Here is a 57,671-nt window from a genome sequence, read left to right as displayed (position 1 = left end):
AGGTAAAGAAGTAAATCGCCAAAGTTAACCAAAAGTTCCAACCAAGGATTATTTGTTTCCCGCTTCTTCTCAGACTTTTTTCGTCCATCCTTATACTTATGGTCTTCCACCAGATCGACTCCTCCTCGAATACCTTCTAATTATTAATCTTAACTGAAAAGAAACAAAATGCAAAAATCTTTGTATTAATGGTTGGGTTTTGACGTTTAGGGTAAATTTCCAGATAGGAGGTTGATGTCCGATGAAAAGAATTTTACAGTTAATTTTCTTGATTGCCTCGCTATCATTCTTTACCGCATGTGGAGATGACCAAGTTGCTAGTGAAGATGAAATTACACCAATGAACAAAGTGATTATTGAGATTCAAATGGACAACGAAATGAATGTTGGCCAACATCCCTTGAAATCCCAAATTTATTATGAAGGCGAACCACTAAAAGAAACGGATCAAATGATGTTCGAAATTTGGATGGCTGATGGTGAAAGCGACAGAGAAGTCGTGAAAGGTGAACACCAAGGAGAAGGTATTTATACAGCTGGATTTTATTTTGACGAAGAAGGTGTCTACTATGTACAAGCACGCACTGATGCAAAAAATGAACATGTTCAAACAAAAAATAAGATAAACGTTGGTCATAGGGAATAACGGGATAAAATATATGTAATAGTACTGCGTGACAGGCATACCCCCTTTACTGTTCGCATACAAATATAACCGTAGTTTATAATTTTCATCGTTACAAAATAATTTGTTAGTTTAAAAGTTTTTTTGTAGAAAAATATGCTACTATAATTATATAGGAATATTAAGGGGGTCTATTTTTCATGAAAAGAATTATAGGAACATTGCTTTTACTGTCAGTCTTGATTTTGGCGGCTTGTAACAGCGGGGATGATAAAAGTGAGAAAGAGCAAGTCGTTGAAGCATTCAAGAATACAGTTGAGGCGACTAGCTTTGAGTCGGTCAGTAACGTAGACATTAATTTAGAAGGAAACTTTAGCGACCCAACTGTCGATCCATACTTACAGATGATCAATGATATGGAAATTAGCTTCGATAGTGTCTATGATAAAGATGCTGGAAAGCAACAAGTGACATTTAACTTAAGTGGCCAAATGGCACCAATGTCAATTAACTTAAGTGTACCTTTCTTGCAAGATCTTGAAAGTGAGAAAATTTACATCCGTACAGACAGCTTAGTTGAAAACTTTGGCATGATGTTTCCGATACCACAAGAGTTGAACGGAAAATTACTTGAAGTTGATTTAGCTGAATTGGAACAAGCACAAGGTACTGAAGAGCAAATTGATCCGGAGGAATTAACGGCTCAAGCACAGCAAATTATTAAAGACATCTTAAATGAAAAGAGCGAAGATGACTTTTCAAAAGAAGACGATGTATATACAATTCAATTAACAAAAGAAGACTTGATTAGCTTAGTTGAAAAAAGTGGCGAATTGTCTGGTGATGCACTCAGCGGAGAAGAAATTGAACAAATGAGAGCTGACCTGGAAGAAGCTGCAGAGCAAACGACCATTCACAAATCAGAACTTCAACTGACAATCGACGACGATTTGATCAAAAATCAAACATTCGTTGCTGATGTGGAAGTAAGTGAAAACGGTGAAGACATGCGTATCGATTTAACATTTGATACAACATACGAAAACATTAACGGAGATGTCGAATTTTCGATTAATCCTGAAGAAGAAGAAATTATCACTCCAGAAGAACTTCAAATGTTACAAATGCAAGGATTCTAGAGAACTGAACTTATGCCTCGAGAGCCAACCGGCTTTTGAGGCATTTTTATACCCTGTTCAGCCAGGAAAATGTTTGACGTAAACCTCCGTATCGAACAAACTATTACTATGAATCTTGATTGAAAAGGAGACTTCACCTTGATTGATTGGTCATTTTTAAAGCAACTGGATGATTTCGATGTTTTAAAATCCATCGCAATCACGATAGGAATCTTTTTTGTATTTTCTATATTTCGGAAAATATTCACTAAATATATATTCAAACTCATTTTAAAAATAGCGAACAAAAGCCCTACATCGCTATTTAAAAATGTATTATATGCCTTTGAGAAACCGATGCGTTGGCTTATTGTCATCATCGGAACCTATGTGGCATTAGAGTATTTTCCATATTTTAATGAAGGCCACGAATCATTTCGCCGATTGATTCGGGCGGCAATTATCGTTCTAATCACGTGGGGATTATGGAACTTATCATCGGGAACATCTGAGGTATTTAAAAAAATCAACGAGTATTCAGATAACAAAATCGATGAAATTCTCGTTCCCTTCCTGACGAAAGTACTCCGTTTCGTCATCGTTGCGATTAGTATCTCGATTATTGCACAAGTGTTTGGGTACGATGTCAATGGATTCGTCGCTGGGTTAGGTCTCGGTGGTTTAGCCTTTGCGCTTGCGGCTCAAGAAGTCATTAAAAACTTATTCGGTGGGGTTGTCATCATTACGGAAAAACCTTTTACACTAGGAGATTGGATTATGACGCCGAGTGTCGAAGGGACCGTTGAAGATATTACATTTCGAAGCACGGCTATACGTACTTTTGCCGACTCAGTCGTCATCATACCAAACGCAACTCTCTCGAATGAACCGATTACGAACTGGAGTAAGATGGGCAAACGACAAATTAGTTATGATCTGAAAATCAGCTCCCACACACCGAAAGAAAAACTTGAACATTCGATCAAACAAATTCGCAGCTATGTAGAGAACCACCCAGATATTCATCCAGAAACAATTTTTGTGAATTTTACTCGGTACGAAACCGATAGTTTAAATGTTATGTTGTACTTCTTTACGAAAACGACTGACTGGGGAGAATTTTTAGCTATTCAAGAAGAAATCAACTTTAAAATTCTTGATATCCTCAGCAAAGAAAACGTTAAAGTCGCTGTTCCAGCACAATCTTTGCGTGTAGAAGAAGAAGGTTCTGTTAAAAGAAATCCATTAAAAGTGAAAAAAGTTCCCTCAAACAAAGGGGAAAATTAATGTATGAAGCACCAGCTGACCGGCTGGTGCTTTTTTGAATATGCATTCTTAGCCAGAGCGACTTTGCGATCTCTTTTTAGGATCACTCGGGAGGATAGAACACTTCTATTCGACTTTTCAATCTCTTTTTATGATCACTCGGGAGAATAGAGCGCTTCTATTCGACTTTGCGATCTCTTTTTATAATCACTCGGGAGGATAGAGCGCTTCTATTCGACTTTGCGATCTCTTTTTATAATCACTCGGGAGAATAGAGCGCTTCTATTCGACTTTGCGATCTCTTTTTATGATTATTCGGGAGGATAGAGCGCTTCTATTCGACTTTGCGACATATTTTTCTACTCGTTCAAGTATTTATAGCGCCTCTACTATACTTTATCAGATTCCTACCCTACCCATAATGTGAGTCTCGCTACGCTTTTTTACTTTTTCCATTAAATTTAAATATGCTATAGACGATAAGTCCTAACATGAGTCCTAAAATTAAATAACTATAAACCGGAACTTCAAATGATTCACCAAAATTAGGCATAAAGTAAATTGGTATAAAGAAAACTCCAATACTAAAAACGCTAATTAACCATAAATAAAAGAAATCCAAGTACTTATTGAGGTCCTTAAATGTTGACCACTTTAAATATTCAGTAATGACAAATAAAAAGAAGAATGCTATGAACAAGGAGAGTGTGGATTTGACGATGGCCGTGCCAAGAAAGATTTCATCCATCGGGCTTCCTTTACCAAAAATATAATACATAATCGTATCAATTAATCCGTTAAATATGAGCACGGACGCAAAAAATGAAAAACTTCCTAGCAAAAATAGATTGAACCGTTCTTTTGTCATTGATTTCGGTATTTCTCCAAGCAACTCATTCGCATACTGTTTCGGATTGTCACCGAACACCTCAGTGAATTCTTTGCCTTCTTCTTGAGCTTCCAACAAATGATCAAGAAGCTCATTTAATAACTCCTCAGTTTCCTGTTCCGATTTTAGAAATGATAAACGAAGGTAGACCAGCATGTCTTCATAATATTTTTCGTTTTCTTCATTCAACATTTCTCGTTTTTCGTTATTCAGTTTAATTAATTCTTGAGAATTCATCCCTTTTTCCTCCCCATTAATTGATCGACTGGCTTTTTAATGGCTTCCCAGTTGTATAGAAACTCTACTAGTGCTTCTCGACCTTTGTCAGTGATGTAATAATATTTTCGGTTCGGTCCGCTCGGTGATTTCTCCATCTTGCCAAAAATCAGATCATCTTTTTGTAATCTCAAAAGAATTGGATAAATGGATCCTTCACTAACCTCCAAACCTTGATCTTGCAGTTTTTTCGAAAGTTCATATCCGTAGACCGTTTCATTGGAAATAACGGCTAACAGACAACCTTCTAAAACTCCTTTTAATAACTGACTTCGCATGGACACAATAATCAAATCCTTTTTCATCTATCTTGCATTACATGATAGTATATCTTTCGGTATATTGCAATACAAGATAGCAGATTAAAAAGAAGAACCCGACACATCAATCGGATTCTTCTTCCCGAATAACTACCCGTTCAAGATAGCACCGCCATTTACGTGTATCATCTGACCGGAAACATACGTGGAATCATCACTTGCTAGATAAACATAGGCTGGTGCCAATTCGGATGGTTGGCCTGGCCGCTTCATCGGTTGGCTTCCACCGAAGTTGTCAACGTGTTTTTCAGAAAACGATGCTGGGATTAATGGTGTCCAAATAGGTCCTGGTGCGACCCCGTTCACCCGAATGCCTTTTCCGACAATATTTTGAGAAAGAGAGCGGGTAAAGGAGGTAATCGCTCCTTTAGTAGCTGAGTAATCAATTAACATCGGATTCCCTTCATACGCTGTGATCGAAGACGTATTAATAATACTGCTTCCTTCTTTCAAGTGTGGCATGACAGCTTGCGTCAAATAGACCATACCAAAGAAATTCGTTTCAAACGTCCGCTTTAGTTGGTCACTTGTTATATCCATGAAGTCTTTAAGGACATGCTGTTCTGCAGCATTATTTACGAGAATATCAATTTTTCCAAACTGGTTAATTGTCTCATCGACAATTTGCTTAGAGAAATCTTCTTTTCCGATATCCCCTGCAATCAGTAGACACTCGCCGCCTTCTTTCTCAATTAATTCCTTCGTTTTATTCGCATCTTCGTCTTCATCGTAATAAACAACGACGACCTTCGCCCCTTCAATGGCAAAGTGGAGACTGACGGCTCTACCGATTCCGCTATCTCCTCCAGTTACAATAGCGACTTTATCTTTCAGTTTATCGCTACCTTTATATCCTTCGCGAATGTATTCAGGCTCTGGGTTCATTTCATTTTCAAAGCCAGGTTGACGAGATTGTTTCTGAGCTGGAGGTGTCACTTTCCCGTTTTGTTCTTGCATTCCAGACATGTAATCTCTCCTTTATTGAAAATAGATACACATGTATTTTACCCATTTTCAAAAAGAAACAATCCCATCGTCCGGCTACCAATAGAATTACCCCTGAATATCTCGTTTCGAGTAAAACTTAAGTCCAGCCACTACAAGGATAACGGCTAACCCTATTAGAACTAGAAACGGTATAGCTTCGAAATCATCAACAGGAAGTTGTGAGACATGTCCGAATGGCGTTACGTTACTAAACCATTCATCTAATTGAAATAGATTCCCCATATAAACGACGATGAACGAATAGACTAAGTAAACCCACGTAAGGGATAGCACATTCGGCTTCAAACCTATTAATAAGGCGGATAAGCCAATCATGACGAACATGGCAGGAATATATGCGGCTGATGCACCAACTATAGATCCGAATGAAACAGGATCATCCATAACCGTTGAACCTGCTGCCCATAAGCCGGTTCCTGCAAGTACCACAGTCACAATTGCATTGATAACTGCGACCGATAAGTAACTGACCAACATCGTTTTTCGAGAGACAGACTTGGCATAAAGTAATTCTAGTCTAGATTTCTTTTCTTCACTGTTTAACTTATTTATTGAAATAACTGCAGGAATCGTAGCGATCATCGCCATGATTGTCATGATAATCGAAATAAATTGTTCCGCAATCGAATATCCTTCTTCTTGCACAAGGATTTTTTCGACCATTTCATTTCCTTGGAAAAATGAATCCAAATCACCTAATACAGATCCATATGAAACGCCTAATAAGAGCATGCCGACCGCCCAAGAAATAAAGGCTGTACGTTGCAAGCGGAATGCTAAACCAAAAGGACTCAACAGACTCTTCGAAGCATGCGCCTTTCCAGGTTTAGAAGGAAATAATCCCGCCTCTAAATCCCTTTTCGCATTTAACCGGTAGGCGAGCAATAAGACGACAAAAGAAAAAGCGAGCATTAAAAAGATTGGCCACCAATGATTCTCTGTGAAAATCATCGTTTGCATCGTCCAACCGAGCGGCGAAAATAACGACAATGTTTCATTCCCGATATCACCAATTGCACGGAGTACATAGAAAAATAACAATAGACCTATTGACCAACCCGTAGCACCGCGGGAGCTGTCGGATAACTGAGTAAATAAAGCAGCAATAGCGACAAAACAAATACCCGCCCCTCCGAGTGTGGCTCCATAAAGAAGTGACCCTTCTATCCCAAGACTTTCAATTGGCTGCAATATAAAACCAATCGCAAGAAGTACCGCAAGAACGACATTTACAAGTATTACGTACATCGTTGCTGCATGAATTGTCGCCAAGCGGCCCACAGGTAAGGCACGAATCAACTCGACTCGCCCTTCTTCTTCATCTGAACGAGTATGTCGCACAAATAACAAAATACTCATTATTCCTACAAACAACGCAGTTATTAATACCATCTGATGAGCAGACATCGCGCCAATTGTATAATTGTCCAAGTCTCCTTTACCGACCATCGCAACCATCGCAGGGTTCTCCATTGTCACTGCCATTGCATCACGATCTTGCTGATCAGGATAGAGACTTTGGAAGGAGCTCGGGATGATCAATGTGAAAAATGTCAATGCAAAAATCCAGATTGAAGCACGTATGCGATCACGTCGAATCATCAATTTGAACAATTGAAAGGATCGTTTGAATAACTCGTTCATTCAACCACCTCATCTGTTCCTTCGTAATGACGCATGAACAAGTCTTCCAGTGTAGGCGGCGCACTTTCAAACTTCTGTATCGAATATTGACTCGCAAACTTAATGACTTGGTCCATCTGCTCTGCATTGACTTGAAAACGATACGTATTGCCGTCTCGGCTCACATCATGCACACCTTCAACATCATCCAAGCCATCAAGATTCGAAGTCGTTTCTAGCAACACATGATGACGCGTTAAATGACGTAATTCTTCTAAACTACCTTGTTCAATGATTGTTCCATCTCGAATGATCCCAACTCGATCGCAAAGCTTTTCGACTTCAGATAAGATATGGCTAGACAATAATACGCTCTTTCCTTCTTCTCGTAGATTCCGCACATCTTCTTGAAAGGTTTGCTCCATCAATGGGTCCAATCCTGACGTCGGTTCATCGAAAATATACAAATCTGCTTCTGACAACAAAGCTGAAACGAGCGCAACTTTTTGTCGATTCCCCTTTGAATACGTACGACATTTTTTGGTCGGATCAAGTTTATATCGCTGTAATAAATCTTCTCGCTGTTTCGTCTGCCGCTCGCCACGGAGCTTGGCAAACAAATCAATGACCTCTCCTCCGGTTAAATTCGGCCATAGATTAACATCACCTGGTACGTAAGCAATTCGCTTGTGTATTTCCATCGAATCACTCCAAACGTCTTTTCCGAAAATCGTCGCTTGACCTTCAGTTGCTTTTAAAATTCCTAATAAAATGCGAATCGTCGTCGATTTCCCTGCTCCATTCGGTCCGATAAAGCCAAATACCTCCCCTTTCTTCACGGAAAAATCTACTTGGTTAAGAGCAGTGAAATCTCCGAATCTCTTCGTTAAACGCTTAATGTCTACTACATTCTCCATCCTTGTGCCCCCCTCTTATTGGTAATATACTTTTTTCAGCAAATTCAAATACTCATAAAACTCATCCCAATATTCTTTCAGGTTAATCGAAATAATTTGCTCACCTTTCAATTTTTGTTCTAGTTCTTGTTGGTATCCATCAAGTGACCATTTGACTAGGTTCAATGCTTTTTCAGAATCGATATCATTTTTAAATAATGAAAGATCAATATCTTTATATAACAGGTCATAGGCTTGCTGTTGTAATGTATTGACTTTTTGCTGAATGTCATTCGGTAGTTCGGCGAAATCTTGTAGAATTAGCGAACTCATGAAGTTAAATACATGGGGCTCTTCACCCATATATTCACTTTTCAAACGTGCGGTGACATAATATCGTTCAATGAAGTCCCCCTTCGCTTCTTGGATGGCTGTCTCCAGTTGGCTAACCATTTGTGAATAAATTCGATCTAAGCAATAATGCATTAAATAAGTATATAAGTCTTTTTTGCTATTAAAATAATAAAACAGCATACCTTTTCCAATTCCCGCGTTTTTAACAATCCGGTTTGTGGAGGCATGCTGAAAGTCATAGGTGCTAAATTCTTCTAAAGCCGCTTCAATAATTTTTAGTTTTTTATTTGAATCTAATTGCTCAAATTTTTCGTGCATGTGTAACTCTCTCCCTTTTCGACCACTATGGTCTATTTAAAATTAACACATGTAGACCACTGTGGTCAATATTTATTTTTGTGGTTTAATCTTTCCACTTTTAGTGAACTATTTACTTAGGGGGTGGCCGGCCATGACGACAATCCTCATAGTGACCGCATCATTAGTAGTTGTAGTTAATCTGTTTTACTTTTTCACTAATAAGTCGTATAATAAGAGTTACTTTCATTTGGCTTTATTTCTTAAATTATTTTTTGTACTAGCCGTTTTAACAGTCGCTTTTGCACTGCTTTATTATGCGATTGGGTTGGAACGAGTTTCTTTGAGACATAGCGATTCAAATGGCGATCCTGTAGAACCCACTTTTTGGAATATGCTTTATTACAGCGGGGTTACCATGTTATCTGTCGGGTATGGAGACTATGTACCTGTCGGGATCAGCCGTTTTTTCTCACTAATTCAAGCCTCTCTTGGCTTTCTATTGCCTACTGCTTACTTTTTGACGGCATTGGGCCAAAAGGAATCCAAATAAACGTTCTCTCTTCATGAGTGATCTTATCTAATGAAATGCTATCTAATTGTTAATAATAATTAATAAGGAGGAATATATATGGAATTAAAAGATTATGGAGCAAACCCATTTGTAGCAGATATTGAGGAGGCTACAAAACAAAACGAAAACTACCGCACTGCGCTTTGGACAGGCAAGAATCTACAGGTCACGTTAATGAGTATTGCTGTCGGTGAGGACATCGGATTGGAAGTACACAATCATATCGATCAGTTCTTGCGCATTGAAGAAGGCGAAGGCCTTTGTCAAATGGGCGACAGCAAAGACAACTTAGATTTCGAGAAAAAAGTAGGACATGATGATGTCGTTCTTGTGCCTGCAGGAAAATGGCATAATGTTACCAACAAAGGCGATAAGCCATTAAAGCTATATTCCATTTACGCACCGCCAGAACATCCACATGGGACGATTCATGAGACAAGAGCGATTGGTATGGAAGCTGAAGAACATCATGACCATGAATAATTTCGTTATATTTTGATAATGGCAAAACACCCGTACGACCATCGTACGGGTGTTGCTTTGTCACTTACCCTCCCTATTCTTACAATTCATCGAGGGCATCTACGACTTCTTGATCACCAGAAATCAAGTCGAAGCTTTTATATTCAGTTGATTTTTTATTTAAACACGACACAAGCACACGTGCGACATCTTCGCGTGGCACGGTACCTCGTTCAATGATGTCCTTACTGCCAACCTTGACCTTACCCGTACCTGAATCATTAATCAGTCCTCCAGGCTTCACGATTGTATACGCTAACTCACTTCGCTTCAGCTCTTCATCCGCAAAGTGTTTTGCGACATAATAATGGGCGATTTTCTCATTCCAATTTTCTCGATTATTTGCTTGAAAAGCACTGACCATTAAAAATCGGTTAACCCCTGCAACTTCGGCTGCCTTAATCATTTTAGCCGCGCCATCCAAATCAATTCTTAATGTCATATCTGGCCCTGTTTTTGGTCCCGAGCCTGCTGTGAATATGACTGCATCAAATCCTTCAACAGTTTGTTTCAATGATTCTACTGAATTGAGAAGATCTGCTATGATCGTTTGAACGCCCTTTGACTCAAAATAATTCTTTTGCTCTTCGTTTCGAATCATCGCAACGACTTCATGTTTTCCTTCTTCTTTGAGCATTTGCGTTACATGCCGACCAATCTGTCCATTCGCTCCTACGACAAGTGTTTTCATATTTGCATACCCCTTTCTTTACAACGAAACAAATAAAAGTAACTGTTCACATTCATTCCCTTCCCTAGAACATAAAAAACCGGTTCTAAGTCAACTGTTGAGGCTGGGATGAAATCCTTAAAGTTGAGGCAGACACGAAATTTAGTGTGGTGGAAAAACCCTGAAGATTCACGAATTAACTCTGAAGCCTCGCATATTAACCCTGAAGATTCATAAATTAACCCTGAAGCCTCGCATATTAACCCTGAAGATTCATAAATTAACCCTGAAGCCTGGCAGATAAACCCTGAAGATCTTCTAATTAACACTGAAGCAACGCGAATTAACCCTGAAGATCTTCAAATTAACACTGAAGACAGCATGTTTAACACTGAAGCTCTATAAACTAGCATTGAAAACGTCCCAGATGTCGACTTATTCCCCTTCAGTATAAGCAACCGCCGTAAGCGAACGCCTGACACCAACGACCATTATCAATGCCTACGCTAAGTTGTGTATTTACCTCAACAAATGTTTTAGAGCAAAAAAACCGAACCACCTATTGGTGATCCGGTTGATATGTTTCTGATGTTATTGAGCTTGCTTATTCATATGATTCTGTTCTTCTATTGCTTGAAGCTTTTCATCAATTTCTTCGTCCGTCATTTTATGCTCAATGGCGTAACGGTTACGTGGATGCACACGGCATTCATGTGAACAGCTTCTCATATAGAAATGTTCACTTTCTTCAGACATAATGATTTGTTCATTACATTCAGGATTGGCACAGTTTACATAGCGTTCACATGGCTCACCAGTGAAATAATCACGACCGACCACGACATGTTTCACTTGGTTAATCGGCACACTGATTCGCTCATCAAATACGTAACATTGGCCATCCCATAGCTCTCCCTTTACTTCAGGGTCTTGTCCATAAGTGACAATTCCGCCGTGTAATTGACCAACATCATCAATGCCTTCCTTTTTCAGCCATCCAGTGAATTTTTCACAACGAATACCGCCTGTACAATAAGTCAGTACACGTTTTCCTTCAAGCTTATCTTTATTTTCGCGGACCCACTCAGGCAATTCACGGAACGAGCGAATATCCGGGCGTATTGCTCCACGGAAGTGTCCGAGATCATATTCATAATCATTTCTTGCGTCTAAGACGACAACATCATCTCGCTGTAACTCTTCATAAAATTCTTTTGGTTCAAGAAATTCAGCTGTTTCCTGAGTTGGATCAGTATCTTCTTCACCGAGTCGAAGTGTTACGAGCTCGTCACGATGTCTGACATGCATTTTTTTGAACGCATGTCCATCAGACTCATCAATTTTAAAGACCATATCTTTAAATCGCGGGTCGGCATGCATCGTATCCATGTACTTTTGTGTTTGTTCAACCGTACCAGAAACGGTGCCGTTAATGCCTTCCTCCGCAATTAAAATTCTTCCTCTTAACCCTAAGTCTTTACAGAACGTCAAATGTTCTTCAGCGTATTCTTCTGGATTTTCAACCGTTACAAACTTGTAATAAAGCAAAACACGATATGCTTCTTTTTCCATGTCAAAACCACCTTGCAATGATAATTTTTTAATGGAAAGATGTCTTTCATAAGCATATGAAGTATATGTTTATAAAAATAAATATCTTCCTTCCAATCAGATATTGTACCACAAAACGATGATCCCCGCAATATTATCGACATCCCCTTCGCTCAAGCAAATTAAAATTCCTTTACAAAAGTGATTCGTTGAACTTTTTCGGGTAAATTAAGAGATAACTCATTTTTATACAATTTACAGCCTGACAGCAAAGGAGAGAAAAAATGAATCGGAAACTAATCGTTTTGCTACTGACCATGATCATTGCGTTGGTAGCTTGTAGTGACAATCAAACATCAGGCTCTGATGTGAATGCAAAAGACAACGACACTGAGGAAAAGCAGGATGAGAGTTCATCTAACGAATCTCAATCAGATGAAAAAGATTCGCAAGGAGACGACGACAAATCAGATGTACAACCAGCGACCGAAGTAGAGCTTAGTGAATCTTCTGAGCCTAGTAATCTTGAAGACTTTATAGAAATGGACCGAGTAATGAAGGAAATTGATGTCGATTCCTATACTTTACACCTCGTTACTGACAATCCTGGTAAGAGAGTCATTATTTACACAAAGGATGAAAATCAGTTGTATAAATCAGTTTATATAAAAAGAAACGCTCTTCTAAAGTTAATCGACTTACAAGAAAATAAACCTGTCATCGTTGAAGAAATTCAATAGATGGTTTACCCATGCCCGTTCTGGCTTGGGTTTTTTTGTATATAATCTTTGCTATAATAGAGAATAATGAAAAATAAACCAAATCTAAGGAGTTTATAATGATGCCAGACTTTAATGATTTTCATGCTTTGGATATTCGGATCGGAACAGTAACTGCCGCGGAAAATTTTGAAGAAGCCCGAAAGCCTGCGATTAAGCTATGGATTGACTTTGGTGAACTTGGTACGAAGCAATCATCTGCACAAATTACGAAGCGTTATTCACCGGATGTTATGGTCGGTCGCCAAGTCGTTGCCGTAACAGGATTTGAACCGCTTCGTATTGCTGGATTCAAGTCTGAGGTGCTTGTCATCGGAGGTGTACCTGAACAGGATGATGTCGTGCTGTTAAAACCCGATGAAAACGTTCCGAATGGCACGAAAGTTTTATAGTTAGGAGGAAAAGAATGCAATTACCCGTGTGCACGGTCTGTAAGCAACAATGGACGTGGAAAGAAACATGGAAATCCTCTCTTCGCATGGATACTCGCATTCCTTGTCCGAGATGTCAATCAAGCCAATTTGTCACGAAAAAATCCAGGCGTAGGCTAATGCTTCTCTCATGGCCATTATTCCTACCCATTCTTTTACCATTAACTGGCCTTTCATTAGTGTATATGGTTATTCTTTGGGCTCTCTTGAGTCTTTTGTACATTGTCTTTTATCCATATTTCGTGCGGTTAGCTGATGAAGAAGAAGACCATTTCACCGAGCCACTCAAAAAACAAAACTGAAGAACAGTAACTGCCCTTCACCATCCCTTTTTTGCACTAAAAAATGTTTACATTTAATTGATTGCGGGGATTGACTTGTGAGCAATCTACAAAAGGATGGTGATAGCATGTTACGTACGATTTTGATGATTATTGGTGCTATTGTAGTGATCAGTTTAATTCTATCTTTAATTTAATAAACCAAAAAAACTAACGATTTTGAAAAAGGAGCTTTCCTTCAATGCATCGTTAGGTTTACATAGACACGGCTTATGCATATGTGTACGAACACCATTTTGAAAGGGGTTTGACGATGTTACGTAAATTCTCCATCCAAACAAAACATCATAGCGAGATGGTTGATATTACCAAACTAGTACAGGATTTCATTACAGAGGAGCAAATCATTAACGGAAGTGCAGTTGTGTATTCCGCTCACACAACCGCTGGCATTACGATTAATGAAAATGCTGATCCAGATGTTAAAACCGATATGCTGAGACGTTTTGATGAAATATTTCCATGGACACATGAACTCGATCGACACGCTGAAGGGAATACCGCGGCACATATGAAAACGAGCACAGTTGGCACTTCTCAATTTATTATTATCGATAACCGAGAAATTTTATTAGGTACGTGGCAAGGAATCTACTTCTGTGAATTTGATGGGCCACGCAACAGAAACTTTTACGTAAAGATTAATGAACGAAACGACTGACTTAACAATATTGGTCGTAACAAACGACAAGTAAAAAAGGCTCGGACAAAGAGCAACACCATGTCCAGCCTTTACGCATACATCTTGGTATGAAGTGAACTTCACTCCATTTCTTCTTTCATTCTTTGTTGTAAATCTGTGTACATTGGATAGTACTCTTCTTTTATATCCTGCACAATTTCTTTCTCTACTTTTTCCGTAAATAAGAAGTACCCTAGGTTGCGACGATTAAACGCACGACTCCACGATTTCTCACTCGCAAGAACGCCTAATTTTGAACTTTCCTTAATTGCTTGCCTTGGCGTTTTAACCGATATGCCCTTTGCATCTAAATAACCATATAACGTTTTTCGCGCATGTTCCAGACACATCTCATGAAAGTGAACGAGAGTGGCAGCTTCAGATATGCTCGTTGTTTCTTTTTCAACTTCATGCGTCAACAAGAAAAAAGCTTTCTCGAAGGATTCAAAAAGTTCTTTCCATCGACCTACTTTGTAGTCCTCCAACATATACTTCCTTTCGTCACCAATTATTTACCTTAATGGTCCTGGGACCGTTCCTTTTTTAATGGATGTTTTATTTTCCTCTACCCAATGATGGTATACTTCTTGAAACCGATCTTCCTCTTCATCTTTATAACCTTCATATAAAACCTTGTCAATATTCTCTTCGTTGAAATAAAACACATTGTTTGGATCAAGGCCTTGTGGATATAAACAACCTGAATAATCATACATGATTCTTGCTTCGTCCGGGGTTTCAGCAGAAAAAATGGGCCCTCTATTCAAAATCATTATTTTGGTCCTACCTTCGTTTAAGTAAACTACTGAGCCAATCGGTAACATCGTTTTATTCCTCCTTCTCACATCCATTCATTAAATGACCAAATAAGTTCGCTCTATTTAAAACATCTCATTTCTTCTATGAATCTAACTTACACAGCTACTTTTTCATCACTTTTTATCTTAACGTTGTAATCTCCTACTCCGATTGCCAAAAGTCCGGTAAATAACGCAATAAACAAAAACAACATGCCAAATATAAGGATAAGAACATTGGCTGCTACTTGTATAAATCCGCCCCACATCAACAAAGTAAATCCAAAGAAGAATAAGTAGGTTAATAAAATAAAGAGCATATACTTAAATGATTGCGGTCTGATCCATACTCGGATTGTCGAATAATTTTTCAGATTGACGGTTTGAAGTAAGCTTTTTCGATTCTTTTGATTTATATAGAAATACACGAATATAACAAGCAAAAATGAAATCAATACGATTGAGGAATTGATGAGTGTTGTTCCTTCAATATCAAAAAAACGCATCAATGGTTGTAGGAAACTAGCTAAAAGCACCCCCATTAATCCCGCAAGCAGCCCTTCACGGGTCGTTGATTTCTGTTTTACTTTCGGTGCTTTTATTTTTTCGATCAATTCGTAATGATTAACTTGGTAAGCCGTGTTTGGCAGCATCCAATACAAAAATGGAAATAAAATTTTCCATATAGAATCTCCTAAATCTACGATGTAATCTTTTTCATCAATCGTTACGATTCTATATCTTAAATTCATATAGACGCCCTGTACGGTACATTTCATCATGCCATCAATCCTTTGTGTATAATTTAGCGGGTCTCTTATGGAAAGTTGTATTCTAGGTGAACGGATTTAACGAATCAAGACCGCTTTTAAGGCTCTCACCTATAAATTCCAATCCTTCGTCAACTTTTTCTTGTGCAGAAGTCCACGTATCCGCTACAAAATCACCTGCTTGGTCCAATTTCTGACCAGCCCAATCGAGACCATCTTGTAAACCGAGGAAATTTGCATCGTAGGCCCAATTAAAGCCCATAGTTGCAACCGTACCTACTGCAACACCTGCTACAATCGTCCATCCGACAGGGGTGGCAGTTCCTAGCACGAATGCTCCTGCCTTAATAGCTCCTGCTACAGCTACCCCACTTAATGTACCTGCACCTGTAGCTGCAGCATTTTTTGTAAATGCTTCTCCTACCGTTTTATCGGTATTTGTGTAATCCATGTAAGTTCCATAGCCGATAGTCAATGCAGATAATCCCCCGCTCACTGCTCGACCTACATTCAATATTTTGTTCCCTTTGTCTCTCAGATAACTGGAAGTGGAAGAAGGTTGGTTACCATTCATCTGTTCAACGAGCCCAGCCCGAGTAATTACGCTATTACCGCGATCTTTAATGCTTTCTTTAATGTAAGTGGCAATTGTGTTGTCTCTTAAACTGCCAGTCATTACATTAATATGATTCGCTACATATTGAATTAGGTTTTCGGAAACTTCTGCATCCTCATCCATGTCATTGTTTTGAAGGTTTCTCAACTCGTCAACGACAGCATAGTAAGTATCTTGGTCAATCTCTCCATTCTTCAAATCGGTAAATGCTTGATTTAATATCTCTTGTGAATCTTCATTCATAGTTGCAATCGCATCTGATTTAACATCCCTTGCTTCTTCAACAATGGCTTGGCGTCTCTCTTCATTGTACTTTTTTAATGCAGGCAATCCCGTACTCGTTCCATTCCCTCGATAGTTCGTAAAGCGAGCACTTCCCGAAACGGCTCCCGCATAACTGAGTGCTTTTTCAATCTGATGAATGGTTTCTTCAATTTGGTTTACTTCTTGATTTCCCGTTTGGGTAAAAGAATTAAAATTATCTTCTAATTCAGTTACGGTCTCCACCGTCTCACGGTAGTCGCGGCTCATTGAAAAAACAATTGGATGATTGGCCGTTGATATATCTGAAACACTGCTAATGACTTCCCGAACCCGGTCTTGCTCATTCTCTAAACGTTCGTATTCACTCTCTACATCGGCCCTAATCTCATTCAGATAGTCGCTTTGAACAATTGCAGCTTCGCTTTTATCCACTCTCACACCAAATGAGTGTAAATGTTTTTGTAAAGTTTCATTCAAATCATTGAACAATAAGTCAAAGGACTTAATTAAAGTTTTATGAAAGTCGTTAAAATATTTTTTGGCTTCCGTTGCTGCCATTCCTGAAAAAGAATCCAAACTACTTAGCTGATCAATCTCTTTTTCTAATTGGTTAAGTTTTGATGAAAGCTCTGAGGCTGTTGATTTCAGATCCTCTGATAATTCAATAACCTCTGGAAGATTCACCTTTTTCCCCATATAGATCCTCCTTTCTTATCGTATTGGTCGTGGTCCATCCATCGCAATCCCATTGATCTCAGATAATTTCCGATCTTGTTCCTTGATTTCTTCACCTGTTTTCATCAAAACATCAACATCTGAATGCATGAGTTCTTGATATCGTTGAATTAACTCAATCGCCCGAACAATATTTTCCAAGTCATTTGTAAATGGTTTACTGTTTGTTTGATGGAAGCTGCGATTCGTTCGTATTCCATCAATACCGGATACAGAAGCTCTTAAAGATGAAGTCAACGATTGAAACTGATCGGAATGAATACCTACTTCTTTATTCATCGAACTCCCTCCATATCAGCCTGCCTTATTTGCCATTCGATTGATGCAAGTGAGCTTTCCAAATTCATCAGACTAGTTGTAGAAGTTGCCATTTGTGCCTCATAACGTTTTATGTCTTGGTCTATGGCGTCCTTTGCATTTTCTGTTTTTGATAAGTATGCTCTCGTTGATTCTTGGTAATCACTGTAGTTCTCTTCAAATTCGGATTTTTCCTCTCCTCGCCACCTTCCTAAATCAACCGTTAAGTTCTCGATTGCCTGCTGCGTAGATTCTAATGCCGAGATACTTGCCGTTAATCGAGTAGCTGCGGTTTGGAGTCGTGAAATTTTCTCTTCTAAACTTGAAATGGAGTTTTTCTTATCTGCAATGCCTCTTAATACCGTAACTTTTTGTGCATTCAACTGGCGAATGGACGTCATTTTCTCCCCTCCCTACTTCGGGACCTTAATTTTGTAATGTTGTTGTTCGATTGCTACGTAACATTCATACGTTCCAGGGTGTGTCTCTTTTCGTATAAATGGCTGATTGAACACATCCTGGTCACCTAAACGCATGGCAACCAAACCGACCATAGATAACTTCCGTATTGATTTAGCAGGGTATTCAAAACTTTTACCTAGATAATTATGATTACCGACTACGATAAAATACACCTCGTGTTTCGGTCCCCGTTCGAACAGCTCTGTTACTTCCTCTTCCAATAAATAAGTCCGTTCAGAAAAATCTTGAAGGTCGTTTATTAAAATGATCCACTTTGTTCCACTGTGATCACCTTTACCTCGCAATTCGATTTCTTGCAAGATGCTTTTTTTGATATCCTGAAGTTTTTGAGATTGATAGACATAAACGTTAACATTAGACGCTTGGTCAGCGGTTATCTTTTCTTCTGTATCAATGATCATTGTTTGATATGATCCTTCTAACAACGTTAAATTCTTCGCTAATGCAATTCTCAATTTATTCAATTCATCAGGTCGATCACCGAATACGGTAAGTAGATTGTACGCTGCCGGATTAAATGCAACCGGCTCTACATATTCAAAGTCCAGACCAAGTGGCAATTGATTCTTCCTAACAAATTCCTTCGTCATTTCATTCTGTTTAAACGTCTCAAAGTCTATTGACCCTTCTGGCATCATCGGGATAGATTTTGGTAAGTCGCCATCCCAGAAATTTCTCATTTCTATAGATAGTTGTCGAATCTCTTCAATAATCTCAAGTGTTTCTTCACCTTCAGCCGGCAGACTCGTCTGAAATAATACGGGGTCTTCTTGCTTTATAATTCCTCGTCCCGGAACTTCTTCAATTTCTAAGTCCGTTTTTCCAATGATCGTTCGCATTTCGATCGTATCAATTAAGTGGAGTGCAATTTGTTGCTTGATGTTAGAAATCAACGGCATCCTCATGGAATTTTGTCGCCCTGCACTGACACTTAAATGAACACCAATTCTTGCACCCTCTCTTGCAATCAGGGTAATCAACCGATCAAATTCTTCGCCAAAATCCGCTTCTTTCACTGCATCGTAATTGTCGATCGCAATAACGATATTCGGAACCACTTCTTCGCTTGCTTTTTCATACATAATCATATCAGCAACACCGAATTGGCTTAGCTTTTTCTTTCGCTCGACTATTTCCTTTGTCATGAATCGGATCCATTTTTCAATTTTTACCGTTTCATCAAGCAAGAAAGTATCGGCCACATGAGGTAATTGTTTGAGCGGCATTAAACCATTCGTTCCAAAGTCCAATAAATAAATATGCAAACGTTCTGGATGATGTTGTTTAACCAAATCAACGATCAAACTTTGCATAAATGTTGATTTTCCGTAGCCAGGACTTGAAAACACGGCAATGTGGCCGTCTTTTGTTAGATCAATGGTGAGTGGACTTTGTGATTGCAATTCTGGTTGGTCCATCATTCCGATTGTTGCTTGAAGCGACTTTTTAGGTGCGTTCCAAGCTTCTTTAAAATTCGCTGGATTAAGGTCAATCGCACTGATTCGGTTTGGTAAAGGCGGAAGCCAAGGTCTTGGCAGTCGTTCAATACCTTCTTTTGTCGTGAACTGGTGAATATAATCGATGACAGCTTCTAACTCTGTCGGCACACTTTCAACGACATCCTTTTTATCTAACCCACTTAAATCTTGCGTTAAAATCTCATATTGTCCGAGATCATTGATAGCATAAATTGTTGTATCCACTTGTTCATGTTTTGATTGATCAGGAATATACTCTGCACCACTGAACGCACTTTGAAACAATTCATAAATTTCATTATTGCCAACTTGTAAGTACGCTCTTCCTGGCAAGGTAATTTCGGCAGCATCCGCTGTTTTTAACACTTCATTTGAATCGCTGGCATTTTGGACTTTTAAAGCTAACTTAAATTTGGAGTTCGACCAAATTTGATCATCTACCACACCGCTTGGCTTTTGTGTTGCCAAGATTAGATGAATCCCCAGCGAACGGCCGATTCGAGCTGTTGATACTAGTTCTTTCATGAATTCAGGTTGTTCCTCTTTCAACTCTGCAAACTCATCCGAGATAATGAAAAGATGCGGCATCGCTTCGCGGACTTTCCCTTGCTTATATAATTTCTGATACTGGTTAATATGATTGACGTCATATTCCCCAAATAGCCGTTGACGTTTTTGCAACTCCGCTTTAATCGAAGATAGTGCCCGCATTGCTTGCGATCGATCCAAATTCGTAATCGCACCGAGTTGGTGAGGTAAGTTTCTAAATAAATTCGCCATACCTCCACCTTTATAATCAATTAGCAGGAAGGCTACTTCATGTGGATGGAAATTCACTGCCATCGATAAAATATACGATTGTACAATCTCGGATTTTCCAGAGCCAGTTGTTCCAGCAACTAATCCATGCGGACCGTGTGCTTTTTCATGCAGGTTCAACTGTACGATGTCGTCCTTACCGCGTAATCCTAACGGCACAGCCATTGTTTTATACGTTTCGTTGGTAGTCCATCTTACATCAATCGCTAATTCCTCGACTCTTTCAACCTGGTACATCTCCAAAAATGTTACTGATTCAGGAATCGCATTTTTTAAGTTTTGTTGATGATTCAATGGTGCCAAGCCACGAGAGATATCTTCTTTCATGAATCCTTCTGGAAAATGATCTGGCGTGAATTTTTTGTTGACCAATTCTCCATCTTCCAAAATGATTGTTCCATGATTCACATCCCGAATATCAATCACTGTAGTTACATGCTCTGGGAGTGATTGCATGACATCCTGAACAAATATAAGTGATACACCTAACTCACTCGGATCTTCACTTAAAAATTCCATGATGACATGATCTAGTAGCAACTTTTCATCTGTAATCAAAAAAACGTAGTGTGGTGAGAATAATGCCTTCTCTCGCTGATCTCCTTTTTCTTCTAGCAGTTGTCTTCTTTCTTTCAACACTTGATACATGGAATGAAGGATTTGATCACGAGAACGCTCATGATAAACAAATCCCCGGAGATTTAATTGTCGTAAAGTTGCATGCGGTAGCCAGCGCATCCAATCCCAATCCGTTTTTTCTGACTCTGGAAAGATAGCCAAAAATTGGACATCATGATAACTGTGAAACATAGATGTTTGCATAACGAACAACTGAATTTGTTCAATGACCAATTCCCTTTGACCGACATAGCCGACTGGTCCGTTCATTAAAGTCGTCACGACAGGTACTTCCTGTTGCTTTTGAAATTTTGAACGAAGCTGTCTTGCTTGGTCGATTAATTCATCTTCATCTTGCGAAAATTCTTCGTCCCGATATTCTACTTCAAAGCTCGTGTCCACTGTTCCTAACCCGGTACGGAAATGCAAAAAATCATGATGATACATCGACTTTTCATAAATGCGTGCATTGATTTCAAGTACCATTTGACGAATTTGTTCAACATTAGGATAGTGATATGTCAACGCATGCCTTTGTTCTTCTGCCGCTTGATACAATTCTTTTGTTTTATTTCGCAAATATGCTCGATAGCTTTTGTCACGGTGCCTCATATCAGCGTTGTATTGCCTAACATTTTTAATATAGGATGTAATTGAGAAGATGACTGTCGTTATTGTCATCGCCAACATGACGATAATAAATATTCCCCTCGGCTGTATGATCGAAATAATGACTAGTGCGAAAATCATGACCAACGGTGGGACCACTGTTCGAGCTAATTGTTCACTCGGTTTAGATGGTTTTGGTGAAGGTTTGGCAATGGTTCTTTTCTCTTCTGGTTCACGGTAAATGATTCTCGGTGAACGATGATATTCCGGAAAATTTTTATTCAATGTGTGATCAGGTTCCAGAAGTAAACCTAGCTTCGACGTCGCTCCTTTTCCAGATAGAAATAATTCGACCGACTCTTTATTCAAAACGAGTTTAACATCATCAACAATTAACTGATCGCCATGGAGAACCTGGCTGGATCCCTCAATTCGCTTGTAGTTATGGTATACTTCTCCTTCATGTGCCTCCAGAACAAAACCATCATGTTCCGCATCACGATAAAATAGAAGAGTTGCATTCAATCCCTCAACCATCACATCATCATAGTGCTCGCGTCCGATCGAGAAATAATTCTCTCCAGCGATATCATAAATAAAACGATTTTGCTGTTTCGTTTGATGAGAATGTTTTTCGTCCTTCACCAATAATGTTCTTTCGCTCACCGTTCTCTCCCTCTCTATGTCCACTCATCCACTTCATTTGCCGTGTCTAATGGTCGATACTTACGGGGTATCATCACTCGCATCTTGGTTGTTCGTATTTCCGTTGGTTGAATCTTCATTCGCGTCATCATCCGGTTCAACCGCTTCCCTACCAAGTGGATTTTCGTCTTCGTTTAAGTTATATTCTTCTCGATATTCTTCCAACTCACGTCGTAATTCTTTTAACCTTTCATCTCTTTCAGATCCACTTAAATTTGGGTTATTTTTGGCTTTTTCAATCTGTTTTATCAAGCCATACATAACTAATTGAGGATCATCGAGGTATTTGGCTTTATTCATTGCAGCATCGAATTTTCCACGTCCGTTATAAATCCAGTACAACAGATAGTTATCATCAGTACTTAAACTGATATTATTGGTGATTACTTGACGATCGTTATCAGACAACGGTTCGATCGCAAGGTACGCTAAAGCAAGGATATACTTTGACGCTTGTGGCAAGTCCGCCGCATCTTCATTCCTCAGCGTAGAAATGACTTCGTTATGGTCTGAGGCTAAGTGTTCTTCATGGGCATCTAATAAATTTTCTTGATAAGGAAGATTCACTAACCCGATATAGATCAGTGGAACGGCTAATAGAATGGAAATAACAATGAATATCATCGATAATCGTCTAAATAAGTTATATTGTTTGATTGGCAACAATTTTTCCGTTCGATCGACTTTTTCTTGTTCTTTATGATAGCTTTCATTTATGTATTGGATTAGTTCCTCTAAGGTGTCTTTCGAAACGATTTGCTTTTGGAATTCCGTTTCTTTTGCGTTAATCCATTCACCTTTGTATAAGTCGTCAAACGAATATTTTGAAGACATGATTGCGATACTGAAACACTTCAATTGTTTCAAGAACTCTTCCTCATCCAAATCAAAAGGAGGAATGGAGTCTCTCATTCCCCGATAGATGACATAAGGTCGCAAGCTATGATCAAAAACGATATTCGCTGGGTGAAGAACAAACGACAACCGCGAATCAATATATTTTTTCAGTTGTGATAGATTTCCTAACAAGCGTAACTTTTCATGTCGATGCAACTTCCGAATTTGTTCCCACTGTAGTTTATTTGAATCAACAAAAAATGAAAAAGTGAAAGCGTCTTGTTCCATATTCACTTCTACTGGCACAAACGATTCCTCTGGTGCATTAGTCAACAACCGGATTTGTCGAGAATCTTTGATCCGGGTTTGGGACTTGGCCAGTCTAACTTCCCAATCGTTTTCCTTAATGGAAAAGTCGATCGATAAATCTTTCATTTCGATTGTTGTGACATTCATCTTTTCATCCATAGTCCTTGCTCCTTCATCCACCATCTAACTATCTCTTTATAAAACCGCCAATAGATCTCCGTCCGTTACTGGATGATCAATCAATACGTCTTCCTCTGCTAAAACGAATCCTTTTGTTTTTATTTTCACTATAGCCGGAGTATCTTTTATTTCGTGAATATTCAATACATCGAACAAATCAATTAATAGTTGTTTTACCGTCACATTCCGTGGTATTCGTAAGTCGTACATCTCTTGAGCCCCGTAACGTGTCAAATCAACGGTCACGTTTATATGACTATCGTTCATGTGTGTCACCTCGATCGGCAAATCGTCTAAATAAGTAATAAACAAATCCGGATAAAAAACAAGCAATCGCAAACAGAAATACAATAGTCATTGGTTTTGTTGTTAATGCATTGTTGCTGTTAAAATCTTTTGTTGTTTTTGGCGCTACATAGTTTTCAGGAAATAATTGCTCTTTTGTATTCTCAATCATTGCATTCTCTGATAACTCTATTGAAAATAATTCCTGTCTTAACTGGTCGATCGACTGTTTTTGTTTGTTTTGAATTAAACTGATTTGTTGAGTCGTTTTCGATTTAAATAATTCAGGAAAACTTCTATCCAATTCCGTTTCAATATTGCTTTTATTTCGATTACTCTCAGAAATACGGTCGATTTTCCAATCAATCTTGCCTTTATCATCTTGATTATCTGCTGTAGCCACATGAGGCCACAGCAGAATTAAAAAACAAGAGAGTAGAACAATTTTACGAAAGGATTTAAGCGACATCTTCCTCATCCTTCTTTGCTGCTTGTTTTTGATGGTAAACGAATAAGTTTCCAACAAATGTTACAACCGCCAACAAAATTAGACCCAATGCTATCAATCCATAACTCGTATTTTCTAAGACAATGCCATTCAAAACTTTCTCTACATAATGGAGAGGTGAGAATTCTTTTAGGCCACTGTACTTCGAAGTCGACGAATCAATTGAATCATTTAGCATCAAATACAAGCTGACGATTGAAAGCAAGATAAACATGCCGATCAGTTTAAGCTGTCTTAACAGGTATGTTGCTGTCAGTCCCATCGCAAGCATGATGATGAACATCATTCCGGTCCATATCAACAACTGTTTTCCATCTACACCCAGTAGATAACCTGAAATGATTCCCAATAGAATGCCTTCGAAAGCACTTATTCCAGTTGTAATAGCTGTAATTCGTAGGTTCCCTCCGACTAATGTTTCTTCCTTAAACTCGTTAAGATCAGACCGCCCATGATTCATACTCGAAATTCCATAACCGGTAAAGAGTGCAACAAAGAATGCGATCAGAATGATGACATTAGGGCTGAAGACCGTTGTGTTTGTTCCTAAAATAACCCCATCATTTTTCTTTTCAACTGGACTTGAGAGAAAGTCATATAATTCTTCATTTTGCCTTTCGCCAATACGACTGTTCGCCATCACTTGTGAAAAGTTTTCCGTAAATTTTTGATCATTTATAAGTTGTGTCGAGAGATCATTCGCTAATTGGTCTGCTTGCCGCACTAAATTCAAGCCACTTTGTTGAACATCATTTGCTTGCTCATCAACCTGGTCGAGCGTTTGATAAACTGTTTCTGCTTCATTCAAATTGGTTGATGCCTGATCCGCAAGTGTTTGACTTTGAGAAAACAACGGTTGAAACCCATCATCTAAAGACACCACCATTTGTTGCTCTTCATTGTTCGCTTGAAGGACGCGTGATTGATTATCAACAAGCTGATTGCTGCGCTGTTTCCAACTGTCAACGTTTTCGAAAAGAGTGTTTAATTGGTCTTCAAGTGCAGTTGCTCTTTCTTTCGTTTGTAGAATTTTTTCAGCCAGTTTTTCTGCTTCAGCGTACGTCTCATCAATAAACAGTTGATAGTTCTCAATTAATCCTCGATACTCAACTAGCGGTTCGTTAATCTTATTTTCAATGTCTTTAATTACTTGATCGGATATATAATCTGTCAGCAACTCAGCAACATTTTTATTGAACATCGCATATAAAGAATCTTCGGTAACAAGTCCTTCGTCAGTTTTATTTATGAATTTTTCTTCATCTGCTGAAGAAGATCCTAGTATAGTGGCCGACTCATCGATGATTGTGCAACGCTTATTTGAATCGGCGTCATAACAGGACAATGGAAAACCAAAATACATTTCATACGACGATAGTAATTGCTGATACGGAGCAATTGTATTTTCAATTGAAGCGAGTATCGTTTGTATTTCTTCATCTTCAATTACAGGGTTTGTAACCGTATGGTGATAATAATGATGTTCAATGTTATTCAACTGTGTTTTATTTTCATCCGGATTACTTGTCGTCGGTGTGTTCACTGTATTGTTGTTAACATTATTGTCGTTTTGATTTTTCGTTGTAGTTTTATCCACATTTTCTGATGAAGAAGTAGATGATTGTTGAGAAGATTCAGCTTCTTCTGCTGGTGCAGTTGTTTCTTGATCGCTCGTTTGATCTTGTTTTGTTGTATTTGTGTCTTGATTACTTGTTCCTGTCCCTACTCCGCTTGAATCTTGTTTACTCGCCTGATCCGTTGCTTGTTCATCTGTTGACTCATTTGTACTTGTTTGATTCTCGTTTGAAATCTTTGTTTCTTGTTCCTCACTTGTTTTCGATTGAACAACTGTGAGTCCTTTCACGTTGCTTCCTTGCTTTGTGTCATCATTGTTAGAATCACTTGAATCCAAAGCCTCTTGATCCTTCTGGTATAAATCCCATTTGAATTGTTTTAAATCATGGATATGAATCGATTCATTTAAATAATCATCTTTAAGCTTCAACGCCAATTCAATAGTGAATTCTCCATGATCACTTGCTGGCAAGATACAAGGTTCACTCTCAGAATAATTTTTACAAGTAATTGGATCTTCAGTTGGAGGAATTACGGTTAACGTATCAATTTGAAAGCCCTCACTAATTCCATACACGCGTAGTTCTCTTAATGCCTCTTCGGAATCAGGCAACACTACTGTATCCCTTAACGTCACTCCGTCTTCATTCAGTTTTTTCTTTAATCGATTTATTTCAGTAGGAAGTGTGCCATTGTTATTTTCTGAAGAAATGTCTTTAGCAAATTCCTCTTTATATTTGTCTGTTATTAAGGAAACATTTTTGATTTCTGTTTTTAGTTCGGTAGATAGATTGGTAGCTTCTAAGCTATCTAAGTCAATTTTCGGTAAGTTTTTTATTTGCTCGTCAATTTTAGCTTCGATCATGTCCTGTTGACCTTTCAACAGAATAGACAAGTCATCGTTATTGTCAAATGCTCCGGTAATTGCTGAATTCAGTTCAGTAACAATTTTTTGCGTTGTTTCGTCTGGATCAAATTTATTTTCCTTTAACTCTACTTTTTTTGCTTCTAAATTGCTCTTAATCAGTTCAGCAAAATCAGCAATGTTCTTTTCTTGTGTGTTTTCTGTTTTAGCTTTCTGTACAACCAATTGAGCATTGATATAACTATTCGTATCTCTTAATGCTTGAAGATTTTTATTAACATCTTCGTTAACTAACGTATTCTGCAGCTCTCTCAGATCTTGATCGAACAATTCATCGATTGTTTGGTTATTTTCTTGAACTTCCTGAACTTGTGCGATAGTGGTTTGATAATCATTAAAGTAATCAAATTGATTCACGAGTAAGTCTTCATAGGTGTTTAGCGTATCTTCAAAGCTAGAGAAAGACGCTTTTGAAAACTCTGTATTTTGCTGAATCTGTCCAAATCGTTTCGTATATCCACTTAATGGTTGGTTGACCTGTTGTTGATACGTATAGGCTAAATTTTCATAATCAGAAACTAATTGCGTTACATTGTCCTGTGCTTCCTGCAAATTACCGAGGATGCTGGCAAAATAAACATCAATAATGCGACGGTTGAAGTCGTTCAAAATGGCACTCGCCGTCTCTTCGGCTTGTGCGCGAACGGTTTCATCGTCAGTTGAATTGATGCGATAATTTAAAACAACTTGTTCAGGGTTTTCAGAGTGGATGGATAAGGCTTTTTGTGTGAATTCTTGAGGTATGATAATCATCAGGTCATACGTGTTGTCTTCCAAGCCACTTTCCGCTGTTCCTCTGCTGACGACGAACCACTCATGATTATCATAATCATTCAAACTGTTAACAAACGCCTTCCCGAAATCGAGCGTCTCATCGTCGAAGCTAGCGCCTTCGTCTTCATTCACTAGCGCAATAGACATCTTTCTCGTTTTTTCGTTATTTTCTTCTGAAGAAGCAATATGATTTAACGATAAAAAAGATAGACCAATAATAAATGTTAGGATAAGTGCCAATAAAATAGGTATTTGAATAAAGCTTTTCTTCACTGTTAACAGCTCCCAGCAAAAATCTTCATAGCATAGTTTGTGTTTGAAATTATTATGTTCCGAAAAAGTATGTAAACAAATCCTCCGCTTCAGGAAATGAGATAGACAGTATAAAATGGAGCTACACAATTTGTGTCATCGTGTAGCTCTCCATTTAAATTCGTGGGTGGATCATTATCGTAAACCGAAGTTTTGTGAAAGTGCTTCGTCTTGCTCTTGCATAGCTTGAGCTGTTTTCTGTAGCTGTGTTTGAATTTCCATCAATAACTGAGAAAAGTTTTGAACTTTTGGCTCAAGTTGGCGGAACTGGTCGTCGAAGCGTTCAAACGAACGACCTTCCCATTCACCCCTTAACTGATCTTGGAGGTTTCTAAGTTTGTTAAGTACTTCGTCGATTTGATCAGATCCTTGACCGTACATTTGTGCCTTCGATTTTAACTCCTCTGGGGACATACGAATTTGTCCTGCCATACCCTCATCTCCTCTTAATAAAATTATTTAGAATTCTTCCTGTATTTACCTTAGAAGATTACAAGATTTAATTTCAACTGTTAGTTGACAATTTTTAAAAAACAAAACATTTTGCCTACTCTCAAAAATTGAATGAAACTTTTTTGATTGATTTAGTTATTAATAACTGAATAACTTACATTAATTTCTATTTCAGGCGAATGAATTATGTATTTAGTTTGTCAATTTCTAAAATATACGCATGACTTTTATGGACCTAAAGGATTATTTTTCCTATCAGCAAATTATTTGACTTTTAAAAAGTAACTAACTTGTTATATATTCAATATAAATAATTTATCGAAAGTTTTTATTGACAATGAATTCAATTCGATTTATGCTATTGAATAATCATATGAATGAAAAGCGTTGACGAAGAAGAGTAATTCGTTTTCTGTACTTCAGAGAGCTGGTGGTTGGTGTGAACCAGTGTGCGAAATGAATGAATGGCCTTCCGAGCTTCCAAACCGAAACGAGTGCGTAAGTAGGCTTTGGCGAAATGTCTCGTCGTTATCTGAGACACACATTCAAGCAATTGGGCTGGATGTCGTAAAGAGAGCTTCACGTTGAAGCTAACAAAGGTGGTACCACGGGTTCCCTCGTCCTTTATTTAGGATGTGGGAACCTTTTTGTTTTCTATAAGTCATATAACGATAAATCAATGACGAAGATGAGTAGGCTTATGCAGATCATCAAAGAGAGCTGGTGTCGGTGGAAATCCAGCATGGTCGGTAAGTTGAATGGACTTCAGAGCGTTTTTCCGAAATGAAAAGAGTAGGAAAAAACGGTTCCCCTCCGTTAACGGGGTAGAGCTGGAAGAGAATTCTCTCTTCAACTAAAGGTGGCACCGCGGTTTCGATCGTCCCTTATGAACGCATATTACATGTGTTTATAAGGGATTTTTTTATAGTTAAACGAGAAAAAGGAGTGATTCAATGTTGGATTATTTACGAACGGTTACGGAACGGAAAAGCTTATCTTTCAATGAAATGAAGCTTGCAGCAGAGCAATTATTCTCAGAAGAGATTACTGATATTGAGCGCGCGGCATTTTTATCAGCGTTACGAGTGAAAGGTGAAACACCGGAAGAGATTGCTGGATTAGCCGCAGCTATTCAGGCAAAGTCACTGCAATTACCAGTCGATTCCCCGGATATCATTGACAACTGCGGTACCGGAGGTGATGGCTCCATGAGTTTTAACATTAGCACGACGGCTGCATTCGTCATGGCCGGTGCCGGACTGACCGTGGCGAAACACGGTAACCGTAGCGTTTCAAGTAAAACTGGCAGTGCAGATGTGTTGGAAGAACTCGGCGTCAATTTATCGTTGTCTGGCCAGCATGCAAAGGAGCTACTCGAACAAAATGGAATTACCTTTTTATTCGCTCCGACCATCCATCCAGCGATGAAAAAGCTCATGACGGTGCGGAAAGCTTTACGAATCCCGACGGTCATGAACCTTATTGGCCCATTGACCAACCCTGTAGCACTCTCGTCTCAATTTCTTGGGATCAACCGTGCAGATATGGTCACGGAAATGGCTGAAGTTCTTCGACAACTTGGGAGAAAACGGGCCATAGTCGTCCACGGTGCAGGAGGAATGGATGAAGCCTCTCTTGCCGGCTATAACCAACTTGCTCTGCTGGATTGTCAAGCCATCACTGACTTCCGATTGCATCCAGAAGAAGTCGGATTACCTGTTTATCCAATAGAAGCGATTCGTGGAGGAGAAACGAAAGAAAACGCAATGATTTTAAAACGTGTTTTGCGAGGAGAAAAAGGTGCTTATCGTGATACGACATTACTTAATGCGGGACTCGGAATCTATGCGAATGGAAAGGTCTCGTCTGTAGAAGAAGGAATTCTTGCAGCAAAAGAAAGCATCGACTCTGGAGCAGCGAACGAAAAATTACAGATGTTGATTGAACATAGTCAACGTGTAAAGCGAGGTGCGTAACATGACCATTCTGGATAAAATTTTAGCGAAAAAACAACAGGAAATTACTGAATTAAAACGGTCTTATCAAAGGCATACAAATCGAAAAAAGTCTCCCGTTTCTTTATATCGAGCATTCCAGCAATCCGAGCGAATGAATATTATTGCAGAATTCAAACGTGCTTCTCCTTCAAAAGGTTCGATTAATATTGATGCGGACCCTGGCATCCATACGAAAATGTACGAACAGTTTGGCGCGAATGCTATTTCTGTTTTAACAGACCAACCTTTTTTCCAAGGGAGTATGGGTGATTTACAACGTGTCAGACAGGGTGTCGACATCCCTGTTCTAAACAAAGACTTTATATTAGATGAAATACAAATCGACCGTGCACTCGACTATGGCGCCGATGTCATCTTATTAATCGCTGCAGCCATGAAGCCAGCCCGCTTAGAGCAACTTTACCGCTATGCAACCGAGTTAGGCTTGGATGTCTTGCTCGAAATCCATACCGAAGAAGAAGCCACCATTGCGAATGATTTAAACGCGAACCTCGTCGGCATCAATAATCGTGATTTAAAAACGTTCAACGTTGACCTGGCGACAACAGAACGACTAGCTGAACGGATTCAAAATCCCGCAACACTACTAATCAGTGAAAGTGGCATGAAAACAACGGCAGACGTCGAGCGTGTTCAAAGGGCTGGTACACGAGGAATTCTTGTCGGCGAAACGATGATGCAATCCAGTGATTTAAAACAAACATTTGACGAACTACGTATTCCTTTACACGAGGTGAGCTTGCATGAACGTTAAAATTTGTGGTGTCCAGGATAAAGAGACTGCATTAGCCGTAGCTGCTTCTGGCGCTGATTTTATTGGATTTGTTTTTGCGGAAAGCTCACGACAGGTGGAGCCAGAGGTCGTCAAAGAAATCACCCCTGCCTTACCGGGAACGATCAAAAAAGTAGGTGTTTTTGTTAATGAATCACCTGATGAAATTAACCGAATTGCCGCTTACGCCGGTCTAGATATCATCCAATTACATGGGGATGAAACGCCGACGGAATGTGAACAGATCGATTATCCGGTCATCAAAGCTTCTTCAATACGGGAACCACATGATCTAGAACGACTTTCTATGTATAACGTTGCTTATTCGTTAGTGGACCATCCTGGAGGAAAATATCGTGGGGGTTCGGGTCAATCGTTCGATTGGCAAATATTGAATCAAAGAACTTCGCGTCATAGCCAGATTATTTTAGCTGGCGGACTGCACCCAGGCAATGTACAGGAAGCAATCAAAACGGCGAAACCATTTGGGGTTGACGTGTCAAGCGGTGTAGAAACAGATGGCAGAAAAGATGTTTCGAAAATCCAAGCATTTGTTATGCAAGCCAAAACGATGAATAAGGAGATGAAAATATGACAACGACTGCACAACCGAACACTCAAGGATATTATGGTGAATTTGGTGGAAGATTTGTTCCAGAGACATTGATGCCAGCAGTTCTCGAATTAGAAGAAGCTTACCTTCAAGCAAAGCAAGACCCAGCTTTTCAACAGGAGTTAGATCATTATTTACGCCAATACGTTGGTAGAGAAACACCTTTATATTATGCCGAAAGACTCTCTGAATCGTTTGGCGGGCCGAAGATTTATTTAAAGCGTGAAGACCTAAATCATACGGGTGCACATAAAATCAACAATGCGCTTGGGCAAGCGTTATTGACTAAACGAATGGGCAAACGAAAGGTTGTTGCTGAAACAGGAGCCGGGCAACACGGCGTAGCGACGGCTACCGTCTGTGCTTTACTCGATTTAGATTGTGTCATTTTCATGGGAAAAGAAGATATTGAACGACAAAAGCTAAATGTTTTCCGGATGGAATTATTAGGCGCGACCGTCAAAAGTGTCGACCAAGGAAGTGGGACGTTGAAAGATGCAGTCAATGAAGCACTGCGTTATTGGGTGAGCAACGTAACCGACACCCATTATATTATTGGCTCTGTCGTGGGGCCGCATCCCTTTCCACAAATTGTCCGGGATTTTCAACGCGTAATCGGTGATGAAACGAAAGAACAAATCGTGACACAGGAAGGAAGACTGCCGGATGCTGTTGTTGCTTGCGTCGGTGGTGGCAGTAATGCAATGGGCATATTCGCACCCTTTGTCGAGGAAGAAGACGTTCAGTTATACGGGGTTGAAGCAGGCGGATCAGGTATCGAAACCGGAAAGCATGCAGCGACATTAACCGGCGGATCTGCTGGCATTTTACACGGAACATTGACTTATTTACTCCAAGATCAAGACGGACAAATCCAAGAAGCACATTCGATTTCCGCAGGTTTGGACTATCCAGGAATCGGACCGGAGCATAGTTATTTACATGCGTCGAACCGAGTAGCCTATGATTCGATTACAGATGCAGAAGCTTTGGAAGCCTTACAGCTTTTATCCAGAACGGAAGGAATTCTTCCCGCGCTTGAGAGTTCGCACGCTATCGCTTATACGATGAAATTAGCTAAGGAGCTGACGAGCGATCAAGTGGTTGTTGTCTGTCTATCCGGTCGTGGCGACAAAGACGTTGAAGCTGTTCGCGACCATTTAGGAGGTGTCACACATGGGTAAATTAAAAATCGATGAAGCAATTGGGCACGTTTTACGCAATGGTGATAAAGCTTTTGTTCCATACATCATGGCTGGTGACGGCGGTTTAGATCAATTGGAATCGCAAATTCAATTATTGGCCGATGCTGGAGCAACCGTTATTGAATTAGGCATTCCTTTCTCAGACCCTGTCGCTGATGGTCCAACCATCCAAGAATCCGGACAACGCGCCTTGAAAAATGGTGTCACGTTACGGAAAGTATTGAATGAATTAAAACGGTTTAAACAAGACCGAGAAATTCCCGTCGTTCTAATGACTTATATCAACCCTATTTATGCTTACGGCCCAAAGCAATTTGCTGAAGACTGTGAAGCCAGTGGGGTCGATGGAGTCATTATTCCAGATATTCCTTTGGAAGAAACCGACCATGTTGCAGAAGCATTAAAGGAACACGAGATTGCATTCATTCGCTTAGCTAGTTTGACGAGTACTCCAGAACGATTGGCAAAGATCAGTGAACAAACTGAAGGGTTTTTGTATGCCGTAACGGTCAATGGCATTACAGGGACACATAATGGTTTCGGGGAGTCGTTAGGTGATCATTTATCGAACATGAGGAAGCTTACGAATAATCCTATTTTTGCTGGGTTCGGCGTTTCATCGCCAGAGCATGTGCGCGAGCTAACGGAACATTGTGATGGTGTCATTGTTGGCAGTAAAATCGTCGACCTACTTCATAACGATAATGAAGATGAAATTCGAACATTAATCCAGTCAGCGAAAATTACGCATGTATGATTATTCGTTAAGAGCGAGGTTATCAACAGTTGAGATGCTTGTATCAACAGTCAGAGCGCGGTTATCGACAGTTAGAAACCCTTTATCAACAGTCAGAGCGCATTTATCGACAGTTAGAAACCGCTTATCAACAATCAGAGCGCATTTATCGACAGTTAGAAACCGCTTATCAACAATCAGAGCGCATTTATCGACAGTTAGAAACCGTTTATCAACAGTTAGAGAGCGCCTATCAACAGTTAGAACGCATTTATCGACAGTCAGAACACATTTATCAACAGTCAGAACACATTTATCAACAGTTCGAATGTTCTAATTATCAAAGCCGTCGAATCGCAATAATTATCCACAGCAGTTGATAGCCGAAATTGAATGAACACCCATACGAAATTGTGTTTCATACCTTTATCGTATGGGTGTATTTTATTATTGAGTTAGGTTACTTTTGGGAAGAACGATTTCCAAGCTGGCCTTGTCCCAGCATATTGGAAACACCAGGAATAATTTGCTGAAGCTGACCGCCCTTTCCTGTCATCATACTGTAGGCAGCTGCACCGATTCCAATTGAAGCGACGATTGGCAACCAATCCACATTCCTCATTTGCATTCATCCTCACACCTTTCTCATATAATCACTTATATTTTGCGTAGTCCGAACAGATGCTATGTATGACAATAGATGGGATGTCTTTTAATACGTTTTTCTTTCTTCTAAGTGTATGCTTAATCACTTTGCAGAAAGGGAACGCTCATTTATGATGAGTAGAGACGATTAAAAAAGGAAGTGCTGAATAATGGATTCCAATCAAGCCATTCGATTTGACCAAGTCGATTTTGTTATTGATGACTCGTACATATTAAAAGATATTAACCACGGATTTCCACAAGGAAAAATAACGACACTTGTCGGGCCTTCTGGGGCTGGTAAAACAACGTTAATTCGTTTATGCAATGGACTGATTTCACCGACGAAAGGGCGAATTTACGTTCATGATCAACCAGTTGATGAATATAACCCAGTCGAACTTAGACAAAAAGTCGGAATGGTCATGCAAGGTGTCACAATGCTGAGAGGTACAGTTAGAGAAAACTTGGCGATTCCAAAAAATCTACAAGGTAAAACTTTGTCTGAAAAAGAAGCCAACGAATTGTTGGATATGGTAGGATTACCGGCCACCCTCTTGGACAAAAACAGCAATAACTTATCCGGTGGGCAAAAGCAACGTGTATCGATCGCGCGTTCACTCGTAAACCGCCCGAGTATTCTTTTGCTTGATGAAATTACTTCTTCTCTTGATACGGTGTCGCAACAAGAAATTGAAACGTTGATCACACGGATTAACAAGGAATATGAGACAACAATCATTTGGATTACCCACAACTTACGCCAAGCGTTGAACATCGGCGATTTTAGCTGGGTCATGATGGACGGTGAAGTCATCGAAACGGGAAAAAGTGAATTTTTAAATGACCCAAGCAATGAAAGGGTCAAAGAATTTGTAAGGAGCGAATTTGAATGAGCTTTTTAACGCTATCTTTTGCACTCATATTTGTTATCATTCCATTGATCATATCTAAAACATTAAACTTAGGGTTGGAAAAGGATACGCTCATTGCAACCATCCGCTCCATTATACAGTTGCTTGCGGTCGGATATATTTTGCAATTTGTTTTCGACTCGGATAGCTCTATTTATATATGGCTAATGGTTGGCTTAATGATTATTGCAGCCACCCATAACGCAAGAAGAAAAGGAACAAGCATTCAAGGAATTACTTGGAAATTAGTTGGGACCTTTATATTTATTGAAATTTTGACGCAAGGGGTATTAATTGGCATGGGCATTACTCCAGCCACGGCACAGTATGTCATTCCAATCAGCGGGATGGTCATCGGAAACTCGATGGTACTCAGTATCTTATTCCTCAATCGATTTACAGCTGAAATGGATGATAAGCGAAAAGAAACAGAGCTGATTTTATCGCTCGGCGGAACACCTAAACAAGCTGTCCAACGACAATTAAAAACGTCTATCCAAGCAAGTATCATTCCAACCATTGAAAGCCAAAAAACAATTGGACTCGTTCAATTGCCCGGGATGATGAGCGGACAAATCATTGCTGGGGCTGACCCTGTTCAAGCAGTTCTATTTCAATTACTGGTCTTATTTATCCTATTGACGAATGCTGTCATCACTAGTGCAATCCTTGGCTTCCTTTCTTACCCAACATTATTTAACGAACGAATGCAATTGCTAGAAGATCGAATCAAGACGGATAATTAAAGTGAGCTTAAAAAAGCAGGCATATTCATTTCAAAATGAACATGCCTGCTTATTCTTATTTATTATTTTTATCTTTTTTCTGGTCGATCGTTCCTTGTTGATAATCATCGGTAATTTGCTCATGTATTTCGGCTAGACCTTCTTTAAATTGTGAGTCATTCGCTTGGTCGTAGGATGGGTCATAGTTGTTCTCAGCAATTTTCTCGCTGTCTTTGCGGTTATATTTCTTTTCAGACATGTTTAGCCTCCATTCATGTTTTGTTCAGTGAATAGAAATTTGAAATGCACACTATACATGTTCCCGATGAAACAACTTTTTAATCTATATCTTATCCACCGAAAAATAAATCAATGACATTTCCGGCAGTAGAGGTTTTTTTATTGTATAACTCAGAGTAGCCGCAGTTTTTGCAGTAAACGACTAGAAATTTATTGTGCTGGACATCAAATACCTTCGACAGGCCCGAACCGCTTGTTGCGATTTCTTTTGTAGCTGCCTCTTTACTTCCGCACTTAATACACCCTTCTGATTTCATGCAAACATCCCCTCCCTTATTGCTTATTTTATACGCAAGAAATCCCATCTTGTCATAATACCTAAAAAACCTTCATCTTCTTTACCATTTTCAGTTATCATTAACGCATCAATCCTTACTCCTTGATCTAAATTGTCTTTAAAAATTTCCTTCGCATCGTATATGGACATGTCTCGATCGACGAACTGGTAATTTTGTTGCTCTTCTTCATGCGAAACAACCTGGTGCAACTCAGTTTCGACGAGCGAGATGATATCTTCCTTCACATTTTTTGATAACCAGTTGGTAATTCCGCTTTCGGAAAGCAGACCGAGAAACTTTCCATCTTCATAGACAGGAAATTGCGTTATTGCGTGCTCACGAATAATTTTTAAAATTTTCGCCAATGAATCCTTCGCTTGAAAAATAATGACTTCCTTTTGGAAAGTCGGAAACACTTTTTTCGGATGAATAATTTCTTCTTCTATCATTTTAATCTTTTCAACAGTCGAATCGTGTGGTTCGGCAATGGTAAATGCGGGGTTTGTTGAATTATGTACTATCGCATTTCGCAAGTCGGCAAACTCACGCAAGTCATTATCATACCGTTTTACGACAGCATTCTTCTTCGATGCCTCCCTCACCATGAAGCTAAACGTTTGATATTCATCACTCCCTACCTGCGTTCGCAATGCTTTTTCAATTCGATTAAAAGCTGCTAAGTATCGATCGGAATTATCCGGCATTGTGCCACCTCTCTCTTTGTGCATCTCTTTATTTATCTTTCGATATATACTTAAAAATATCCTACTTTCTTTAAAGAAAAGTGAGTGAATGAAAATAGAGCTATCGTTCTCTGACGATAGCTTCTAGTACTATTATTCAATTTCTCCTTTGGCATCCAAAACCAATAAAGTACCTTTAAAATTTTCATACACATAATGCCAAAGCTCTGGCTCTTCTGTGTATCTTCGTGTCAATTTCTGAATCATTGCCTTTTGTTTTTCTTTAAAATCAGGATCCTCTTTTGAAGGTAATTGTTCTCGATAGTCATCTACAATTTGTTGAACTTCTGGTGCTCTCGGACCCCATTCACCAAGTAAATCTCCTTGTTCATTTAATATGAGAACGATCGGAATCGAGCGTGATCCATTGGTTAAGTGACGGTCAATAAGATCTGTATCTTCATCGCGCAAAACGACACGCGTTTCTTTTCCTGCCGCTTCAGCCAACTTACGAATGACCGGATTAATCATCATCGCATCACCGCACCAGTCTTCCGTAATAATTAAAAACTTTACAGGAAACGCCTTTAGTTGCTCACTGAAACCATCATCTGGAAGTTGAAATTGATTATACACTTGAAAACTTTCGTCTTTTAATTTACTCATATCTTCCATATATGTTTGTATTGTTTGTCCTTCTTCAAAATACTGTTTTTCCGTTTTCATCACACTCAACCTCTTTCTATAACTAGTCTGACTAATTTCAGTATGACCGATGTTACACAAAGGAAGCAACAAGTTAGCTCGTATCTTCTGAATATTGTTTCTATTTTTTAGAAATTAAGATACATTAGAAATAACAAGTTAATCAAGGGGGAATGCAGATTGAGGAAGTACACGAAAGCAGAAAAAAGCTGGATGAAATATGACATAGCGAATTCAGCCTACTTTGTCGTCATTACAACGGCTATTTTTCCGATCTATTATAAATCAGTTGCAACCGAAGCAGGCATAAGTACCGCTAACTCAACGGCCTATTTAGGCTATACGATATCGATTGCGACCTTTATTCTAGCGATGCTAGGACCTATTCTCGGTTCTTTTGCGGATTTTAAAAACATGAGACGAAAGTTCTTCTCTTTCTTCTTTTTACTCGGTTCACTATCAACAATCGGACTCGTGCTTGTACCAAATGACCAATGGTTACTTCTTTTGTTTATTTATACGCTCTCAGCAATCGGTGCACGTGGAGCAAATTTATTTTATGATGCGTATTTGGTGGACGTCACGGAACGCGAGCATATGGACGATCTATCTGCCAAAGGCTTTGCTCTCGGATACATCGGCAGTGTCGTTCCGTTCATCCTTTCCATTTCGATCATCATTTTGAGTCAAATGGGAGTGATCCCACTTTCCGTTGGTACAGCAAGTAAAATTGCATTTTTGATCACCGCGATTTGGTGGATCTTATTCACCATCCCGTTATTGAAAAATGTTCAGCAAAAGCATTGGATTGAACGCAAGCCACGCATTGTGGCTAACAGCTTTAAAGAACTGAAGAAAACATTTCTGGAAATTAAACAGCATAAAGGGATCTTGCTTTTCTTAATCGCTTACTTCTTCTATATCGATGGCGTCGGAACGATTATATCAATGTCAACGGCATATGGAACAGATGTCGGTTTAGGTGCAACGGATTTAATTATCGCCTTACTCGCCGTTCAGATCGTTGCTGCTCCTTTTGCCTTGCTATTCGGTCGTCTCGCCCGTAAATACGGCGCAAAACAAATGATATATGTTGGCATCATCATTTATATCATTGTTTGTGTTTATGCGGTTTTCCTTTATACAGTCGTTGATTTTTGGATATTAGCGATGCTTGTAGCTTCTGCTCAAGGCGGGATTCAGGCGCTAAGCCGGTCTTTTTTTGCTCAAATGGTACCAAAAGAAAAGTCGAATTCCTTTTTTGGATTCTACAATGTATTTGGACGATTCGCCGCTGTCTCAGGACCCATCCTCGTAGGTGCAATGTCTCAACTGACAGGCAATTCATCTTTCGGCGTATTCAGCTTAATCATTTTATTTATTATCGGTTTCGTCATTCTCCTATTTGTACCTGATCCGCGAAAACAACAAACGGCTTAACAATTAACCATGCAGGTGAATGTGCTGCATGGTTTTTTATATGTACAAATCCAAGTTATTCATTGACCCAAAACTTCGCTATTGACTTTCTTTTCAATATCAAGTAAATTACCTATGGGCGAACAAATTAATTAAAATTAAAAAAAACGTTCGCTTTTAAAGGAGAATTAAGATGAATAACGTATTTGATTATGAAGATATTCAATTGATTCCAAAACGATGCGTTGTCAGTAGCCGTTCGGAATGTGACACATCCGTCAAATTAGGGGAGCATACGTTCAAGCTACCTGTTGTTCCTGCCAACATGCAGACGACAATGGATGAAAAAATTGCAAATTACCTTGCGGAGAACCAATATTTTTATGTCATGCACCGTTTTGAACCTGAAACACGTCAGGCCTTTATTAAAGATATGCATAAAAAAGGATTGATCTCTTCCATCAGTGTTGGCGTCAAAGAAGAAGAGTATGACTTTGTCCAACAACTGAAAGCCGAGCAATTGATTCCTGAATATATTACAATCGATATCGCTCATGGACATTCAGACGCGGTCATCAATATGATCAAACATATCAAAAAGCATTTGCCTTCGACTTTCGTTATTGCAGGAAATGTTGGAACGCCAGATGCTGTTCGCGATTTAGAAGAAGCTGGTGCAGATGCTACAAAGGTTGGAATCGGCCCAGGTAAAGCATGTATCACGAAACTGAAAACAGGATTTGGCACAGGCGGCTGGCAACTAGCAGCGGTTAAATGGTGTGCTGAAGCTGCAACGAAGCCGATTATCGCAGATGGTGGAATTCGTACGTACGGAGATATTGCTAAATCCATTCGTTTCGGGGCATCCATGGTCATGATTGGATCCATATTTGCTGGTCATGAAGAGTCTCCTGGTAAAACGGTTGAAGTCGACGGAAAACTCTATAAAGAATACTTCGGTTCCGCTTCAGAATTCCAGAAAGGCGAGAAGAAAAACGTTGAAGGTAAGAAGCTGCTTGTTGAATATAAAGGTAAGCTTGCCGATACGTTGACAGAAATGGAACAAGACTTACAATCATCCATTTCCTATGCCGGCGGTAAAACACTCGACGCCATTCGTGAAGCAGATTATGTCGTCGTTAAGAACACGATTTTTAACGGTGATTGATTTTCGTTCACTTTCCAAAAATACTGTTCATTGTATTTCGTAGGCTTCTTGAATGGTCGAATTGTATATATAACTGCATTCCTTTTGGAGTGCAGTTTTTTTATATTTTTAAGGTGGAGTCTACGGGGCTTCAATATTAATTTGTGAAGCTTCTACATTCATTAACATTCCTTCAACATTAATATTCGCCTCTTCAACATTAATTCTCTGAGCTTCAACAGTAATGGTTTCGTTCGAAAAAAATAAGCACCGAACGATGTCGGTACTCATGAATTTCCGGCGAACTTTCGACCATAATAGCTCGAAAAGAAAATAATCATAGGTGTAAAAACAATTGTCGGAAGAAACCAGATCAATAAGTTCACTGAATCCACTTCGAGAAGCCGCGGTGCACCAAATACGACAAAAGCCGTAATCGCTGCAATCGAGCTAGCGAGCATCCCACTAATATGTTCAACAACCCAATGAGATCGGCTTTTTGGCACGGTTATCCAATAAATGAATTGTCCTCCACCAAGAAACAATCCGATCAACGGAAAGTATTGAAGTAACGGGAACCCCACATTCCAACCATAAACCATGATGCCAATACTTGAAGTCAATAATGTAAGTGTGAATGATAAGTCGACTGCCTGACAATGCGACTTGCTTCTTCTCTTGAATTTTAATACGCGCAAACCGTGCCACACGGATGCACCACTCAAGATCGCAATATAGATTAGAAACCATGAGAAAGAGCGCGTACCGGCATCAACAGATGGCATCCAAAACAGGCGGAAACATCCCATGTAGATCGCTGTCAACGAGATAATGGTCATCGAATAAACAAACACCCAACCTGACTTTCGATGAAGTTTGTTTCCTTTCTTTGTTAAAATAGGAATCCACAAAATTAATATTGCTGTAAAACCCGCAACGATATGAATCCAAAGAGCAAATTGAAAAAGAGTAGCCACTCTATGACCTACTTCCTGCTTAATTTTTAGACAATTCAGTATAAGAATACCACAGTTTTAATTGCATTTGAGATAAAACTTAATTGTTTGAGCAGTTGAAGCATTGCTTTTACAGCAAGCAGAGTATTTCCTCATCTTAAAAATTGCTGAAAAAAATACAGCTAGGAGCAATCTCCCAACTGCATATCTCTTTTTGTGTTTATTCACTTAGTTAGCTTTCGCTTCCCAATTAATACATCCAAGTCAACAGTAACCTTTTCAGATCCGCGCTCAATAAATTGTTCAATTTCCTCTTGCTCTGCATGCCATGCTAGTGGTGCCATTTGTGCTAAATGGGCGCGTTCTTCTGAAGAAAGTAGTACTTGATCCGTTAAGGATATTTCGTCCACTATATGAAAGTGTTCCTTGAAAAGTGATGTTATTTTTTCATTGTCGTAAGCTTGTTCGTTCTTTTTTCCTAACACTTCACGAAGCTCTGCAAGGTACCCAGCACGTGGCACGACTTTAATCACCAGACCATCATCCTCTAAGACGCGTTTAAATTCCTGGTAATTGGCAGGCGAAAGAATGTTCATAATTACAGCTACCGACTGATCAATAAGGGGCAAGTTGGCCAAATCGGCAACGAACCACATTTGACTTTTATATTTTCCTGCAGCCATTTTGACGCCTTCTTTGGAAATATCAATTCCGATACCGGCATTCAAGCTTTCTTTTTGCTTCCCCGTCACCTGTTCTAAATGCGAACCTTCCCCACTTCCCGCATCCAATAGAATTTGACCACTACGCCCCTTTAAATGATTCGCTATAATCTCCGAAAGTTTTTGATGTAACAATTGATACAAGTTTGTTTGAGTAATAATTTCACGCCTTGAAGTGAAAAGTTTTTTATCGTATTGACTGTCACTAGGCTGATTCAATAAATTCACATATCCTTGTTTCGCAAGATCGAATGCATGGTGATTTTTGCAGACTAATTTACTGGAATCAGCAACATGAATTGCTTGATGGCACAATGGACAACGTAATTTCTGCTCATAATTTTGTATTAACTTTGCCATTTCTTCTTTACTGGACATTTCTATTGCTTCCTTTCACTAACGACAGTGATTGCTGATTTTCATTATACGGAAAGAAAAGCGGTGATTCCAACTTAGCGTTGTTTATCAGTTTAAAAAGAGTATGTGAATCAACATCAAAAAAGACCGGGCACTTGTCCCGGTCCAGTAAAGAAACTAACTCAGCATCTCACTTAAAGACTCTTCCTCTTTTTCTTCGTATCCCATCGCTTGCTCATGCCATATAACAAATACTAATATTGCCCAAATTTTTCTTGAATAATCGATTTTACCGTCTCGGTGTGCCTCTAATAGGTCTAGGGCGTAGTCTTTGTTAAATAAATGATCAACTTCACTTTCTTCAATAAGCTGTTTCGCCCAATCATATAGTTCATTCTTTAACCAGTAGCGAAGTGGAACAGGGAATCCTAACTTACGGTTGTAAAGCACAGAATCAGGGACAATTCCACGGAGTGCTTCGCGCATCGCATACTTGGTTGTTTCCTTTGTTACACATTGCTCTGGTGTTAATTTAGAAGCAACGTTAAACACTTCTAAGTCCATATAAGGCGACCGGATTTCTAGTCCATGGGCCGCAGTCATTCGGTTAGCTTTCACCAGAATGTCGCCGCGAACCCACGTATGCAAGTCGATATACTGCATTTTTTGAACATCTGGATAATGAGTGACCTCTTCATATAAAGGTGCTGTAATATTTCGGTGGTCATATTCCGCACGATAGTTCGTTAGAAGCATCGACTTTTCTAATTCATTAAAGAGTTTAGCATTTCCTATAAAACGGTCTTCTAACGGTGTCGTTCCCCGGTCGATGAAGCTTTTACCTTTTGTACCTTCCGGCAACTTATTTGCCAACTGATTCAATGTTGCATGCATGGATTTAGGTACGTATTGGAACATCCTGAGCGAACTCGGTTCACGATAAATGTTGTATCCACCAAATAATTCATCTGCACCCTCACCGGAGAGGATTACGTCCACATGTTTTTTCGCTTCTCTAGAAATAAAATACAATGGAATGGCAGCTGGGTCGGCCACTGGTGTCTCCATCTCTTTAATGATCTTTGGAAGCTCTGAAATAAACTCATCGATTTCAACAATATAATGATGATTATCGACACCTAATTGTGCTGCTGTTTCCTTCGCAATATCAATTTCACTATAGCCTTCACGTTCAAATCCAACTGTAAATGTCTGTATTTCTGGATGAATCTCTTTTGCTAGTGCGACCACTGCACTTGAGTCAACTCCCCCTGACAAAAACGCACCGATTTTTCGCTCTGTCTGTAAATGAGCGTGGACGGAATCTCTCACGACATCTCTTATTTCTTTTAATGGTGCACCAGTTGATTGCTCATTTGGCTCGAAGTTTGGCTTCCAGTAAGTTGCTATATGCATTGGTTCATTCGGTTTCTTTGTAAAGTAGTGACCCGGCTCAAGTCGCTTGATTCCTTGCTCCATCACTTGAGGCTCAGGTACATACTGGTAAGTTAAGTAATGATGAAGTCCTTCTTCATTCAACTCGCGAGGCCCGCCATCGACAAGGTACTTCACCTCTCCTGCGACTGATAAACCCGCTTCATCTTCTGTATAAAAAAACGGCTTAATCCCAAACGGATCACGTGCGCCGAATAACTTCTTTTCTTCCTTATCCCAAATCAATAGACTAAACATGCCACGTAGCTTCGTAAGCATTTTTTCTTCATGTTCTTTATATAAGGCCAATAGCACTTCTGTTGTCGAAGTGGTCGAAAAAGAATAACCATTCTCTTCAAGCTCGCTTCGAAGTTCTTCCTTATTATAAATTGCTCCAGTAAACACGATGCAATAGCTTTCATTTTCATAGATTCTCTCTGTTGAAGTTGCATCACCCGACATCTGTACATACCCTAGAAAAACCGAATCATCTCTGTAATGAAGTTCGTCTTCTGTCTTCTGATCGTCGACTGAAGGATAATTATGTAAATATCCATGAAATTTAGCCATTTGAACCCCTCTTTTGTTATAGATTTTGTATAAGTTAAATACGTAGTACTATTATAATAACAGATAATTTTGCTCATTTATAATAGTTTTTTACTATAAAAAGACATTTTTATACAACTTTTTATATCTTTATCTATTAGACTTAAGTTTTCATACAAAAGTTTCAAATGGCTTCAACTTTCTATAAAAATAAAACTGACTTTCGTTGGAAAGCCAGCCCTAGATCTTTCATCTCTATGTTTTTGTTAAATCTCTTCAAAACTTTTACATTTGAAATAAATGTTAAACGACAGAGTTAAATAAGCATATATTTAATATAAACTAGGTCAAAAATTCCTAAACTGATATCGCAACGCGCATCGCCATACGGATAGGTAATGCTGGGTTTGAAGATTGATTGAGGTCGCCAACGATATAGATTTCTTTTTCTGGATAATAAAAAGCGAATGAACCAGTTGAGCCTGAATGGCCCAATAATTCCCCTTTGCCTTTGAAGAGTGTTGGTAATCCTTCCAAGGGGACTCTCATATAGCCACCGCCATATTGAATGGGATACATTGAAGCTTGGAGTTTATTGTAAGACGAAAGTTGTTGGAATACTTCTTTGTCAAATAACCTTCCTTGAAAAAAAGCCTTAATAAATTCCATCAATTCGCGTGTTGTGCTCACTACACCACCACTCGCGCCACAACTCATTACGTAATTAGGGCGGTGAAGTTTTGTTTGTTTAAAATAGATGGGGGGAATTGAATCACTTTCTTTTTGTGGAATATAAGTTTGCTTGAGGTTTAATGGGTCATATACCAACCGTTTAAAGGCTTCTTCTAAAGAGGACTGACATACTTTCTCAATTATTCTACCGAGCAAATCAAAATTGATATCTGCATAATAAGCCTTCCCCACTGGTTCAGGTAAAAAGTGTGGTTTCATTTGTTTTGTTGTCGCAAGCAATTCATCGAAACTCAAATAAAAGTCTTTATGAATCACTTGTTTTTTTAGATTAACGCTTTTTTCTTCATAGGCATCCGGCAATCCACTTGTTTGAAATAACAAATGAGCTATTGTTAGATTTGGTGTATGATCTTGCCCTTTATACGTGTGGAGTCCTTGAAGCACTTCTTGATTAAAGTACTTGGTTAACCGATCATTCAAAGATAGTTTCCCTTGCTCATTCAATTTCAAAATACAAGCCGTTGTGAAAAGCTTGGTGATACTCGCCAAAATAATCTGAGAATCCATCCCTTTCCCACCGTACACGAGAAAATGTGATTGATTATCTTTCGACTCCTCAACCATCAATATACCTTCATGCACATCTTTTGACTTGGTCATTTTGTGAAAGACCTTGTCAATATACACTGTTTCAATTGGCATTTTTCCGTCCCTCTCCAACAGAATTTCTAATGTTTTCACCTAAGTATAAATCAATAATAACACAACATTCTGATAATTAATGAGTATAAAATCAAAAAAGAGGAAGCTAGGACAGCTCCCTCAATACCTTCCTTATCTGATTATTTTACTTTCATCTTCAATGCCGACTCATTCTGCTCGTTATACGTCAAAAACGTAACGACCAACAATAGTGCTATAGATAAAGGCAAACCAATAAATACTGGGTGCAAACCGAAAGGATGTCCTAGTACCTGCCAGATGACTGCAGCAATAAGACCTCCCCATATGGATGTGATTCCTGCAATCTTCGTTACTCTTTTCCAAAACAAACCAAAAAGGACCGGTGCTAACAATCCTGAAACGGACATCGCTGTCCCCGTTACCATCAGATTCACTAATCCTGGGATTGTCAAAGCAGCGACAAGCGCGATGACAGACACGATCAAAACAGAAATCTTACTGTAGGCTAACATTTTTTTGTTATCAAAGTGTTTTACGTTCGGTCTGATCAAATCATTCGCTATTGAGGACGAGCCCGCAATAAAAAAGGAATCCGCGCTTGATATGACCGTCGCCAATAATACAACAATCATGACGACGACAAGTGGGAATGGAAATAACTCGCCGACAACACCATAATAAATAAGTGCTGGATCAACATTTTCTATACCTAGGCCGAAACGGCTAAAGACACCAATCGCTACAACGAGTGCAGCCAATGAAATTGCAACAATCATTGAAATCCAATAACCATTCCTCGCTGTCTCAAGTTCAAAATAGTCGCAATCGCCACAAACTGCATACCTGTCATTGCACAATAAGAAAACAAGACACTAATCACCGTTGGAATCCGAGCCTTCTCGCCATAACGTAAAGCTGTATAATCACCCAATGTGACCATGTTATGTACTTCACCTAGACGTCTAACCCGCTTCAGCAAAAATGATGCGAAAATAATGATGGAAAATAGCATCGTGATATTGATCCACTGCTCCCCCATCCCTAAACTGTAACCATTCGCCATATAACCTAGTAAGGTTGACCCACCAACGCCTGTTCCAATAAACGTTAGCATAATCGGGAATAAACCGACTGATCTTCCTGCAACGTTATAGTCTTCATATGTTTTCGTTTTTCGACTCATGTATAAGGCCAATGCAAATAAAATAGTAAAGTAAACGAAAACAGTTACAGCTAAAATCGTTTGTTCCTCTCCGTTGAACATTTAGACACCCCTTCATTCAATTATGTAGCGATAGATTCATAGATTACAAAAAAGCGTTCTCATTTTGTAAGAACTTTCTACTCCAATTAATGCTAGCTCACCTCTTTAAAAAACATCACCTATATAAGGGTAACTTATTTTTATAAAATTTTGCACCTGTTTTTAAGAGCCTATTTGTGCATTACCTTTGGTATTGGTTGGATTCACTATGATGGTTATTTTAGTATTGAAGTAATTTATAGTTTTATGTGTAAAACTTGTTTGACACCCTCTTTCCTTTGTATTACTATGTAACCTGTAAAAGGTTCTTTACACCTTGTAAATGTGGAGGCAACAGAATTGGAGAATAAGATTAGAGAGTATAGAGAAAAAAACAGTCTTTCACAGGGTAAATTGGCGGAACTATGTAATGTAAGTAGGCAAACGATTAACGCCATCGAAAATGATAAATATGACCCAAGTTTACAATTAGCATTTGATATCGCAAAGACGTTAGATGTAGCCATGGAGGATTTATTTAACTCACATAATGGGGGAAAGAGACGTGGATAAAACTAAAAAGATAATTGCTATTCTGGCCTTTGTTGTTTTTCTGACCATAGGAGGAACAACCATATATAAATGGCTAAATTATGGAACAATCGATTCAGCCGGTATATTCTTCAGTTTTTTGGCTTTAAGCTATTTTTTTAACTGGTTGAACTGGGGTGACCACGAAGGTGGTGGTGAGAAGGATGAATTGGATCGGCATATTGAAACTCAAAGTGCCAAAATCGGTTACTATGTTTTAATGATCCTATCTGGATTAATACTATTTATCTCTGAAGGAACAGGCAGTTTCAACGAGATTAATAATTATCCACTAGTCATCGTGGTAGGTCTTACTTTCGTTACAATTCCGATTACAGAGTTTATCTATTCAAAGAAGTTTAAATAATAAACCACACACAAATTCAGTATTCTCCATAAAAAAAGAACCGAGAAGACATACCAATGGTACGCTCCCGATTCTGATTGGAGTATTACATAAATTCCGATTTACACCTGCCTCCACTTTCCCTTCCTTGTAAAACTTCCTTAGAGTTTGTAAGAAGGCTACGTGGGGGACAGAACTCGCTTATCCTTCCCTATTTAACTATTCCACCGTCACGCTCTTGGCCAAATTCCTCGGTTTATCAACATCACAATCTCGATGCAATGCTGCATAATAAGCCATTAACTGAAGTGGCAAGACGCTAACGAGTGGGGCAAGCAACGGATGAACATCTTGAATGATGACATCGTCTTCTGGTCGTTCTAATCCTTCTCTCGTCACCATGCACACATTCGCACCACGTGCTTCTACTTCCTGAACATTGCTGCGAATCAAGTTGTTCACATGTTCTTGGGTAGATAATGCGATGACTGGTGTGCCTTCTTCGATTAAAGCGATGGTACCATGTTTCAGTTCTCCTCCAGCAAATCCTTCTGCTTGGATATAAGAGATTTCTTTTAGCTTTAATGCTCCTTCAAGGGCTACGTGATAGTCCATTCCGCGGCCGATAAAAAAACAGTTCCGTGTTGTGTACAAGTATTGATACGCAATTTTTTCGAACCGATCTTTTTGGTCGCATAGGGCTTCCATCGCATTTCCGACTATAGCTAATTCTTTTAATGGATCGAAGTCTAACTCCAAATCTTTTGCTTGCGCTGTATCTACCGCAAGAATCGTTAAAACAGCTAATTGAGCTGTATAAGCTTTTGTAGAAGCTACAGCAATCTCAGGGCCTGCGTGCAAGTGTAGTGTGTGTGTTGCTTCACGAGAAAGGGTAGATCCTGGAACATTCGTTATCGTAATCGATGGGTGTCCCATTTTCTTAATTTCCACTAATACAGCACGTAGATCAGCTGTTTCTCCGCTTTGTGAGATAAAAATAAACAATGGTTTTTTAGACAGCAATGGCATGTTATATGAAAATTCACTGGCAATATGAACCTCTGTTGGCACTTCAGCTACTGTTTCAAGTAATTCCTTACCAATCAATCCAGCATGGTAGCTTGTTCCTGCTGCGATAATATAGACACGATCGCAATCCTTCATCGCATCTCGGACACCTTCATCCAGTTTAATTTGATCGGACTCATTCTGATATTCTTGGATGATTTTCCGCATGACAAAAGGTTGTTCGTCAATTTCCTTTAGCATGAAATGTGGATACGTTCCTTTTTCGATATCATCTATATTCATGTCAACTTCGAATGATTCTCGTGCCACTTCTGTACCATCAAGTTGTTGAATCGTCACTTGGTCTTTTTGAACAAGGACAATCTCTTCATCCATCAACTCGACAAATCGATCTGTCACTTGAAGCATCGCCATTGAGTCACTGGAAACAACATTGAATCCTTCCCCTCTACCTACGAGAAGTGGGCTTTTATTTTTAGCGACAAAAATCGTTTCCTCATCTTGTTGATCCAATAATGCAATGGCGTAAGAGCCTTCCAATAAGTCAATTGTTTTCCGAAAAGCATTCATCGTTGAACCTGTTTCTTTGGCAAACTGGTCCACTAGTTGAACGATGACTTCTGTATCTGTTTCACTGACAAATTCAACATCAGTTAAATATTCGTTTTTCAATTCGTGATAGTTTTCAATTACCCCATTATGAACGAGAGTATAACGTCCTGACTGGCTCATATGTGGGTGAGCATTTGTTTCATTCGGTTGGCCATGAGTCGCCCAACGTGTGTGTCCAATTCCCACTGTAGCTTCTGTGTTTTCATCAACCGCTTCACGTAACGTAGCGATACGGCCTTTAACTTTGAAAAGCTTGAGATCGTTAGTCGATTGAACAGCAATACCAGCTGAATCATACCCCCGATATTCAAGTTTTTCTAAGCCATTCAATAAAATTCCTTTTGCATCATTTTCCCCGATATATCCAACAATTCCGCACATACTATTTACCTCCAATGGAAAGAGGCAAACAAATATCCTTTTATGCGGGGCATTCGTTTGCCCCTTTCTCGTGTTTGTTATGTCCATCTGGTTTGCAGCTTTGTACATGAAGTCACCTTCATGTTTTAACCACAAACATAGCAGTTGAGATGGGCAACCGGGAGGCATCCGCCGAAGACATCGATTAACCTCCTCCTCGTCAACTATCTTCTTTACCGTACAGAAAATAGTCCAGGCGCTTTACATATAACTGTTTCTTCTATCCTCCTTGCTTTTTCCAAATAAGTGTAACGTTATCAGTTTAAAGACATTCAACCGATTCGTCAACAGAAAGTTAAAAAAGAGTATAGAGTTTTTAACTCTACACTCTCTTATAACCTATGTTATTTCAGGCCAAACGTTTTCTCGATTACCTCGACAACTTGATCGACTGCTTTTTCACACTCTTCTTTCGTTGGTGCTTCTGCCATCACACGAACGACAGGCTCAGTGCCAGAAGGGCGGACAAGTACTCGGCCTTTATCGCCAAGCTCTTCTTCAACGCGATCAATCTCTTCTTGAATGACGTTACTCGTCAGTACTTCGTTTTTGTCCAATACGCGAACGTTTTTCAAAACCTGTGGAAAAATTTCAATTTCACTAGCCAACTCGGATAGTGATTTCTCTTTTTCGACCATGACATTGATCAATTGTAGTCCTGATAGCATGCCATCACCAGTCGTATTATGGTCTAGGAAGATAAGGTGTCCGGATTGTTCCCCACCAAAGTTATGGCCTTGTTTCACCATTTCTTCCATGACATAGCGGTCGCCGACAGCTGTTTTATCCGATGTAATGCCGACTTCATCAAATGCACGGTATAGCCCAATATTACTCATAATTGTCGTTACAACCGTGTCGTTTTTCAATTGACCTTTTTCTTTCATATGTTTCCCGCAAATGTACATAATACGGTCACCATCAATAATATTTCCTTTTTCATCGACAGCAATCAACCGGTCACCATCACCGTCAAAAGCAAGTCCGATATCTGCACCTTGATCAAGTACGGCTTTCTGTAAGTTTTCAGGACTCGTTGAACCATATCCATCATTAATGTTCAAACCATTAGGTGCTGCACCGATCGATTGGATATCCGCTTCAAGATCGCCGAATAAGTGGGAGGCAATCCATGAAGTAGCACCGTGCGCACAGTCTAGTACTACTTTGATACCATCAAAATCAACATCAACTGTATCCTTCAAATGCTGGATATATTTCTGGGCGCCTTCAAAATAATCAATAATTTGACCGACGTCACCAGCAACTGGACGTTCAAGCTCGTCCTCTCCGTCAATTAATTGTTCAATAGCCTCTTCGTTTTCATCACTTAATTTATATCCGCTTGCTCCAAAGAACTTAATTCCATTGTCTTCAACTGGGTTATGCGATGCAGAGATCATAACCCCAGCTTGCGCTCCAGAAGCTTTTGTTAAATAAGCAACTCCTGGTGTAGAGATGACACCTAAGCGCATGACGTCTACACCTGCTGACAGGATTCCAGCAATCAGTGCACTCTCAAGCATTTCACCTGAAATTCGTGTATCTTTCCCTACTAAAATACGCGGTTTTTCTGTCGCATCCTTTGTTAATATATGAGCGCCATAACGACCTAACTTAAAGGCCAGTTCTGGTGTTAAATCTTTGTTTGCTACTCCTCTAACTCCATCCGTACCAAAATACTTTCCCATATTGTTCACTCCTTCATCTGAACTATTGTTCGATTTGTATACGTATTCTTTCTTCTTCAGTGCGTAGACGAATGTTTTCAGGTCCTTCTACCTTTATTTCTGCAAATACTTCGCCTTCGACATACTCACTGACGTTGATCCAAGCTCGTACATCTTTTCGCTCTAATTTTTCCAAGTCTTCTTTCGTACCAATCGCTGTTATATCAATAACTGGCTCATCGCGATCAACAAATGTAATTGTTGCATCTTCTGGTGCTTCTTCAATTTCAATTTCCATCTCTTCAAATACTTTTTCTTGTGCTTCAGATACGTTAATTTCAACTTCAACAGTTTCCGGCTCAATTTTCGTCGTATCGGATGGTCTAGGAACATCCATTTCAATCGTAGTCGATTCGGTAATCTCAGATAAATTTATTTCCAATGGCTCCAATGCGCTTATTTGATCTAATCGTTCTTCTTTTGCATGCAGCGTTGCTGAAATTGGCTGAATATTAATTGACTCTAGCACGAGGCTATCATCCAATTCTCCGACTTTTTCATATTGGATTGGATAACGGCGGTCACGCACGGATACATCTGCTTTGACGGATGCATTTGACGGTGTCACAAATACATTCAGTTCATTACCTTGATTATCGTAGACACGAATCGGAATGTTCGTCACTTCACCTTCCGTCTCTAGCTCATTAAAGTTAATTAACGCTCGTACAGTTGCGATTTTATCTATTTCCGATTTTGACCCCGTAACCTCGACTTCCTTCGGATCAATTGTCGGCTCTTCGGCAAACACTTCTGTTATATCAGCGTCTCCTTGACCGATATATTCTTTTTCCAATGGAAAGGTCTCCGTTGCTCGTTCTTCTAAAATGACCTCTACAGTTTCTGGTTCGAGGTAAACAGTTAACTGATTCGACAACCCATTATGCTGCAGGTCGACATTATGTACACCTGCTTCATATTCATTCAAATCAATATAAACATCAAAGTCTCGCTGTCTCGCTGTTTGCATGACGACACTTTTCGGACCTTCTATTGAAATATCAACCGTTTCAGGGACACCCCGTACAACGTATCGCTCGTCATCCATTGATACTTGCAATGGGATATCATTGATTGTTGTCACATCGGTTGAAGAAGAAGGTAAAAGCGTGTTACTTGGCGTTTGTGAATTCGCTTCATCAATCGCTACAGTAACGTATAACAAGATGGCTAAAAACAGTGAAACAACTCTTGTAAACCATGGGCTTTTCAACCATTTATCCATTTGATTTCCCCCTCCAGTTCCACGACTTGGATGTTGAGGAGTTTTCCAACACATTCAGCTCTTTCACAAGAATCTTACGTAATTTTTCTTCATCCAATTGGCGGTGAAGCTCGCCATTTTTTGAGCAAGAAATATGACCTGTCTCTTCAGATACAATAATCGTTAAGGCGTCGGTCACTTCACTTATCCCCATTGCCGCTCTATGCCTCGTACCTAATTCTTTAGAAATGAATGGACTTTCACTTAATGGTAAATAACATGCAGCGGCGACGATTTCATCATTTCGAATAACGACAGCTCCATCATGTAACGGTGCATTGGGAATAAAAATATTGGTCAGCAGTTCACTCGTCAGCTTACCGCCTACTGGAATTCCCGTTTCAATATAATCATTCAAGCCCGTCTCACGCTCAATAGACATTAATGCGCCAATTCGTCTTTTACTCATATAATTACAGGATTTAATAATTGCTTCAATTGAATCTTGAATCTTTTTTTCCTCGGATTGCGAATATCGAGAAAACAAACTTCCTCTTCCCAATTGTTCCAAAGCTCGCCGGATTTCTGGCTGAAATAAAATAATGACTGCTAAGAAACCCCAATCAATCGCTTGGTAGACTAACCATTGTACGGTTTGGAGTTCGAAAAATGAACTCAACAACCAAATGGCTAATATGACGAATATCCCTTGTAATAATTGAACCGCTTTCGTTCCACGAATCACGGAAAATAATTTATAGATAACAAACCAAACGAGGGCAATGTCCACAACGATTCGCAAAATATCGAGGAGGTTAAATTCTTCCCAGCTCATGCCCACACTTCCTTCATCAATATCAGTTTACCGTTCTCTCAAATGTACCCTTTATTATAGCATAACTATATCCCTCATTTACATTTTCCGTTAGAATAAATATGAAAACGTCCAATTTCTTCAAATAAGAAAAAGGACGTTTGAGTATATTTACTATGTGTTTCATTGATAGCTGAACTGCTGAAAGAAATCAGAGACTTGCCGCGAAAAACGGATCGCTGCCCATTTCAAAAAACGATTCACTTGTACGATTTCCCCACTGATATTATTGTTAGCCTGAGCAAGCTCACTATTTACAAGTGTCACATTTCCATTGACATGCCCTTTAATTTCAACGATTGCATTTTCAATCGTCAAATCGCCATGGATTACTTTACCTTCTGGCACAATCACTCTATTTCCTTCTACCTGAATTCCTTCATAGCTTGATACATATACATCTTGATCTGATTGGAACTCAATGAAAGCCGATGTCATTAACATAACCAAAAACACGGCACAGGCTGTAATCAAAGGGTGCTCTTTTATCGTTTTGACAAATTTCGTTGATTTCGATTCTATCGGCAGACGGTCAATAATGTCTTGTTTGAATGTTGAAGGCTGCGAGACGGCAGGTGAGTTTTTTAGTTGTTTTTCAACATCTTTCAATTCTCGAAAATGTTGTAAACAAAAATCACAATTCATTAAATGGTTTTTCAATGAGAGCTCCTCATTGTAGCTCATTTCTTGATCGATATATTGATGGATTTTTTCTTGATATCCATGTGTACAAGCCATCTCGTCACTGACCTCCTTTCGATTGTCCATGCATTAACTTTCGTAGTGCTTCTCTTCCCCGGTGTAAATGAGTTTTAATTGTTCCTGTAGGTAAATCAAGCGTTTCTGAGATTTCTTTTAACGAAAATTCATCCATATAACGCAATACAAGTACAACGCGGTACTTGCTTGGTAACTGTAATAAGTATTGCTGCATCTCGTCCTGATTTTCTTTCTGTTCAACGGTCTCTTGCGGTGTTTCTGATGTATTTTCTATGTGATCTAAATATGTTATGTTCTCGCCTACAGCCATTGGTTGATCTAGTATGTATAGCGGCTTTTTCTTTCGCATCCAATCAACTGCAGTGTTCGTCGCAATTCGATAAATCCACGGTGCAAAGCTTTGCTTATTTTTAAATGTATGGATTTTTGTATAAGCTTTAACGAAAGCTTCTTGGGTTACTTCCTCAGCCTCATGAAAGCTACCTAATAAGCGGTAACAATGTTGATAAATCCGCTTTTCATACGTATCGATAATAATCCCAAATGCGTCCTTATTCCCCTTTTTCACCTGTTTGACGATTTGATTGATTTCATTTTCCATAAACATAACCTCTGTTCGCCACTTTGGCTAGATAATAGTAATACGTTTACCTGATCATTTAAGTTTCAGTTACTTTAAAATATGTGCTTATTTAAGTTTACATGCTACCGACTGCGTTGTGAATACATCGAATAATAAAAGAACTACCTGCTCAAACTCAGGTAGTCCTTAACTTAAAGTTTATTATATATATCTTTCACCTAATAACGAACCAATCAGTTCAACCGTTCGCTCAGCCGTTTGGTTTTTAACGTCCAATAACGGATTCACTTCAACGAATTCCGCTGAAACGATTTTCTCAGATTCATTCAACAATCTTAATGCATAATGTGATTCTCTTATTGATAAGCCACCTTCAACCGGTGTCCCAGTTCCAGGAACATAAATTGGATCCAACGAGTCGACATCGAAGCTCAAATGAATTCCGTCTGTACGAGTCGATAAGTCATTCAAGGTTTCCTTTATAATTGATTCAATCCCTTGTTGTTCAACTTCATGTGCTGTGTACACTTTAATTCCTTTTTCTTTAATCAATTCTCTTTCACCAGAATCGATTGAACGAGCACCAATAATAATTACATTTTCAGGTTTAATCTTTGGGTTGTTTTGTAAAATTGAAGTCAACTTTTCATGTCCCATACCTAAATTAACAGCAAGTGACATGCCATGGATATTTCCTGAAGGTGAAGTTTCCTCCGTATTAAAATCAGCATGTGCATCATACCAAATAACACCAAGATTATTATAATGCTTCTGCACTCCAGCAATTGTTCCGATTGCCATACTGTGGTCCCCACCTAATATGAGTGGAAACTGACCGTCTTCGATAATTTCTGAAACCTTATTAGCCGCCAGTTCATTAGCAGATGCAATCTCATCTAGATTTTTCAAATTTGAAACGTGATCTGTAGTTTGGGACTCTTTGTTTTCAATCTGTACGTTACCGTAGTCTTGGTAAACCGCTTTCAAGTTTTGTAACACTGTATACAAACCCGCATGCCGAATGGCATCAGGACCGAGATCGACACCTTTATTCGGTTGTCCTATCGTAATTGGTACACCTAAAATTCCAACGTTTTTCATTTGAGTTTGCCTCCTCTTGCTGCAATCATTTTAAACATATTATTCTTTTGGTTCAACTGGACAAATTGGTGAATATTTATTCAAAAAAACAATTAATACTACTCAATATGGTTTACTACAAACCTTAGAATCACACACATAAAAAAGTGCTATTCAGTCTGAACCTTGACTGAATAGCACTTTTCATTAAATGCACTGGGCTACCAGGATTCGAACCTGGGAATGACGGGACCAAAACCCGTTGCCTTACCGCTTGGCTATAGCCCAATAAAATGGAGGGGGAGAGATTCGAACTCCCGAACCCTGAGGGAGCGGATTTACAGTCCGCCGCGTTTAGCCACTTCGCTACCCCTCCGCTTTAAATGGTGCCGGCCAGAGGACTTGAACCCCCAACCTACTGATTACAAGTCAGTTGCTCTACCAGTTGAGCTAGGCCGGCATATATGGTGGAGGATGCAGGACTTGAACCTGCGACCCCCTGCTTGTAAGGCAGGTGCTCTCCCAGCTGAGCTAATCCTCCAATAAATATGACCCGTACGGGATTCGAACCCGTGTTACCGCCGTGAAAGGGCGGTGTCTTAACCACTTGACCAACGGGCCATGTGCTACATAAAAGCTTCCTGCCGGACTTGAACCGGCGACCTCATCCTTACCATGGATGCGCTCTACCGACTGAGCTAAGGAAGCAATGGCTCCAGCGGCAGGATTCGAACCTGCGACCAATTGGTTAACAGCCAACTGCTCTACCACTGAGCTACGCTGGAATGTAGTAATGAAATCTCGTGTGGTGCACGCTTCGCTTAATATGCTCAGTGCTCGTCGTGTGTCCACTCCTCGCAAACCTACTCAGAAGATTCTTCAGGATGTTTACGGTTCGCTACGCTGGAATGTAGTAAACGAATAAAAATTTGCACTTGCTTCCTAGCTATTAATTATACAAAAAAATAAAATATAAATCCAATTATATTTTAGCTAATCACCTATTAAGATGATCAAGAAGTGACTTACTATGTATATTGCCCGGCAACGTCCTACTCTTGCAGGGGAAAAACCCCAACTACCATCGGCGCTAGAGAGCTTAACTTCTGTGTT

60 protein-coding genes, 7 tRNA genes and 2 other annotated features (1 of these 69 running past the window's edge) are annotated in these 57,671 nt (G+C 39.3%); of the genes, 21 read left to right on the top strand and 46 right to left on the bottom strand.

Annotation, left to right across the window (positions count from 1 at the left end; translation table 11 throughout):
* A protein-coding gene (locus tag FPQ13_RS13485; protein ID WP_186279617.1) for a hypothetical protein crosses the window boundary here: on the bottom strand, positions 1-110 show its 5' portion. 40 nt of this gene lie to the left of the window's left edge; the window shows 110 of its 150 coding nt (coding positions 1-110); its start codon is at positions 108-110; its stop codon lies beyond the left edge, outside the window.
* Between the two features lie 131 nt (positions 111-241).
* Between FPQ13_RS13485 and FPQ13_RS08545 the strand changes: the two genes are divergently transcribed.
* The 3 genes from FPQ13_RS08545 (at position 242) to FPQ13_RS08535 (ending at position 3,030) form a co-directional block, all read left to right on the top strand.
* Positions 242-646, top strand: a complete 405-nt coding sequence (locus FPQ13_RS08545) for a FixH family protein (RefSeq protein WP_144088921.1) — start codon at positions 242-244, stop codon at positions 644-646.
* A gap of 179 nt (positions 647-825) precedes the next feature.
* Positions 826-1,764 carry a hypothetical protein gene (locus FPQ13_RS08540; protein WP_144088920.1) on the top strand — a complete coding sequence of 313 codons (939 nt, stop codon included), beginning with the start codon at positions 826-828 and terminating at the stop codon, positions 1,762-1,764.
* Positions 1,765-1,905: 141 nt separating this feature from the next.
* Positions 1,906-3,030, top strand: a complete 1,125-nt coding sequence (locus tag FPQ13_RS08535; protein WP_144088931.1) for a mechanosensitive ion channel family protein — start codon at positions 1,906-1,908, stop codon at positions 3,028-3,030.
* Positions 3,031-3,442: 412 nt separating this feature from the next.
* On the opposite strand, the gene FPQ13_RS08530 is transcribed toward FPQ13_RS08535, so the two are convergent.
* The 6 genes from FPQ13_RS08530 to FPQ13_RS08505 form a co-directional block, all read right to left on the bottom strand.
* Positions 3,443-4,135, bottom strand: a complete 693-nt coding sequence (locus FPQ13_RS08530; protein ID WP_144088919.1) for a DUF1129 family protein — start codon at positions 4,133-4,135, stop codon at positions 3,443-3,445.
* Complete coding sequence (locus FPQ13_RS08525) at positions 4,132-4,458, bottom strand: PadR family transcriptional regulator (protein ID WP_144088918.1); 327 nt, start codon at positions 4,456-4,458, stop codon at positions 4,132-4,134. Before FPQ13_RS08525 ends, FPQ13_RS08530 begins: the two co-directional genes overlap by 4 nt.
* Before the next feature lie 126 nt (positions 4,459-4,584).
* Positions 4,585-5,460: an SDR family oxidoreductase gene (locus FPQ13_RS08520; RefSeq protein WP_246065438.1), complete on the bottom strand. Its 876-nt coding sequence runs from the start codon at positions 5,458-5,460 to the stop codon at positions 4,585-4,587.
* 87 nt (positions 5,461-5,547) lie between these two features.
* The gene (locus FPQ13_RS08515; RefSeq protein ID WP_144088917.1) at positions 5,548-7,146 is read right to left on the bottom strand and encodes an ABC transporter permease; all 1,599 of its coding nucleotides are present in this window, start codon (positions 7,144-7,146) and stop codon (positions 5,548-5,550) included.
* Complete coding sequence (locus FPQ13_RS08510) at positions 7,143-8,042, bottom strand: ABC transporter ATP-binding protein (RefSeq protein ID WP_144088916.1); 900 nt, start codon at positions 8,040-8,042, stop codon at positions 7,143-7,145. Before FPQ13_RS08510 ends, FPQ13_RS08515 begins: the two co-directional genes overlap by 4 nt.
* 15 nt (positions 8,043-8,057) lie before the next feature.
* Positions 8,058-8,693 carry a TetR/AcrR family transcriptional regulator gene (locus tag FPQ13_RS08505; protein WP_144088915.1) on the bottom strand — a complete coding sequence of 212 codons (636 nt, stop codon included), beginning with the start codon at positions 8,691-8,693 and terminating at the stop codon, positions 8,058-8,060.
* Positions 8,694-8,826: 133 nt separating this feature from the next.
* On the opposite strand from FPQ13_RS08505, the gene FPQ13_RS08500 reads away from it, so the two are divergent.
* Positions 8,827-9,225, top strand: coding sequence for a potassium channel family protein (locus tag FPQ13_RS08500; protein WP_144088914.1), 399 nt, complete (start codon positions 8,827-8,829; stop codon positions 9,223-9,225).
* A gap of 78 nt (positions 9,226-9,303) precedes the next feature.
* Complete coding sequence (locus FPQ13_RS08495; protein ID WP_144088913.1) at positions 9,304-9,729, top strand: cupin domain-containing protein; 426 nt, start codon at positions 9,304-9,306, stop codon at positions 9,727-9,729.
* A gap of 79 nt (positions 9,730-9,808) precedes the next feature.
* Here the strand turns inward: FPQ13_RS08495 and FPQ13_RS08490 are convergent, their stop codons facing one another.
* Entirely contained in the window at positions 9,809-10,459 is a 651-nt protein-coding gene (locus FPQ13_RS08490) for an SDR family oxidoreductase (RefSeq protein ID WP_144088912.1), read from the bottom strand.
* Positions 10,460-11,029: 570 nt separating this feature from the next.
* Complete coding sequence (gene trhO / locus FPQ13_RS08485) at positions 11,030-12,010, bottom strand: oxygen-dependent tRNA uridine(34) hydroxylase TrhO (protein WP_144088911.1); 981 nt, start codon at positions 12,008-12,010, stop codon at positions 11,030-11,032.
* Between the two features lie 263 nt (positions 12,011-12,273).
* On the opposite strand from trhO, the gene FPQ13_RS08480 reads away from it, so the two are divergent.
* The 4 genes from FPQ13_RS08480 (at position 12,274) to FPQ13_RS08465 (ending at position 14,201) form a co-directional block, all read left to right on the top strand.
* A complete protein-coding gene (locus FPQ13_RS08480; RefSeq protein WP_144088910.1) occupies positions 12,274-12,729 on the top strand; it encodes a hypothetical protein in 456 nt (151 codons plus the stop codon).
* Between the two features lie 101 nt (positions 12,730-12,830).
* Positions 12,831-13,160 carry a chaperone CsaA gene (csaA, locus tag FPQ13_RS08475; protein WP_144088909.1) on the top strand — a complete coding sequence of 110 codons (330 nt, stop codon included), beginning with the start codon at positions 12,831-12,833 and terminating at the stop codon, positions 13,158-13,160.
* A 14-nt stretch (positions 13,161-13,174) separates the two neighbouring features.
* A complete protein-coding gene (locus tag FPQ13_RS13985) occupies positions 13,175-13,501 on the top strand; it encodes a TIGR04104 family putative zinc finger protein (protein ID WP_144088908.1) in 327 nt (108 codons plus the stop codon).
* A 292-nt stretch (positions 13,502-13,793) separates the two neighbouring features.
* Positions 13,794-14,201 (top strand): secondary thiamine-phosphate synthase enzyme YjbQ, encoded by a 408-nt coding sequence (locus tag FPQ13_RS08465; RefSeq protein ID WP_144088907.1) that lies wholly within the window; start codon positions 13,794-13,796, stop codon positions 14,199-14,201.
* 101 nt (positions 14,202-14,302) lie between these two features.
* On the opposite strand, the gene FPQ13_RS08460 is transcribed toward FPQ13_RS08465, so the two are convergent.
* From FPQ13_RS08460 to FPQ13_RS08405, 12 genes are all read right to left on the bottom strand, one after another.
* Positions 14,303-14,707: a nucleotidyltransferase substrate binding protein gene (locus tag FPQ13_RS08460; protein WP_186279616.1), complete on the bottom strand. Its 405-nt coding sequence runs from the start codon at positions 14,705-14,707 to the stop codon at positions 14,303-14,305.
* Positions 14,708-14,734: 27 nt separating this feature from the next.
* Complete coding sequence (locus tag FPQ13_RS08455) at positions 14,735-15,046, bottom strand: DUF4176 domain-containing protein (RefSeq protein WP_144088905.1); 312 nt, start codon at positions 15,044-15,046, stop codon at positions 14,735-14,737.
* An 89-nt stretch (positions 15,047-15,135) separates the two neighbouring features.
* Entirely contained in the window at positions 15,136-15,798 is a 663-nt protein-coding gene (locus tag FPQ13_RS08450) for a DUF443 family protein (protein WP_281281202.1), read from the bottom strand.
* A gap of 55 nt (positions 15,799-15,853) precedes the next feature.
* Positions 15,854-17,365, bottom strand: coding sequence for a T7SS effector LXG polymorphic toxin (locus FPQ13_RS08445; protein WP_144088903.1), 1,512 nt, complete (start codon positions 17,363-17,365; stop codon positions 15,854-15,856).
* Between the two features lie 15 nt (positions 17,366-17,380).
* Positions 17,381-17,683, bottom strand: coding sequence for a TIGR04197 family type VII secretion effector (locus tag FPQ13_RS08440; RefSeq protein ID WP_144088902.1), 303 nt, complete (start codon positions 17,681-17,683; stop codon positions 17,381-17,383).
* The gene (locus FPQ13_RS08435) at positions 17,680-18,102 is read right to left on the bottom strand and encodes a YwqH-like family protein (protein WP_144088901.1); all 423 of its coding nucleotides are present in this window, start codon (positions 18,100-18,102) and stop codon (positions 17,680-17,682) included. The genes FPQ13_RS08440 and FPQ13_RS08435 overlap by 4 nt, the downstream gene beginning before the upstream one ends.
* 12 nt (positions 18,103-18,114) lie before the next feature.
* Entirely contained in the window at positions 18,115-22,356 is a 4,242-nt protein-coding gene (gene essC / locus FPQ13_RS08430) for a type VII secretion protein EssC (protein ID WP_246065440.1), read from the bottom strand.
* Between the two features lie 78 nt (positions 22,357-22,434).
* Positions 22,435-23,718 carry a type VII secretion protein EssB gene (gene essB / locus FPQ13_RS08425; RefSeq protein ID WP_246065435.1) on the bottom strand — a complete coding sequence of 428 codons (1,284 nt, stop codon included), beginning with the start codon at positions 23,716-23,718 and terminating at the stop codon, positions 22,435-22,437.
* Positions 23,719-23,754: 36 nt separating this feature from the next.
* On the bottom strand, positions 23,755-24,006 hold the full coding sequence (locus FPQ13_RS08420; protein WP_144088900.1) for an EsaB/YukD family protein: 252 nt from the start codon (positions 24,004-24,006) through the stop codon (positions 23,755-23,757).
* Positions 23,996-24,493 (bottom strand): type VII secretion protein EssA, encoded by a 498-nt coding sequence (essA, locus tag FPQ13_RS08415; RefSeq protein ID WP_281281201.1) that lies wholly within the window; start codon positions 24,491-24,493, stop codon positions 23,996-23,998. The genes FPQ13_RS08420 and essA overlap by 11 nt, the downstream gene beginning before the upstream one ends.
* A complete protein-coding gene (gene esaA / locus FPQ13_RS08410) occupies positions 24,483-28,079 on the bottom strand; it encodes a type VII secretion protein EsaA (protein ID WP_186279613.1) in 3,597 nt (1,198 codons plus the stop codon). Before esaA ends, essA begins: the two co-directional genes overlap by 11 nt.
* A 174-nt stretch (positions 28,080-28,253) precedes the next feature.
* Positions 28,254-28,550: a WXG100 family type VII secretion target gene (locus FPQ13_RS08405; protein ID WP_144088897.1), complete on the bottom strand. Its 297-nt coding sequence runs from the start codon at positions 28,548-28,550 to the stop codon at positions 28,254-28,256.
* Positions 28,551-28,949: 399 nt separating this feature from the next.
* Positions 28,950-29,199 (top strand) — a binding site (T-box leader).
* Between the two features lie 42 nt (positions 29,200-29,241).
* Positions 29,242-29,459, top strand: a binding site (T-box leader).
* Positions 29,460-29,524: 65 nt separating this feature from the next.
* Between FPQ13_RS08405 and trpD the strand changes: the two genes are divergently transcribed.
* The 6 genes from trpD to FPQ13_RS08375 are packed head-to-tail and all read left to right on the top strand — an operon-like array spanning position 29,525 to position 34,295.
* Positions 29,525-30,547: an anthranilate phosphoribosyltransferase gene (gene trpD, locus FPQ13_RS08400; RefSeq protein ID WP_144088896.1), complete on the top strand. Its 1,023-nt coding sequence runs from the start codon at positions 29,525-29,527 to the stop codon at positions 30,545-30,547.
* A 1-nt stretch (position 30,548) separates the two neighbouring features.
* Complete coding sequence (gene trpC, locus FPQ13_RS08395; RefSeq protein ID WP_144088895.1) at positions 30,549-31,343, top strand: indole-3-glycerol phosphate synthase TrpC; 795 nt, start codon at positions 30,549-30,551, stop codon at positions 31,341-31,343.
* Positions 31,333-31,956 carry a phosphoribosylanthranilate isomerase gene (locus FPQ13_RS08390; RefSeq protein WP_144088894.1) on the top strand — a complete coding sequence of 208 codons (624 nt, stop codon included), beginning with the start codon at positions 31,333-31,335 and terminating at the stop codon, positions 31,954-31,956. Before trpC ends, FPQ13_RS08390 begins: the two co-directional genes overlap by 11 nt.
* Positions 31,953-33,158 carry a tryptophan synthase subunit beta gene (gene trpB, locus FPQ13_RS08385; protein ID WP_144088893.1) on the top strand — a complete coding sequence of 402 codons (1,206 nt, stop codon included), beginning with the start codon at positions 31,953-31,955 and terminating at the stop codon, positions 33,156-33,158. Before FPQ13_RS08390 ends, trpB begins: the two co-directional genes overlap by 4 nt.
* Positions 33,151-33,936, top strand: coding sequence for a tryptophan synthase subunit alpha (gene trpA / locus FPQ13_RS08380; protein WP_144088892.1), 786 nt, complete (start codon positions 33,151-33,153; stop codon positions 33,934-33,936). Before trpB ends, trpA begins: the two co-directional genes overlap by 8 nt.
* Positions 33,937-33,965: 29 nt before the next feature.
* The gene (locus FPQ13_RS08375; protein ID WP_144088891.1) at positions 33,966-34,295 is read left to right on the top strand and encodes a hypothetical protein; all 330 of its coding nucleotides are present in this window, start codon (positions 33,966-33,968) and stop codon (positions 34,293-34,295) included.
* 80 nt (positions 34,296-34,375) lie between these two features.
* On the opposite strand, the gene FPQ13_RS13480 is transcribed toward FPQ13_RS08375, so the two are convergent.
* Entirely contained in the window at positions 34,376-34,543 is a 168-nt protein-coding gene (locus tag FPQ13_RS13480; protein WP_186279612.1) for a hypothetical protein, read from the bottom strand.
* A gap of 187 nt (positions 34,544-34,730) precedes the next feature.
* On the opposite strand from FPQ13_RS13480, the gene FPQ13_RS08370 reads away from it, so the two are divergent.
* Together FPQ13_RS08370 and FPQ13_RS08365 are read left to right on the top strand one after the other, a co-directional pair.
* Positions 34,731-35,456, top strand: coding sequence for an ABC transporter ATP-binding protein (locus FPQ13_RS08370; RefSeq protein WP_144088890.1), 726 nt, complete (start codon positions 34,731-34,733; stop codon positions 35,454-35,456).
* Positions 35,453-36,220 carry an ABC transporter permease gene (locus tag FPQ13_RS08365; protein WP_144088889.1) on the top strand — a complete coding sequence of 256 codons (768 nt, stop codon included), beginning with the start codon at positions 35,453-35,455 and terminating at the stop codon, positions 36,218-36,220. Before FPQ13_RS08370 ends, FPQ13_RS08365 begins: the two co-directional genes overlap by 4 nt.
* Before the next feature lie 55 nt (positions 36,221-36,275).
* Here FPQ13_RS08365 and FPQ13_RS08360 read toward each other — a convergent pair whose 3' ends face one another.
* From FPQ13_RS08360 to FPQ13_RS08345, 4 genes are all read right to left on the bottom strand, one after another.
* Positions 36,276-36,458 carry a YozQ family protein gene (locus tag FPQ13_RS08360; protein WP_144088888.1) on the bottom strand — a complete coding sequence of 61 codons (183 nt, stop codon included), beginning with the start codon at positions 36,456-36,458 and terminating at the stop codon, positions 36,276-36,278.
* 91 nt (positions 36,459-36,549) lie between these two features.
* Complete coding sequence (locus FPQ13_RS08355; protein ID WP_144088887.1) at positions 36,550-36,756, bottom strand: zinc ribbon domain-containing protein; 207 nt, start codon at positions 36,754-36,756, stop codon at positions 36,550-36,552.
* A 23-nt stretch (positions 36,757-36,779) separates the two neighbouring features.
* Entirely contained in the window at positions 36,780-37,481 is a 702-nt protein-coding gene (locus tag FPQ13_RS08350) for a CBS domain-containing protein (RefSeq protein WP_186279611.1), read from the bottom strand.
* Between the two features lie 132 nt (positions 37,482-37,613).
* A complete protein-coding gene (locus FPQ13_RS08345) occupies positions 37,614-38,186 on the bottom strand; it encodes a thioredoxin family protein (protein ID WP_144088885.1) in 573 nt (190 codons plus the stop codon).
* Positions 38,187-38,345: 159 nt separating this feature from the next.
* On the opposite strand from FPQ13_RS08345, the gene FPQ13_RS08340 reads away from it, so the two are divergent.
* Positions 38,346-39,605 carry an MFS transporter gene (locus FPQ13_RS08340; RefSeq protein ID WP_144088884.1) on the top strand — a complete coding sequence of 420 codons (1,260 nt, stop codon included), beginning with the start codon at positions 38,346-38,348 and terminating at the stop codon, positions 39,603-39,605.
* Positions 39,606-39,777: 172 nt separating this feature from the next.
* Entirely contained in the window at positions 39,778-40,752 is a 975-nt protein-coding gene (gene guaC / locus FPQ13_RS08335) for a GMP reductase (protein ID WP_144088883.1), read from the top strand.
* A gap of 266 nt (positions 40,753-41,018) precedes the next feature.
* Here guaC and FPQ13_RS08330 read toward each other — a convergent pair whose 3' ends face one another.
* The 6 genes from FPQ13_RS08330 to FPQ13_RS13745 all read right to left on the bottom strand — a co-directional run bounded on the left by FPQ13_RS08330 (position 41,019) and on the right by FPQ13_RS13745 (position 47,390).
* The gene (locus tag FPQ13_RS08330; protein ID WP_144088882.1) at positions 41,019-41,708 is read right to left on the bottom strand and encodes a DUF2306 domain-containing protein; all 690 of its coding nucleotides are present in this window, start codon (positions 41,706-41,708) and stop codon (positions 41,019-41,021) included.
* Positions 41,709-41,911: 203 nt separating this feature from the next.
* Positions 41,912-42,787, bottom strand: a complete 876-nt coding sequence (locus FPQ13_RS08325; RefSeq protein ID WP_144088881.1) for a putative RNA methyltransferase — start codon at positions 42,785-42,787, stop codon at positions 41,912-41,914.
* A gap of 156 nt (positions 42,788-42,943) precedes the next feature.
* Positions 42,944-44,770 carry an asparagine synthase (glutamine-hydrolyzing) gene (asnB, locus tag FPQ13_RS08320; protein ID WP_144088880.1) on the bottom strand — a complete coding sequence of 609 codons (1,827 nt, stop codon included), beginning with the start codon at positions 44,768-44,770 and terminating at the stop codon, positions 42,944-42,946.
* 336 nt (positions 44,771-45,106) lie between these two features.
* Entirely contained in the window at positions 45,107-46,144 is a 1,038-nt protein-coding gene (locus tag FPQ13_RS08315) for a serine hydrolase domain-containing protein (protein ID WP_144088879.1), read from the bottom strand.
* Positions 46,145-46,284: 140 nt separating this feature from the next.
* Positions 46,285-46,902 (bottom strand): sodium:solute symporter family transporter, encoded by a 618-nt coding sequence (locus FPQ13_RS13750; protein WP_246065433.1) that lies wholly within the window; start codon positions 46,900-46,902, stop codon positions 46,285-46,287.
* Positions 46,899-47,390 carry a sodium:solute symporter family transporter gene (locus FPQ13_RS13745; RefSeq protein WP_246065431.1) on the bottom strand — a complete coding sequence of 164 codons (492 nt, stop codon included), beginning with the start codon at positions 47,388-47,390 and terminating at the stop codon, positions 46,899-46,901. Before FPQ13_RS13745 ends, FPQ13_RS13750 begins: the two co-directional genes overlap by 4 nt.
* A gap of 339 nt (positions 47,391-47,729) precedes the next feature.
* On the opposite strand from FPQ13_RS13745, the gene FPQ13_RS08305 reads away from it, so the two are divergent.
* Positions 47,730-47,942 carry a helix-turn-helix transcriptional regulator gene (locus tag FPQ13_RS08305; protein WP_144088878.1) on the top strand — a complete coding sequence of 71 codons (213 nt, stop codon included), beginning with the start codon at positions 47,730-47,732 and terminating at the stop codon, positions 47,940-47,942.
* Positions 47,935-48,327: a DUF2178 domain-containing protein gene (locus FPQ13_RS08300; protein WP_222103150.1), complete on the top strand. Its 393-nt coding sequence runs from the start codon at positions 47,935-47,937 to the stop codon at positions 48,325-48,327. Before FPQ13_RS08305 ends, FPQ13_RS08300 begins: the two co-directional genes overlap by 8 nt.
* Before the next feature lie 198 nt (positions 48,328-48,525).
* Here FPQ13_RS08300 and glmS read toward each other — a convergent pair whose 3' ends face one another.
* From glmS to FPQ13_RS08230, 14 genes are all read right to left on the bottom strand, one after another.
* Positions 48,526-50,328 (bottom strand): glutamine--fructose-6-phosphate transaminase (isomerizing), encoded by a 1,803-nt coding sequence (gene glmS / locus FPQ13_RS08295; RefSeq protein WP_144088876.1) that lies wholly within the window; start codon positions 50,326-50,328, stop codon positions 48,526-48,528.
* A gap of 383 nt (positions 50,329-50,711) precedes the next feature.
* Entirely contained in the window at positions 50,712-52,058 is a 1,347-nt protein-coding gene (gene glmM, locus FPQ13_RS08290; protein WP_144088875.1) for a phosphoglucosamine mutase, read from the bottom strand.
* A gap of 22 nt (positions 52,059-52,080) precedes the next feature.
* On the bottom strand, positions 52,081-53,322 hold the full coding sequence (locus FPQ13_RS08285) for a CdaR family protein (RefSeq protein WP_186279610.1): 1,242 nt from the start codon (positions 53,320-53,322) through the stop codon (positions 52,081-52,083).
* Entirely contained in the window at positions 53,315-54,136 is an 822-nt protein-coding gene (gene cdaA / locus FPQ13_RS08280; protein WP_144088873.1) for a diadenylate cyclase CdaA, read from the bottom strand. The genes FPQ13_RS08285 and cdaA overlap by 8 nt, the downstream gene beginning before the upstream one ends.
* A gap of 162 nt (positions 54,137-54,298) precedes the next feature.
* Positions 54,299-54,913: a hypothetical protein gene (locus FPQ13_RS08275; RefSeq protein ID WP_186279609.1), complete on the bottom strand. Its 615-nt coding sequence runs from the start codon at positions 54,911-54,913 to the stop codon at positions 54,299-54,301.
* Positions 54,914-54,917: 4 nt separating this feature from the next.
* Positions 54,918-55,496 (bottom strand): RNA polymerase sigma factor SigW, encoded by a 579-nt coding sequence (gene sigW, locus FPQ13_RS08270; protein ID WP_144088871.1) that lies wholly within the window; start codon positions 55,494-55,496, stop codon positions 54,918-54,920.
* A 183-nt stretch (positions 55,497-55,679) separates the two neighbouring features.
* Positions 55,680-56,579: an arginase gene (gene rocF, locus FPQ13_RS08265; RefSeq protein WP_144088870.1), complete on the bottom strand. Its 900-nt coding sequence runs from the start codon at positions 56,577-56,579 to the stop codon at positions 55,680-55,682.
* 195 nt (positions 56,580-56,774) lie between these two features.
* Positions 56,775-56,846, bottom strand: a tRNA-Gln gene (locus tag FPQ13_RS08260).
* A 6-nt stretch (positions 56,847-56,852) separates the two neighbouring features.
* Positions 56,853-56,934, bottom strand: a tRNA-Tyr gene (locus FPQ13_RS08255).
* A gap of 8 nt (positions 56,935-56,942) precedes the next feature.
* Positions 56,943-57,018 (bottom strand) — tRNA-Thr (locus tag FPQ13_RS08250).
* 5 nt (positions 57,019-57,023) lie between these two features.
* Positions 57,024-57,099 (bottom strand) — tRNA-Val (locus tag FPQ13_RS08245).
* An 8-nt stretch (positions 57,100-57,107) separates the two neighbouring features.
* Positions 57,108-57,179: transfer RNA gene (locus FPQ13_RS08240), tRNA-Glu, on the bottom strand.
* A 14-nt stretch (positions 57,180-57,193) separates the two neighbouring features.
* Positions 57,194-57,266: transfer RNA gene (locus FPQ13_RS08235), tRNA-Thr, on the bottom strand.
* A 2-nt stretch (positions 57,267-57,268) separates the two neighbouring features.
* Positions 57,269-57,343 (bottom strand) — tRNA-Asn (locus FPQ13_RS08230).
* Positions 57,344-57,671: the final 328 nt, after the last annotated feature.

This window comes from Allobacillus salarius (assembly GCF_007559425.1).
GTDB lineage: Bacteria > Bacillota > Bacilli > Bacillales > Alkalibacillaceae > Allobacillus > Allobacillus salarius.
Note: the sequence above shows the minus strand (reverse complement) of the source record. Positions and strands in the feature narration are given on the sequence as shown.

What these genes read in the sequence shown, in the direction of transcription:
- FPQ13_RS08440 (WP_144088902.1), bottom strand. Translation starts at nt 17,683, where the DNA reads ATGAATAAAGAAGTAGGTATTCATTCCGATCAGTTTCAATCGTTGACT.
- cdaA (WP_144088873.1), bottom strand. Translation starts at nt 54,136, where the DNA reads ATGAGCTGGGAAGAATTTAACCTCCTCGATATTTTGCGAATCGTTGTG.
- FPQ13_RS08365 (WP_144088889.1), top strand. Translation starts at nt 35,453, where the DNA reads ATGAGCTTTTTAACGCTATCTTTTGCACTCATATTTGTTATCATTCCA.
- FPQ13_RS08530 (WP_144088919.1), bottom strand. Translation starts at nt 4,135, where the DNA reads ATGAATTCTCAAGAATTAATTAAACTGAATAACGAAAAACGAGAAATG.
- FPQ13_RS08345 (WP_144088885.1), bottom strand. Translation starts at nt 38,186, where the DNA reads ATGAAAACGGAAAAACAGTATTTTGAAGAAGGACAAACAATACAAACA.
- sigW (WP_144088871.1), bottom strand. Translation starts at nt 55,496, where the DNA reads ATGGAAAATGAAATCAATCAAATCGTCAAACAGGTGAAAAAGGGGAAT.
- trhO (WP_144088911.1), bottom strand. Translation starts at nt 12,010, where the DNA reads ATGGAAAAAGAAGCATATCGTGTTTTGCTTTATTACAAGTTTGTAACG.
- FPQ13_RS13985 (WP_144088908.1), top strand. Translation starts at nt 13,175, where the DNA reads ATGCAATTACCCGTGTGCACGGTCTGTAAGCAACAATGGACGTGGAAA.
- FPQ13_RS08455 (WP_144088905.1), bottom strand. Translation starts at nt 15,046, where the DNA reads ATGTTACCGATTGGCTCAGTAGTTTACTTAAACGAAGGTAGGACCAAA.
- FPQ13_RS08480 (WP_144088910.1), top strand. Translation starts at nt 12,274, where the DNA reads ATGAATCGGAAACTAATCGTTTTGCTACTGACCATGATCATTGCGTTG.
- glmS (WP_144088876.1), bottom strand. Translation starts at nt 50,328, where the DNA reads ATGTGCGGAATTGTTGGATATATCGGGGAAAATGATGCAAAAGGAATT.
- FPQ13_RS08500 (WP_144088914.1), top strand. Translation starts at nt 8,827, where the DNA reads ATGACGACAATCCTCATAGTGACCGCATCATTAGTAGTTGTAGTTAAT.
- FPQ13_RS08520 (WP_246065438.1), bottom strand. Translation starts at nt 5,460, where the DNA reads ATGTCTGGAATGCAAGAACAAAACGGGAAAGTGACACCTCCAGCTCAG.
- FPQ13_RS08445 (WP_144088903.1), bottom strand. Translation starts at nt 17,365, where the DNA reads ATGGGGAAAAAGGTGAATCTTCCAGAGGTTATTGAATTATCAGAGGAT.
- FPQ13_RS08435 (WP_144088901.1), bottom strand. Translation starts at nt 18,102, where the DNA reads ATGACGTCCATTCGCCAGTTGAATGCACAAAAAGTTACGGTATTAAGA.
- FPQ13_RS08545 (WP_144088921.1), top strand. Translation starts at nt 242, where the DNA reads ATGAAAAGAATTTTACAGTTAATTTTCTTGATTGCCTCGCTATCATTC.
- FPQ13_RS08465 (WP_144088907.1), top strand. Translation starts at nt 13,794, where the DNA reads ATGTTACGTAAATTCTCCATCCAAACAAAACATCATAGCGAGATGGTT.
- FPQ13_RS08275 (WP_186279609.1), bottom strand. Translation starts at nt 54,913, where the DNA reads ATGGCTTGTACACATGGATATCAAGAAAAAATCCATCAATATATCGAT.
- essA (WP_281281201.1), bottom strand. Translation starts at nt 24,493, where the DNA reads ATGTCGCTTAAATCCTTTCGTAAAATTGTTCTACTCTCTTGTTTTTTA.
- guaC (WP_144088883.1), top strand. Translation starts at nt 39,778, where the DNA reads ATGAATAACGTATTTGATTATGAAGATATTCAATTGATTCCAAAACGA.
- FPQ13_RS08285 (WP_186279610.1), bottom strand. Translation starts at nt 53,322, where the DNA reads ATGGATAAATGGTTGAAAAGCCCATGGTTTACAAGAGTTGTTTCACTG.
- FPQ13_RS13750 (WP_246065433.1), bottom strand. Translation starts at nt 46,902, where the DNA reads ATGATTGTTGCAATTTCATTGGCTGCACTCGTTGTAGCGATTGGTGTC.
- FPQ13_RS08450 (WP_281281202.1), bottom strand. Translation starts at nt 15,798, where the DNA reads ATGAAATGTACCGTACAGGGCGTCTATATGAATTTAAGATATAGAATC.
- FPQ13_RS08495 (WP_144088913.1), top strand. Translation starts at nt 9,304, where the DNA reads ATGGAATTAAAAGATTATGGAGCAAACCCATTTGTAGCAGATATTGAG.
- FPQ13_RS08540 (WP_144088920.1), top strand. Translation starts at nt 826, where the DNA reads ATGAAAAGAATTATAGGAACATTGCTTTTACTGTCAGTCTTGATTTTG.
- FPQ13_RS08390 (WP_144088894.1), top strand. Translation starts at nt 31,333, where the DNA reads ATGAACGTTAAAATTTGTGGTGTCCAGGATAAAGAGACTGCATTAGCC.
- rocF (WP_144088870.1), bottom strand. Translation starts at nt 56,579, where the DNA reads ATGAAAAACGTTGGAATTTTAGGTGTACCAATTACGATAGGACAACCG.
- asnB (WP_144088880.1), bottom strand. Translation starts at nt 44,770, where the DNA reads ATGGCTAAATTTCATGGATATTTACATAATTATCCTTCAGTCGACGAT.
- FPQ13_RS08420 (WP_144088900.1), bottom strand. Translation starts at nt 24,006, where the DNA reads ATGAACGATAGTCATATAAACGTGACCGTTGATTTGACACGTTACGGG.
- FPQ13_RS08515 (WP_144088917.1), bottom strand. Translation starts at nt 7,146, where the DNA reads ATGAACGAGTTATTCAAACGATCCTTTCAATTGTTCAAATTGATGATT.
- trpB (WP_144088893.1), top strand. Translation starts at nt 31,953, where the DNA reads ATGACAACGACTGCACAACCGAACACTCAAGGATATTATGGTGAATTT.
- FPQ13_RS13745 (WP_246065431.1), bottom strand. Translation starts at nt 47,390, where the DNA reads ATGTTCAACGGAGAGGAACAAACGATTTTAGCTGTAACTGTTTTCGTT.
- FPQ13_RS13480 (WP_186279612.1), bottom strand. Translation starts at nt 34,543, where the DNA reads ATGCAAATGAGGAATGTGGATTGGTTGCCAATCGTCGCTTCAATTGGA.
- FPQ13_RS08505 (WP_144088915.1), bottom strand. Translation starts at nt 8,693, where the DNA reads ATGCACGAAAAATTTGAGCAATTAGATTCAAATAAAAAACTAAAAATT.
- FPQ13_RS08370 (WP_144088890.1), top strand. Translation starts at nt 34,731, where the DNA reads ATGGATTCCAATCAAGCCATTCGATTTGACCAAGTCGATTTTGTTATT.
- FPQ13_RS08405 (WP_144088897.1), bottom strand. Translation starts at nt 28,550, where the DNA reads ATGGCAGGACAAATTCGTATGTCCCCAGAGGAGTTAAAATCGAAGGCA.
- glmM (WP_144088875.1), bottom strand. Translation starts at nt 52,058, where the DNA reads ATGGGAAAGTATTTTGGTACGGATGGAGTTAGAGGAGTAGCAAACAAA.
- csaA (WP_144088909.1), top strand. Translation starts at nt 12,831, where the DNA reads ATGCCAGACTTTAATGATTTTCATGCTTTGGATATTCGGATCGGAACA.
- FPQ13_RS08315 (WP_144088879.1), bottom strand. Translation starts at nt 46,144, where the DNA reads ATGCCAATTGAAACAGTGTATATTGACAAGGTCTTTCACAAAATGACC.
- FPQ13_RS08510 (WP_144088916.1), bottom strand. Translation starts at nt 8,042, where the DNA reads ATGGAGAATGTAGTAGACATTAAGCGTTTAACGAAGAGATTCGGAGAT.
- FPQ13_RS08355 (WP_144088887.1), bottom strand. Translation starts at nt 36,756, where the DNA reads ATGAAATCAGAAGGGTGTATTAAGTGCGGAAGTAAAGAGGCAGCTACA.
- trpC (WP_144088895.1), top strand. Translation starts at nt 30,549, where the DNA reads ATGACCATTCTGGATAAAATTTTAGCGAAAAAACAACAGGAAATTACT.
- FPQ13_RS08360 (WP_144088888.1), bottom strand. Translation starts at nt 36,458, where the DNA reads ATGTCTGAAAAGAAATATAACCGCAAAGACAGCGAGAAAATTGCTGAG.
- essB (WP_246065435.1), bottom strand. Translation starts at nt 23,718, where the DNA reads ATGGATGAAAAGATGAATGTCACAACAATCGAAATGAAAGATTTATCG.
- FPQ13_RS08350 (WP_186279611.1), bottom strand. Translation starts at nt 37,481, where the DNA reads ATGCCGGATAATTCCGATCGATACTTAGCAGCTTTTAATCGAATTGAA.
- FPQ13_RS08325 (WP_144088881.1), bottom strand. Translation starts at nt 42,787, where the DNA reads ATGTCCAGTAAAGAAGAAATGGCAAAGTTAATACAAAATTATGAGCAG.
- trpD (WP_144088896.1), top strand. Translation starts at nt 29,525, where the DNA reads ATGTTGGATTATTTACGAACGGTTACGGAACGGAAAAGCTTATCTTTC.
- trpA (WP_144088892.1), top strand. Translation starts at nt 33,151, where the DNA reads ATGGGTAAATTAAAAATCGATGAAGCAATTGGGCACGTTTTACGCAAT.
- FPQ13_RS08490 (WP_144088912.1), bottom strand. Translation starts at nt 10,459, where the DNA reads ATGAAAACACTTGTCGTAGGAGCGAATGGACAGATTGGTCGGCATGTA.